At 58.7% G+C, this 56,275-nt stretch carries 56 protein-coding genes (1 of these 56 cut by a window edge); 27 read left to right on the top strand and 29 right to left on the bottom strand.

Translation table 11 applies throughout. The annotated features are described in order from the left end of the window. From urtE to ACRER8_RS06820, 8 genes are all read left to right on the top strand, one after another. Positions 1–27 carry the final stretch of an urea ABC transporter ATP-binding subunit UrtE gene (urtE, locus tag ACRER8_RS06855; protein WP_431745590.1) on the top strand. The gene continues 672 nt to the left of window position 1, outside the view, so only the last 27 of its 699 coding nucleotides appear in the window; its start codon lies off the left edge, out of view; it ends in the stop codon at positions 25–27. A gap of 48 nt (positions 28–75) precedes the next feature. Continuing rightward, the gene (locus tag ACRER8_RS06850; protein WP_431745589.1) at positions 76–921 is read left to right on the top strand and encodes an urease accessory protein UreD; all 846 of its coding nucleotides are present in this window, start codon (positions 76–78) and stop codon (positions 919–921) included. 148 nt (positions 922–1,069) lie between these two features. Beyond that, positions 1,070–1,372, top strand: a complete 303-nt coding sequence (locus ACRER8_RS06845; protein ID WP_081563993.1) for an urease subunit gamma — start codon at positions 1,070–1,072, stop codon at positions 1,370–1,372. A 28-nt stretch (positions 1,373–1,400) separates the two neighbouring features. Further along, complete coding sequence (locus tag ACRER8_RS06840) at positions 1,401–1,940, top strand: N-acetyltransferase family protein (protein WP_431745588.1); 540 nt, start codon at positions 1,401–1,403, stop codon at positions 1,938–1,940. A gap of 52 nt (positions 1,941–1,992) precedes the next feature. Further along, entirely contained in the window at positions 1,993–2,529 is a 537-nt protein-coding gene (locus ACRER8_RS06835; protein ID WP_431745587.1) for an N-acetyltransferase family protein, read from the top strand. Further along, the gene (locus ACRER8_RS06830) at positions 2,526–2,834 is read left to right on the top strand and encodes an urease subunit beta (RefSeq protein WP_431745586.1); all 309 of its coding nucleotides are present in this window, start codon (positions 2,526–2,528) and stop codon (positions 2,832–2,834) included. Before ACRER8_RS06835 ends, ACRER8_RS06830 begins: the two co-directional genes overlap by 4 nt. 131 nt (positions 2,835–2,965) lie before the next feature. After that, positions 2,966–4,666: an urease subunit alpha gene (gene ureC, locus ACRER8_RS06825; protein ID WP_431745585.1), complete on the top strand. Its 1,701-nt coding sequence runs from the start codon at positions 2,966–2,968 to the stop codon at positions 4,664–4,666. 309 nt (positions 4,667–4,975) lie between these two features. Continuing rightward, positions 4,976–6,109: a sensor histidine kinase gene (locus ACRER8_RS06820; RefSeq protein WP_431745584.1), complete on the top strand. Its 1,134-nt coding sequence runs from the start codon at positions 4,976–4,978 to the stop codon at positions 6,107–6,109. A gap of 177 nt (positions 6,110–6,286) precedes the next feature. Here ACRER8_RS06820 and ACRER8_RS06815 read toward each other — a convergent pair whose 3' ends face one another. Both ACRER8_RS06815 and cbpA read right to left on the bottom strand, forming a co-directional pair. Continuing rightward, the gene (locus ACRER8_RS06815) at positions 6,287–6,586 is read right to left on the bottom strand and encodes a chaperone modulator CbpM (protein WP_431745583.1); all 300 of its coding nucleotides are present in this window, start codon (positions 6,584–6,586) and stop codon (positions 6,287–6,289) included. Between the two features lie 2 nt (positions 6,587–6,588). Continuing rightward, positions 6,589–7,551 (bottom strand): curved DNA-binding protein, encoded by a 963-nt coding sequence (gene cbpA / locus ACRER8_RS06810; protein ID WP_431745582.1) that lies wholly within the window; start codon positions 7,549–7,551, stop codon positions 6,589–6,591. A gap of 294 nt (positions 7,552–7,845) precedes the next feature. Here cbpA and ACRER8_RS06805 point away from each other — a divergent pair, with 294 nt between their 5' ends. Further along, positions 7,846–9,111 carry an Hsp70 family protein gene (locus tag ACRER8_RS06805; protein WP_431745581.1) on the top strand — a complete coding sequence of 422 codons (1,266 nt, stop codon included), beginning with the start codon at positions 7,846–7,848 and terminating at the stop codon, positions 9,109–9,111. A gap of 269 nt (positions 9,112–9,380) precedes the next feature. Beyond that, complete coding sequence (locus ACRER8_RS06800) at positions 9,381–9,560, top strand: hypothetical protein (protein ID WP_431745580.1); 180 nt, start codon at positions 9,381–9,383, stop codon at positions 9,558–9,560. A 29-nt stretch (positions 9,561–9,589) separates the two neighbouring features. Here the strand turns inward: ACRER8_RS06800 and ACRER8_RS06795 are convergent, their stop codons facing one another. Both ACRER8_RS06795 and ACRER8_RS06790 read right to left on the bottom strand, forming a co-directional pair. Further along, positions 9,590–10,600, bottom strand: coding sequence for an AI-2E family transporter (locus tag ACRER8_RS06795; protein ID WP_431745579.1), 1,011 nt, complete (start codon positions 10,598–10,600; stop codon positions 9,590–9,592). Positions 10,601–10,803: 203 nt separating this feature from the next. Then, positions 10,804–11,094, bottom strand: coding sequence for a PsiF family protein (locus ACRER8_RS06790; protein WP_431745578.1), 291 nt, complete (start codon positions 11,092–11,094; stop codon positions 10,804–10,806). 151 nt (positions 11,095–11,245) lie between these two features. On the opposite strand from ACRER8_RS06790, the gene ACRER8_RS06785 reads away from it, so the two are divergent. Continuing rightward, the gene (locus ACRER8_RS06785) at positions 11,246–12,130 is read left to right on the top strand and encodes a DMT family transporter (protein WP_431745636.1); all 885 of its coding nucleotides are present in this window, start codon (positions 11,246–11,248) and stop codon (positions 12,128–12,130) included. Between the two features lie 4 nt (positions 12,131–12,134). Here ACRER8_RS06785 and ACRER8_RS06780 read toward each other — a convergent pair whose 3' ends face one another. Beyond that, a complete protein-coding gene (locus tag ACRER8_RS06780) occupies positions 12,135–12,371 on the bottom strand; it encodes a hypothetical protein (RefSeq protein WP_431745577.1) in 237 nt (78 codons plus the stop codon). A 59-nt stretch (positions 12,372–12,430) separates the two neighbouring features. Beyond that, positions 12,431–13,321 carry an esterase/lipase family protein gene (locus tag ACRER8_RS06775; protein ID WP_431745576.1) on the bottom strand — a complete coding sequence of 297 codons (891 nt, stop codon included), beginning with the start codon at positions 13,319–13,321 and terminating at the stop codon, positions 12,431–12,433. Positions 13,322–13,641: 320 nt separating this feature from the next. Here ACRER8_RS06775 and osmE point away from each other — a divergent pair, with 320 nt between their 5' ends. Continuing rightward, on the top strand, positions 13,642–13,980 hold the full coding sequence (gene osmE, locus ACRER8_RS06770; RefSeq protein WP_431745575.1) for an osmotically-inducible lipoprotein OsmE: 339 nt from the start codon (positions 13,642–13,644) through the stop codon (positions 13,978–13,980). 292 nt (positions 13,981–14,272) lie between these two features. Further along, on the top strand, positions 14,273–14,806 hold the full coding sequence (locus ACRER8_RS06765; protein ID WP_431745574.1) for a ferritin-like domain-containing protein: 534 nt from the start codon (positions 14,273–14,275) through the stop codon (positions 14,804–14,806). 508 nt (positions 14,807–15,314) lie between these two features. Here the strand turns inward: ACRER8_RS06765 and ACRER8_RS06760 are convergent. Both ACRER8_RS06760 and ACRER8_RS06755 read right to left on the bottom strand, forming a co-directional pair. Continuing rightward, positions 15,315–17,381: an AsmA family protein gene (locus ACRER8_RS06760; RefSeq protein ID WP_431745573.1), complete on the bottom strand. Its 2,067-nt coding sequence runs from the start codon at positions 17,379–17,381 to the stop codon at positions 15,315–15,317. A gap of 212 nt (positions 17,382–17,593) precedes the next feature. Then, positions 17,594–17,767, bottom strand: a complete 174-nt coding sequence (locus tag ACRER8_RS06755; RefSeq protein WP_431745572.1) for a hypothetical protein — start codon at positions 17,765–17,767, stop codon at positions 17,594–17,596. Between ACRER8_RS06755 and ACRER8_RS06750 the strand changes: the two genes are divergently transcribed. The 7 genes from ACRER8_RS06750 to ACRER8_RS06720 all read left to right on the top strand — a co-directional run bounded on the left by ACRER8_RS06750 (position 17,766) and on the right by ACRER8_RS06720 (position 23,119). Further along, a complete protein-coding gene (locus ACRER8_RS06750) occupies positions 17,766–18,035 on the top strand; it encodes a hypothetical protein (RefSeq protein ID WP_431745571.1) in 270 nt (89 codons plus the stop codon). The two genes, ACRER8_RS06755 and ACRER8_RS06750, sit on opposite strands and share 2 nt — an antisense overlap. Positions 18,036–18,176: 141 nt before the next feature. Next, a complete protein-coding gene (locus ACRER8_RS06745) occupies positions 18,177–18,809 on the top strand; it encodes a TetR family transcriptional regulator (protein WP_431745635.1) in 633 nt (210 codons plus the stop codon). Between the two features lie 314 nt (positions 18,810–19,123). Further along, positions 19,124–19,624 carry an urease accessory protein UreE gene (ureE, locus tag ACRER8_RS06740; RefSeq protein WP_431745570.1) on the top strand — a complete coding sequence of 167 codons (501 nt, stop codon included), beginning with the start codon at positions 19,124–19,126 and terminating at the stop codon, positions 19,622–19,624. Between the two features lie 10 nt (positions 19,625–19,634). Next, a complete protein-coding gene (locus tag ACRER8_RS06735) occupies positions 19,635–20,309 on the top strand; it encodes an urease accessory protein UreF (RefSeq protein WP_431745569.1) in 675 nt (224 codons plus the stop codon). Between the two features lie 75 nt (positions 20,310–20,384). After that, the gene (gene ureG, locus ACRER8_RS06730) at positions 20,385–20,999 is read left to right on the top strand and encodes an urease accessory protein UreG (protein ID WP_431745568.1); all 615 of its coding nucleotides are present in this window, start codon (positions 20,385–20,387) and stop codon (positions 20,997–20,999) included. A gap of 25 nt (positions 21,000–21,024) precedes the next feature. Continuing rightward, a complete protein-coding gene (locus ACRER8_RS06725; RefSeq protein ID WP_431745567.1) occupies positions 21,025–21,597 on the top strand; it encodes a HupE/UreJ family protein in 573 nt (190 codons plus the stop codon). A 385-nt stretch (positions 21,598–21,982) separates the two neighbouring features. Next, entirely contained in the window at positions 21,983–23,119 is a 1,137-nt protein-coding gene (locus ACRER8_RS06720; protein WP_431745566.1) for an AGE family epimerase/isomerase, read from the top strand. A 120-nt stretch (positions 23,120–23,239) separates the two neighbouring features. Here ACRER8_RS06720 and ACRER8_RS06715 read toward each other — a convergent pair whose 3' ends face one another. From ACRER8_RS06715 to amaB, 8 genes are all read right to left on the bottom strand, one after another. Then, entirely contained in the window at positions 23,240–24,013 is a 774-nt protein-coding gene (locus ACRER8_RS06715) for an SDR family oxidoreductase (protein ID WP_431745565.1), read from the bottom strand. Between the two features lie 971 nt (positions 24,014–24,984). Further along, the gene (locus tag ACRER8_RS06710) at positions 24,985–25,701 is read right to left on the bottom strand and encodes an ABC transporter ATP-binding protein (RefSeq protein ID WP_431745564.1); all 717 of its coding nucleotides are present in this window, start codon (positions 25,699–25,701) and stop codon (positions 24,985–24,987) included. Continuing rightward, a complete protein-coding gene (locus tag ACRER8_RS06705; protein ID WP_431745563.1) occupies positions 25,698–26,573 on the bottom strand; it encodes an ABC transporter ATP-binding protein in 876 nt (291 codons plus the stop codon). Before ACRER8_RS06705 ends, ACRER8_RS06710 begins: the two co-directional genes overlap by 4 nt. Then, complete coding sequence (gene livM, locus ACRER8_RS06700; protein WP_431745562.1) at positions 26,573–27,868, bottom strand: high-affinity branched-chain amino acid ABC transporter permease LivM; 1,296 nt, start codon at positions 27,866–27,868, stop codon at positions 26,573–26,575. The genes ACRER8_RS06705 and livM overlap by 1 nt, the downstream gene beginning before the upstream one ends. A gap of 2 nt (positions 27,869–27,870) precedes the next feature. Further along, complete coding sequence (locus tag ACRER8_RS06695; RefSeq protein ID WP_431745561.1) at positions 27,871–28,785, bottom strand: ABC transporter permease subunit; 915 nt, start codon at positions 28,783–28,785, stop codon at positions 27,871–27,873. A 181-nt stretch (positions 28,786–28,966) separates the two neighbouring features. After that, positions 28,967–30,100: a branched-chain amino acid ABC transporter substrate-binding protein gene (locus tag ACRER8_RS06690; protein WP_431745560.1), complete on the bottom strand. Its 1,134-nt coding sequence runs from the start codon at positions 30,098–30,100 to the stop codon at positions 28,967–28,969. Positions 30,101–30,457: 357 nt separating this feature from the next. Beyond that, a complete protein-coding gene (amaA, locus tag ACRER8_RS06685) occupies positions 30,458–31,741 on the bottom strand; it encodes an L-pipecolate oxidase (protein ID WP_431745559.1) in 1,284 nt (427 codons plus the stop codon). A gap of 309 nt (positions 31,742–32,050) precedes the next feature. After that, complete coding sequence (gene amaB / locus ACRER8_RS06680; protein ID WP_431745558.1) at positions 32,051–33,541, bottom strand: L-piperidine-6-carboxylate dehydrogenase; 1,491 nt, start codon at positions 33,539–33,541, stop codon at positions 32,051–32,053. Between the two features lie 162 nt (positions 33,542–33,703). Here amaB and ACRER8_RS06675 point away from each other — a divergent pair, with 162 nt between their 5' ends. The 4 genes from ACRER8_RS06675 (at position 33,704) to ACRER8_RS06660 (ending at position 38,315) form a co-directional block, all read left to right on the top strand. Continuing rightward, on the top strand, positions 33,704–34,609 hold the full coding sequence (locus ACRER8_RS06675; protein ID WP_431745557.1) for a LysR family transcriptional regulator: 906 nt from the start codon (positions 33,704–33,706) through the stop codon (positions 34,607–34,609). 374 nt (positions 34,610–34,983) lie between these two features. Beyond that, a complete protein-coding gene (gene pncB / locus ACRER8_RS06670; RefSeq protein ID WP_431745556.1) occupies positions 34,984–36,183 on the top strand; it encodes a nicotinate phosphoribosyltransferase in 1,200 nt (399 codons plus the stop codon). 62 nt (positions 36,184–36,245) lie between these two features. Then, positions 36,246–37,073 carry an ammonia-dependent NAD(+) synthetase gene (nadE, locus tag ACRER8_RS06665; protein WP_431745555.1) on the top strand — a complete coding sequence of 276 codons (828 nt, stop codon included), beginning with the start codon at positions 36,246–36,248 and terminating at the stop codon, positions 37,071–37,073. Positions 37,074–37,289: 216 nt separating this feature from the next. After that, the gene (locus tag ACRER8_RS06660) at positions 37,290–38,315 is read left to right on the top strand and encodes a DUF1338 domain-containing protein (protein ID WP_431745554.1); all 1,026 of its coding nucleotides are present in this window, start codon (positions 37,290–37,292) and stop codon (positions 38,313–38,315) included. Between the two features lie 66 nt (positions 38,316–38,381). Here ACRER8_RS06660 and azu read toward each other — a convergent pair whose 3' ends face one another. After that, entirely contained in the window at positions 38,382–38,828 is a 447-nt protein-coding gene (gene azu / locus ACRER8_RS06655) for an azurin (protein WP_431745553.1), read from the bottom strand. A gap of 192 nt (positions 38,829–39,020) precedes the next feature. On the opposite strand from azu, the gene ACRER8_RS06650 reads away from it, so the two are divergent. Further along, on the top strand, positions 39,021–39,164 hold the full coding sequence (locus tag ACRER8_RS06650) for a hypothetical protein (protein ID WP_431745552.1): 144 nt from the start codon (positions 39,021–39,023) through the stop codon (positions 39,162–39,164). 94 nt (positions 39,165–39,258) lie between these two features. After that, positions 39,259–39,432: a hypothetical protein gene (locus ACRER8_RS06645; RefSeq protein ID WP_431745551.1), complete on the top strand. Its 174-nt coding sequence runs from the start codon at positions 39,259–39,261 to the stop codon at positions 39,430–39,432. A gap of 152 nt (positions 39,433–39,584) precedes the next feature. Here the strand turns inward: ACRER8_RS06645 and ACRER8_RS06640 are convergent, their stop codons facing one another. From ACRER8_RS06640 to ACRER8_RS06615, 6 genes are all read right to left on the bottom strand, one after another. Continuing rightward, entirely contained in the window at positions 39,585–40,481 is an 897-nt protein-coding gene (locus tag ACRER8_RS06640) for a transglutaminase family protein (protein WP_431745550.1), read from the bottom strand. Continuing rightward, on the bottom strand, positions 40,481–42,982 hold the full coding sequence (locus ACRER8_RS06635; RefSeq protein WP_431745549.1) for a circularly permuted type 2 ATP-grasp protein: 2,502 nt from the start codon (positions 42,980–42,982) through the stop codon (positions 40,481–40,483). Before ACRER8_RS06635 ends, ACRER8_RS06640 begins: the two co-directional genes overlap by 1 nt. Before the next feature lie 145 nt (positions 42,983–43,127). Continuing rightward, positions 43,128–46,421 carry a DUF2126 domain-containing protein gene (locus ACRER8_RS06630; RefSeq protein WP_431745548.1) on the bottom strand — a complete coding sequence of 1,098 codons (3,294 nt, stop codon included), beginning with the start codon at positions 46,419–46,421 and terminating at the stop codon, positions 43,128–43,130. Between the two features lie 190 nt (positions 46,422–46,611). Then, positions 46,612–47,040 (bottom strand): hypothetical protein, encoded by a 429-nt coding sequence (locus tag ACRER8_RS06625; RefSeq protein ID WP_431745547.1) that lies wholly within the window; start codon positions 47,038–47,040, stop codon positions 46,612–46,614. 476 nt (positions 47,041–47,516) lie between these two features. Further along, the gene (locus tag ACRER8_RS06620; RefSeq protein WP_431745546.1) at positions 47,517–48,284 is read right to left on the bottom strand and encodes a hypothetical protein; all 768 of its coding nucleotides are present in this window, start codon (positions 48,282–48,284) and stop codon (positions 47,517–47,519) included. Positions 48,285–48,286: 2 nt separating this feature from the next. Then, positions 48,287–49,159, bottom strand: a complete 873-nt coding sequence (locus tag ACRER8_RS06615; RefSeq protein ID WP_431745545.1) for an NAD synthetase — start codon at positions 49,157–49,159, stop codon at positions 48,287–48,289. Between the two features lie 185 nt (positions 49,160–49,344). Here ACRER8_RS06615 and ACRER8_RS06610 point away from each other — a divergent pair, with 185 nt between their 5' ends. After that, positions 49,345–49,833 (top strand): Hcp family type VI secretion system effector, encoded by a 489-nt coding sequence (locus ACRER8_RS06610; protein ID WP_431745544.1) that lies wholly within the window; start codon positions 49,345–49,347, stop codon positions 49,831–49,833. 51 nt (positions 49,834–49,884) lie between these two features. Here the strand turns inward: ACRER8_RS06610 and ACRER8_RS06605 are convergent, their stop codons facing one another. From ACRER8_RS06605 to rpsF, 6 genes are all read right to left on the bottom strand, one after another. Then, positions 49,885–52,194 (bottom strand): YgiQ family radical SAM protein, encoded by a 2,310-nt coding sequence (locus ACRER8_RS06605; RefSeq protein WP_431745543.1) that lies wholly within the window; start codon positions 52,192–52,194, stop codon positions 49,885–49,887. Between the two features lie 163 nt (positions 52,195–52,357). Then, positions 52,358–53,755 carry a replicative DNA helicase gene (gene dnaB / locus ACRER8_RS06600; RefSeq protein WP_110951041.1) on the bottom strand — a complete coding sequence of 466 codons (1,398 nt, stop codon included), beginning with the start codon at positions 53,753–53,755 and terminating at the stop codon, positions 52,358–52,360. 148 nt (positions 53,756–53,903) lie between these two features. After that, positions 53,904–54,350 (bottom strand): 50S ribosomal protein L9, encoded by a 447-nt coding sequence (gene rplI / locus ACRER8_RS06595; protein WP_296188284.1) that lies wholly within the window; start codon positions 54,348–54,350, stop codon positions 53,904–53,906. A gap of 20 nt (positions 54,351–54,370) precedes the next feature. Further along, a complete protein-coding gene (locus tag ACRER8_RS06590; RefSeq protein WP_431745542.1) occupies positions 54,371–55,267 on the bottom strand; it encodes a hypothetical protein in 897 nt (298 codons plus the stop codon). A gap of 43 nt (positions 55,268–55,310) precedes the next feature. Next, on the bottom strand, positions 55,311–55,541 hold the full coding sequence (gene rpsR, locus ACRER8_RS06585; RefSeq protein WP_037015707.1) for a 30S ribosomal protein S18: 231 nt from the start codon (positions 55,539–55,541) through the stop codon (positions 55,311–55,313). 28 nt (positions 55,542–55,569) lie between these two features. Beyond that, complete coding sequence (gene rpsF, locus ACRER8_RS06580) at positions 55,570–55,995, bottom strand: 30S ribosomal protein S6 (RefSeq protein WP_431745541.1); 426 nt, start codon at positions 55,993–55,995, stop codon at positions 55,570–55,572. Positions 55,996–56,275: the final 280 nt, after the last annotated feature.

The following is a 56,275-nucleotide window of genomic DNA, read 5'->3' as shown; positions in this document are numbered from 1 at the left end:
GGCGTACGCGGTCTGGTCACTATTTGATGCAACGATCGGCTAAGGTAGACGCCTTCGAAAAACGATAAAGAAACCATGAATCTTCCTGCCCACACCATCCTGTTCACGCCCAGCTGGCATGCCGAGCTGGAGCTGGGCTATGGGCGTTTCGCCGACACCACTCGCCCGATTCAGCGCCGCCACAAGGGCCCGCTGCGGGTGCAGAAACACCTGTACCCTGAAGGTCCGCAAGTCTGCCAGCACATCATCGTTCACCCGCCGGGCGGAATTGCCGGGGGTGACCGACTGGACATCAGGGCCAGTGTCGGCCCCGATGCCTGGGCGCAGTTGACCAGCCCCGGCGCCGCCAAGTGGTATCGCGCGGCGGGCTCTGCGTATCAGCAGCTTGAGTTAAAGATTGCCGCGGGCGCTACGTTGGAATGGCTGCCGCAGGAGACCATCGTTTTCAGCGAGGCCAAGGCCGAGCTAACCACGCGCATTGATCTTGAAGGCGATGCCCGTCTGCTGTACTGGGACGTGGTGGCGCTCGGACGTCCGGCCAGTGGCGAGCGTTTCGATCAAGGGCATTTTCAGGCACATCTGGATATTCGCCGTGACGGCAAACTGCTGTGGCATGAGCGCCAGCGCATTCAGGGAGACGACGGCCTGCTTGATTCACCGGTCGGACTGGACGGCAAACCGGTTTTCGCGACGCTGATCGTGACCGGAGAAATAGACGCCGAATTGATGGAGCGTTGTCGCGAACTGGCTGAACATTCGCCGGTGCGCGGGGATTTGAGCCAGTTGCCGGGGCTGGTCGTGGGCCGTTGTCTGGCTGAAGAAGCCCTGCATGCACGGGCCTGGTTGATTGAATTGTGGAAGCTGCTGCGGCCTGCCCTGTTGGGCCGAGAAGCGGTGGCCCCAAGGATTTGGAGTACCTGATTTTGGGTTGGCCGGACTGACGTCATCGCGAATGAATTCGCTCCCACGGGGTATGCGTTCCAACTGTGGAAGCGATTCATTCGCGAAAATTGTCCAGACAACAACGATTTAACGGGCAAACGCCCAACCGATTTGAACGGAAAAACACATGGACCTGACTCCACGCGAAAAAGACAAGATGCTGATCTTCACCGCTGGCCTGGTCGCCGAGCGGCGACTGGCGCGGGGTTTGAAACTCAATTACCCGGAAGCCATGGCCTTCATCTCCGCGGCCCTGCTCGAAGGCGCGCGCGATGGGCAGACGGTCGCGGAGCTGATGCATTACGGCACCACCCTGCTGACCCGCGAACAAGTGATGGAAGGCATCCCGGAAATGATCCCGGAAATCCAGGTCGAGGCCACCTTCCCGGACGGCACCAAACTGGTCACCGTGCACCAACCGATCGCCTGAAACGCCTTTTTAAGAAGTGAAAACGAACATGACTTATACGATTCGTGACGCGCTGCTGACTGACATGCCTGCCGTGCTGGACATCTACAACGACGCGGTGCTCAACACCACGGCGATCTGGAACGAACAACCGGTGGACCTGGCCAACCGCGAAGCCTGGTTCGCCGCGCGCCAGACTCAAGGCTATCCGATCCTGCTGGCCGTCGACGGAGCCAATCAGGTGCTGGGCTACTCGTCGTTCGGCGACTGGCGCCCGTTCGAAGGCTTTCGCCATACCGTCGAGCACTCGGTCTACGTACGCGCCGACCAGCGCGGCAACGGGCTCGGTCCGCTGTTGATGAAGGCGCTGATCGAGCGCGCCAAAGCTTGCGACAAACACATGATGGTCGCGGCCATCGAAAGCGGAAATGCAGCTTCGATTCATCTGCACGAACGTCAGGGCTTCACCACCACCGGACAGATGCCGCAAGTCGGCACCAAGTTCGGTCGCTGGCTGGACCTGACCTTCATGCAGCTGGATCTTTCGCCAGGAGCTTCGGCGCCGCCATCGCAAGCGCCCGCCAAATAACCCGATAGCCAGCCACGTATTCTAATTGCTCTCTTCGAAAGGAAGCCGACCCATGAATGCTGCTCAGTTGCGACGTGTGACCAGCGAAAGCTTTGCGCATTACCGACACGGTCTGGTGGCGTTGTTGCTCGATGCCGTGCATGGAGGCGCGTCGGTGGGGTTCATGGCCGATCTGGCGGCAGACGAGGCCTATGGTTGGTGGGAGGGCGTTCGGACCGAGGTCGAGCAGGGCAACGTATTGCTGTGGGTCGTGGTGCAGGACGAACAGGTGCTGGCCACCGTGCAACTGGCGCTGTGTCAGAAAGCCAATGGCCTGAACCGCGCCGAAGTGCAAAAGCTGCTGGTACTGGATAACGCCCGGCGTCGCGGTCTGGCTTCGCAACTGATGCAGGCGGTCGAACAGGCCGCCGTTCAGCGCGAACGCGGCCTACTGTACCTAGACACCCTGGCCGGCTCACCGGCCGAAGCCTTCTATCGCGCGTTGGGTTACGAGCTGTGCGGCAAGCTTCCGGACTACGCCTGCAATCCGGACGGCGAATATCACGCTACCGCCATTTACTACAAGTTACTGTCGAGGAAGAACGCATGATTCCTGGTGAATACCAGATCCAGTCCGGCGACATCGAGCTCAATGCCGGGCGCCGGACGATTACCCTCAGCGTCGCCAACAGTGGTGACCGGCCGATTCAGGTCGGCTCGCATTTTCATTTTTTCGAAACCAACGACGCCCTCGCCTTCGACCGCGCCGCCAGCCGCGGCATGCGTCTGAACATTCCGGCAGGCACCGCTGTGCGCTTCGAGCCGGGACAGGCGCGGGAGGTCGAGTTGGTGGACCTGGCAGGTTTGCGGCGGGTGTTCGGGTTTGCCGGGCGGGTGATGGGCGACCTGGATTGATCGTTGATCGTTCCCACGCTCTGCGTGGGAATGCAGCCCATGACACTCGGCGTCACAAATCGGACGCAGAGCGTCCAGTGAGGCGTTACCACGCAGCGCGTGGGAACGATCAGAACGCATAAGGAATTTCGATGAAGATCTCGAGACAAGCCTACGCCGACATGTTCGGCCCCACCGTCGGCGACCGTGTGCGTCTGGCGGATACCGAGTTGTGGGTCGAAGTCGAGAAGGACTTCACCACCTACGGCGAGGAAGTGAAATTCGGCGGCGGCAAGGTCATTCGTGACGGCATGGGCCAAGGCCAGTTGCCGGCCGCCGAGGTGGTCGACACGCTGATCACCAACGCGCTGATCATCGATCACTGGGGCATCGTCAAAGCCGACGTCGGCCTCAAGGACGGACGCATCGCCGCCATCGGCAAAGCGGGCAACCCGGATATCCAGCCGGACGTGACCATCGCCATTGGCGCCGCCACCGAAATCATCGCCGGTGAAGGCATGATCCTCACCGCAGGCGGCGTCGACACGCACATCCACTTCATCTGCCCACAGCAGATCGAAGAAGCATTGATGAGCGGCGTCACCACCATGATCGGCGGCGGCACAGGCCCTGCGACCGGCACCAACGCCACCACCGTCACACCCGGCAAATGGCACATGATGCGCATGTTGCAGGCCGCCGAAGCGTTTCCGATGAACATCGGTTTCACCGGCAAAGGCAACGTCAGCGTGCCCGAGCCGCTGATCGAGCAGGTCAAGGCCGGCGCCATCGGGCTCAAGCTGCACGAAGACTGGGGCACCACGCCAGCAGCCATCGACAACTGCCTGAGCGTCGCCGATCAGTACGACGTGCAAGTGGCGATTCACACCGACACCTTGAACGAATCCGGCTTCGTCGAAACCACCCTGGGCGCTTTCAAGAACCGCACCATCCACACCTATCACACCGAAGGTGCCGGCGGGGGTCACGCGCCCGACATCATCAAGGCGTGCGGTTTCCCCAATGTGCTGCCAAGTTCGACCAACCCGACCCGACCATTCACCCGCAACACGATCGACGAGCATCTGGACATGCTGATGGTCTGCCATCACCTGGACCCGAGCATCGCCGAAGACGTAGCCTTCGCCGAGAGCCGCATCCGTCGTGAAACCATCGCCGCCGAAGATATCCTGCACGACCTGGGCGCGTTTTCCATGCTCAGCTCCGACAGCCAGGCCATGGGCCGCGTCGGTGAAGTCATCATGCGCACCTGGCAGACCGCCGACAAAATGAAGCGTCAACGCGGCCCGCTGCCGGGTGACGGCGAAGGTAACGATAACTTCCGCGCCAAACGCTATATCGCCAAATACACCATCAACCCGGCGATCACCCACGGCATCAGCCACGAAGTGGGCTCGATCGAAGTGGGTAAATGGGCGGATCTGGTGCTCTGGCGTCCGGCGTTCTTCGGGGTCAAACCGACGCTGATCCTCAAGGGCGGCTCCATCGCGGCCAGCCTGATGGGCGATGCCAACGCCTCGATCCCGACCCCGCAGCCGGTGCACTACCGCCCGATGTTCGCAAGCTTTGGCAGCTCGTTGCACGCCAGCAGCCTGACCTTCATCAGCCAGGCGGCGCTCGACGCGGGCGTACCGGCACAACTGGGGTTGAAGAAACAGATCGGCGTGGTCAAGGGCTGCCGCAGCGTGACCAAGGCCGACCTCATCCACAACGATTACCTGCCCAACATCGATGTCGATCCGCACACCTATCAGGTCAAGGCTGACGGCGTGCTGTTGTGGTGTGAGCCGGCAGATGTCTTGCCGATGGCGCAGCGGTATTTTCTGTTTTGACGCGATGCGCTGCCTCCTACACATGCAGGGGCGGTGCCGATTTTCGAGCCCGCCCTATTCACTGTAGGAGCAGGCTTGCTGGCGAACCGGGATTATCAGTTGACATCAACGTCGCTGACCCGCCGCATTCGCCAGCAAGCCGGCTCCTACAGCAGATCGTGGTCGCGATCGAGAATCGGCACTGCGTCCAAAATTCCATGGGAGCCGGGTCACCGCTGCGGCTTGGAGAATTCCGTTGTTCTTCCTGCAACGAACTGGCGTTAAGATGGCGGCACTTTCACTCAGCGCTATGCCAGCAAGGTTGTACCCATGCGTCTTTCCGGATTCATCGTTCAGAACGTGGACCGCATCGTCGATGAATGGGAAAGCTTCGCTGCCACGCTGACGCCTGCCGCGGACTCGCTCAATAGAGTGGAGTTGCGCGACCACGCCAAGGCCATCCTCCTGGCCGCCGCGCGGGACATGAATACGGCGCAGACCAAGGCCGAGCAGATTGCCAAGGCGCAGGGAGAGGAGCTGGGCAAGACGCCAACACTGGATCGGGCCGCAGCCAGTCATGGTGAGCTGCGCCACAACGTCGGTTTCGATCTGGTACAGATGACCTCCGAGTTTCGTCATCTGCGAGCGACGGTGATCCGGTTCTGGGTCGATAGCCTGACCTCCCCGGAGATCGGCTACTTCACCGACATGATTCGCTTCAACGAGGCCATCGATGAAGCTCTGGCCGAGTCCACCGCGGCCTATGCTGAACGCGTGAACCGCTCGCGGGATATCTTCCTCGCCATTCTGGGCCACGACCTTCGCGCGCCGCTGCAGGCCATTGGCATGTCCTCCGAAATCCTGATGCGCAAGACCGCCATCAGCGAAGCCGACATGGCCTATGTGAAACGGATCAAAAGCAGCACTCGGCATATGTCGACGATGGTCGGTGACCTGCTGGAGTTCGTGCGCAGCCGTCTTGGCGCCAGTTTGCCTGTCGAGCGCAAGCCCATGGAAATGACCGCCGCCTGCCGCGATGCGATCGACGCGGCCAGCGCCGGGCAACCGGACTGCGACCCGGCGTTCAGCACCAGTGGCGATACCCAAGGCGAATGGGACCGGGGGCGCATCGATCAAATGCTGCAAAACCTCATCGGCAATGCCCTGCAACATGGCGCGGCGACGCACAAGATCAGCGTCACGCTGATCGGCGGCGATACCCATGTCAGTCTTTCGGTGCATAACGATGGCGAGCCAATCGCTCAGGAAGCCATCGGCAGCATTTTCGACCCGCTGGTGCGCTCGCTCAACGAGGAAGCGGGCACCCACAATCCATCGACCAGCCTGGGGTTGGGGTTATTCATCGTCAAGGAAGTGGTCAACGCTCACGGCGGTAGCATTACCGTGACATCAAATTTTGGCGACGGAACCACGTTTACGGTGGTGTTGCCGAAGAAGGCTTGAGGTGCCCCCAAGCGCCTTTTGCAGCAGGACGGCTTGCCGGCGGTAGCGATTTTTCGGACGCCCGCCGGCAAGCCGTGTTGCGACAGCGAACCGGACGTGTCAGGCGACATCAATGTCTGATCCACCGCGTTCGCCAGCAAACCGGCTTCTACAAGGGATCGCGATGGTGCCTGTCGGTCAGTCCTCTAGAAACCGCCCCAGGCGCTGCTTGAGCATGCGATTTTCCGCGCGCACGTGCTCAAGCTCATCCAGTAGATTCAGCGCCAGGGCCACGCCGTCCCATTCCATGGCCAGATCGTGGTGCAACTTGACCGCGCGTTTGGCGACCGACAGCGAATAGGTGTCGAACAACCACTCATCCGGCTTGAGCCCCTGGGGTTCGACGATCCCGTGCTCGACGATCTCGATGACATAGGCGGCCGGCATGTCGACCACCTGACAGAATTCCTGCATGTCTATGACCAGGGTGTTGCTCATGATCAGTTACTCCATTGAGCCCTCGGATCGAAAGCGGCCTTTTCGGCCAGTTTCTCCCAAAGCGCTCTGGTGGCCTCATCGGTGGACTTGGGCATGACAATCTTCAACTGCGCGAACAGATCGCCGCGCTGCCCCTGCTTGTTCAACAGACCATTTCCCTTGACCCGCAGTCGCTGCCCACTTTGACTGTCCGGACGAATGGTCAGGTTGATCTTGCCGGTCAGTGTCGGCACCGCGACCTTGGCACCCAGCGCGGCCTCCCAGGGCGCCAGCGGCACAGTGATGATCAGGTCATGACCTTCGACGTCGAACTTGGGGTGCGGCGCCAGACGAATGGTCAGAAACAGATCACCGCTTTCGCCGCCTGCAATGCCCGGCGCGCCCTGCCCCTTGAGACGAATCCGCTCGCCATCGGTAACACCTGCTGGGATCTTCACGTTCAGGGTCTTGGTGATGTCGGCCATGCGCTGACCGTTGGCGCTGTGCTGGGGCACCTTGAAGCTGATTTTCTTCGATTCGGTAGAGAGGGTTTCCTCGAGGAAGATCGCCAATTCCATTTCCACATCCTGCCCTCGACGACCCGTGCTACGCGCACGCCCGCCCTGCTGACCACCACGATTGCCGAAAATCGAACTGAAGAAGTCGGAAAAATCCCCGTCCTCAAAGCTGCCGCCACCGCCGAAACCAGACCCCGCGCCCGCGCCACCACGCCCCTGCCAACCCGGAGGCGGCTGGAAACGGCCCTGCTGGCCGTATTTACGGATGTCGTCGTACTCGGCACGCTTTTCAGGATCGCTCAGCGCTTCATAGGCCTCGGACGCTTCTTTGAATTTGTCTTCCGCGCCAGGCTCTTTGCTGACGTCGGGGTGATACTTGCGCGCGAGCTTGCGATAGGCGGTCTTGATCGTTTTCTCGTCCGCCGTCGGCTCTACGCCAAGAATCTTGTAATAGTCTTTGAAGTCCATCTAACGGTCACCCATTCCGGATTATCCAGCACAGTTCCGTACCGCGTTATCAGATGAGAACGTCGACCGCGCTGAATGTTGCAAGGTTATCGGCACACAGCTTCACGTGCTTGAAACAGGGTCCAAACGGCCGTATGCATTGAGAGTTGCCTGCAAGATTGGGGGTGTTGCGCCTTGATTCAAGGCACGCAGGCGAAATAGACACATATCCAGAGAAAACCGACGCGACGCGCTACGAATTCCCACCGCACTCGCATACACTGCGCGGCCGTTTTTTTGACCGGAACGTAAAACATGAGCATTCCTTCCCCAGCCCGTGCCGTCGGCATCGATTTCGGCACCTCCAACTCCACGGTCGGCTGGCTGCGCCCCGGAACGGAAACGCTGATCGCGCTGGAGGACGACAAGATCACCCTGCCGTCGGTGGTCTTTTTCAATATGGAAGAGCGCCGCCCGGTCTATGGTCGCCTGGCGCTGCACGAGTACCTGGAAGGCTACGAGGGCCGCCTGATGCGTTCGCTCAAGAGCCTGCTGGGCTCTAAGCTGATCAAGCACGACACCAGCGTGCTGGGCACGGCCATGCCCTTCAAGGACCTGCTCGGGCTGTTCATCGGCGAGCTGAAAAAGCGCGCCGAGGCCGCGGCCGGACAGTCGTTCGAGCAAGTGGTACTGGGTCGTCCGGTGCATTTCGTCGACGATGACGCCGCCGCCGACCAGGAAGCCGAGGACACGCTGGCCGAAGTGGCGCGCAAGATCGGTTTCAAGGACGTTTCTTTTCAGTTCGAACCGATAGCGGCGGCATTCGACTATGAGTCAACGCTGGAACGCGAAGAGCTGGTGCTGATTGTCGACATCGGCGGTGGTACCTCGGACTTCTCGCTGGTACGCCTGTCGCCGCAGCGGCGTCTGGTCGATGACCGCCAGAGCGACATCCTCGCCACCGGCGGCGTGCACATCGGCGGTACCGATTTCGACAAACAGCTCAGTCTGCAAAGCGTCATGCCGCTGTTCGGCTATGGCAGCCGGATGAAAAGCGGTGCCTACATGCCCACCAGCACGCATATGAATCTGGCGACCTGGCACACCATCAATTCGGTGTACTCGCAGAAATCGCAGCTGGCGCTGGGCAGCATGCGATACGACATCGAAGACACTTTGGGTATCGACCGCCTGTTCAAGCTGATCGAACAACGCGCCGGGCACTGGCTGGCGATGGAAGTGGAAGAAACCAAGATTCAGCTGACCCAAGCCGAAAACCGCGTAGTGCCGATGGATCGCGTCGAATCCGGGCTGAGTGTCGATCTGACCCGCGCGCTGTTCGAGTCATCGATCGATTCGCTGCTGGAGCGTGTGCGTGAGAGCGTGTCCCGCCTGTTGAACGATGCGGGTGTAAGCGTGACGGATGTCGATACCGTATTCTTCACCGGCGGTTCCAGCGGCATCCCCGCGCTGCGCCACAGCGTCTCGGCGATGCTGCCCAAGGCGCGGCATGTGGAGGGGAATATCTTCGGCAGTATCGGCAGCGGATTGGCGATCGAAGCCAAGAAGCGGTATGGCTGAGGGCTGATTCACTCTCCCTCTACAGGCCGCACAGAACTTCTGAGAGCCGGCTTTCTGGCGAAGCTGGTGGTGTCAATCGACATTCATATGTCTGCCCCCCGGTTCGCCAGCAAGCCGGCTCCTACAGCGGAACACGGACATGGACCCGGTATTGCAACAAAGCCAAGACCTGTGGGAGCGAATTCATTCGCGATTGGTCGGTACATCCGACCCATCTCTGTCGGACTTACCGGCCTCTCGCGAATAAATTCGCTCCCACAGGGGAGATCATGCGTCAGTCGATCTTCATGCGCCTGACCCACCGGTTCGCCAGCAAGCCAGCGCCTAAGTGGACCATCGGGATGGACCCGGTATTGCGACAAAGCCATGACCTGTGGGAGCGAATTCATTCGCGAGACGTTGGCATGGACGACGCATTTGTGCCGAATGTACCGATGTTTCGCGAATGAATTCGCTCCCACCGGGGTCATGCGGCAACTCAAACCAACTCCACCCTACGCAGCTCGCTCTTCAGGTACGCGTAATAAATCGGCCCGGCCACCACGCCCGGCAGGCCGAACGCCGCTTCGAATATCAGCATCGCCAGCAGTAATTCCCATGATTTGGCACTGATCTGCCCACCCACGATGCGCGCGTTGAGGAAGTACTCGACCTTGTGGATCACGATCAGATAACCCAGCGCCGCCATGGCTACCCAGATCGACAGCGACATGCCGACGATGAAGATCAGCGTGTTGGACATCAGGTTACCCACCACAGGCAGCAAGCCCAGCAGGAAGGTCAGGACGATCAGGGTCTTGGTCAGCGGCAGATGCACACCACACAACGGCAGGATCACGGCGAGGAAGATCGAAGTGAATGCGGTATTGAGCAGCGAGATCTTGATCTGCGCGAAAACGATGTTGCGAAACGCCTGGCTCAACAGATGCAGACGCTCGAACAGCGCGGCCGCCAGCGGTTTGCGTTTGGTGACATCGGGAATGCGTTGCAGCGCGATGATCGCCCCAAGCACCATGCCGATCAGCAGCGTCACGAACATGTGTGCCGCGCCCTTGCCCAGCAATTGCAGCTCGCCAACGTGTTTGGTCAGCCAGGCACTGAGGGACACCTGGAACTCAGTCGCACTGGCCGGCAGATAACCGTCGATGAACGGCGGCAACTGCCCACGGGCGCGGTCCACCAGGATCATGAATTTATCCAGCGACGCGCCTGGGTTTTCAGCCTCATGCAGCAGGAAACTGATCGCGCCGGCAAACAACAACGCGAGCACGCTGACGACCAAGGTGCCCAACAATGCCACCGCCAGCCAGCGCGCACGTTCGCCGGCAATCAGCCGTTGCAGTTGTGGAGTCAGCATGTCCACCAGTTCATAGACTAATAGGCCAGCGAGCAGACTGGGCAGCAGGTTGAGCGGCAACACCAGCAACAGACCACCGAACACAAGAATGCAACTGGCCAGATACACATGACGCGGCGAAAACGTTGGCATACAGCCTCAAAACGAGCGGCTTGAAAAGACGGGCAGTCTGCCAGCGTTCCCTGACGAGAACCAGCGCCGAAAAGTGTCGTTAGTCGCTTATCGCATCGCGCAGCCCACTTCTGTAGTGACACGGCTTGCCGGCGGTGGCGTCGTCCGGTTCGGTACCGCCAGCAAGCCGTGCCGCCACAGGGCTAGGGAGGGGTCATTAAGCTTTACTTTTTCTTCAGGCAATCGCTCATGAACGTCTTGCGCGCATCGCCTTTGAGCGCCTGAGTGCTGGCGGTCGCATTGCAGGTTTTCATCTTTTCCTGCTGGGTAGCGGCAGGCGCCGGCGCGGCTTTGAGGCAGGTGCTCATGAACGCTTTGCGAGCATCGCCCTTCAGGGACTGGGCCGACGCATCGGCATTGCAGGTGGTCATCTTGTTCTGTTGTGGGGTAGCCGCGAAACCTTGAGCGCACATCAACAAGCCCATGACCAATAGAGGAACATGCAGCATCTTCATCGACTTTCTCCAGGGACGCCGCGATTCGCGCAGCATTGAAAAGCAGTGTAGCCAAAGAATGTTGCGACATATTTCGGAGAAAACCCCGGACAAGGTAGACGCCAATCCTGACAAGTCGATAATGGCGCCTCACTCTACTGCCGGTCATTCCATGCAATACCTCTATCCCCTGCTCACCGTCATGATCTGGGCGGGCAACAACGTCATCACCAAAGCCGCCGCCGGACGCATCTTCCCGGCCGAGATCGGTTTCTATCGCTGGGTGCTGGCCGGGTTGCTGTTCACGCCGTTTCTGCTTGGCCCGGTGCTGCGCAATCGAGCGGCGATCAGACCCATCATCGGCAAAGTCGCAATATTGGGCGTGCTGGGAATGGCGATCTATCAGAGCCTGGCGTATTACGCCGCGAGCATCACCACCGCAACCAATATGGGCATCATCCTGTCGCTGGTGCCGGTCATGACACTGGGCATGTCCATCGTCAGCCTCGGCACGGCGTTGACTGCTGGCGCTCTGGTGGGCGCTCTGGTGTCATTCGCAGGAGTCCTGCTGGTGGTGTCGCAAGGCAGTTGGGCGGTGCTCGTGGCGCACGGGGTGAACCTTGGTGACCTGATGATGCTGGTCGCGACACTGGCCTACGCAACGTACAGCACGCTGCTGAAGAAATGGCAGCTGCGCATGCCGCCGCTGCAGTTGCTGTATCTGCAGATTGTGGTGGCGATCATTGCGTTATTTCCGCTGTTTCTGCTGTCGCCCAAGACCGGACTCAATGCCAGCAACATCCCGCTGGTGCTCTATGCCTGCATCCCGACGTCGATGATCGCGCCGCTGCTGTGGATGAAGGCTATTGGCATTCTTGGCCCAAGTCGCACGACGCTGTTTTTCAATCTGGTGCCGATTCTTACCGCGCTGGTCGCAGCCTTGGCACTAGGCGAGCAACTGGCCTCGTACCATTTCATCGGCGGTGCCCTGACGCTGGGCGGCGTGATCCTGGCTGAACGCTGGACCACGCCGCTGGGCAAAGCCGCGATCAGATAAAGCTTCAGGCCTCGTCGCGTTCTTCGGCGCTATGAATCGACACGTCGGTAATGCCCGCAACATGCGGTAGATCGACGTGTGGATTGCCAGCGTCGAGCGGATCGTCATCCACCGCGACGCGATGCTTGTGCGCCAACTCGTGGACCACCTCGATGATCGGTACATCCAGATCTTCGATCACATCGACATGATGCTCACCGGCGAGGGTGTACTCGATTTCATAAAGCTCTTTATCGCTCATCGCACTACTTCCTTAGTGACCCGGATGGGTCGACTGATCACGAACTACGGCTCATAAAGTCAAAGGCCGGCGGCTTTGAGGCGCGCGGCGTGCTCGAGAAACAACCCCACGGGATTGGCCCCCTTGCCCACCAGACCCAGGTGCTGGTTGACGATGTCGAAATGGTCGAGCGGGAAGTCGTCACCGATGACCGTGCCCAGATGCGAACTGTATCGCCCGACCATGCCATCAGATTGACCCCGCTCTTTCGTGAACGTGCGAGCGAATATTCGGCAGGTGAGATTAGTGGTATCGAACAGGTTCTTTCCGCGGTCGGTAAGCCCTGGCTGCAGCGTGCCGGACCAGGAGTAGTAGCGCACGCCATTGACCAACTCCTCGCCCTGTCCGCCCCAGATTTTCGGCAGCCCCTGGGGGAACAGCCTGTTGAATCTGGCGACGCCGCTGGTGGTCAGTGAGTGATGCGCGGCGTCGACATCGGTCGGCAGCCGGGTGCCGCGATAGCCGGTATCGAGCAGGGCCAGCAGCAGCGTGGTCAGGCGAATGGAGGCATTGACCAGCCGGCCGCGTACCGTGTGTGGTGGGTAGTGTTCTTCGAGGTAGTCGGCCAGTTCCGAACCATGGTTGGGACCAGCGACCGATGTGACTGACGCCACCAGATCGGGGCGCACACCTGCGACGTAGCGGATGGTCAGCGCACCCTGGCTATGGCCGATCAGATTGACCTTGGCGGCGCCGGTGTCCCTGAGAATCTCCTCGATCCGCGCCAGCAATTGCTCACCGCGAATCTCGGTGGAGTTCACTGCCGACACCATCACCGGAATCACCGTCGCACCACCTCGACGCAAAGCAGGGACGATGCCGTACCAGTACGGATAGATCACCAGTTTGACGAACCCCAACAACCCCGGCACCAGCACGATCGGGTAACGCGTGACCTGTTCTTGCGTCATGAGCGATTGAGTCCTTTTTTGTCGAACACAGATCAGACTGTGGGAGCGAATTCATTCGCGACGATGTGTCAGGCAATGGAGATGTATCGACTGCACCGGCCAATCGCTAATGAATTCGCTCCCACAGAGGGTGCATAACCTTGGATATGGCACTTGATTCGAACTCACGTCTGACAGGAACGGTAGCCGCAAACCGTTCATCAATCAGGACAAAAACGTGGGTAATGCCCCATCGCCATCTGTTTTGATCGAACTCTTTCAGTCGGCCGAGGCTCATAACTGCAACGGGCCACTAATGGCCTTTCTCTGGAGTGACCGTTATGTACAAGCAATCCTTGGCAGTAGTGTTCGCAATGGCCGCGCTGGCTGGCTGTACATCGACAACCCTGCAAAATCCGGTGGATTACGCGACCTTCCGCAATGAGCCGCTGGTCAAGCAGATAGACGACGGCATGACCGAACAGCAAGTGCTGACCATTGGCGGTGAGCCCTCAACCCGAGTGCACCGCAAGGTTCATCCAGGCACCTGCAACAACTACATCTTGAACAAGGATGGTCATCAGCAAGCTTATTACGTGACCTTCAACGCCAACGACCGCGTGGACAGCAAGGGTTTCATGACCTGTGAACAGCGTGAGGCGAATGAAAAGGCGATGTGATCGCCTGTATTCAATTTGCTGACGAATGCGGTCCTGTGGGGCCGAATTCATTCGCGATGTGGTCGTACACACCATGAATTCTCGGCGCTATTACCGGCCTTTCGCGAATGAATTCGCTCCCACAGGGATTTCCGGGCCAACATGAACCCGTTGCAAAAAAACAAATAAAACTTTTCCACGCGCCGAACACTCACAGCATAAGACCCGATCTCACCGGGCGCCGCTCGGGCAGTCTCGATTGGCGCATTCAAGAGCGAGACGGCAAAAACCGGATTAGCCCTGGAGATGAATGATGAGCGATGTGCAGCAATTAACCGATGTCAGTACCCTGCGCGAGCGTGCGCGTCACAACGTTGAAAACGGTGCCGTGACCGAAGGCTATGACGCCGACCGCGAAGAAATCCTGCGCCTGCTCAATGCTTCGCTGGCGACCGAATGGGTCTGCGTGCTTCGTTACAAGCGCCACTACTACATGGCCAAAGGCGTGAAAGCCCAGGTGGCAGCCGCCGAATTCCTCGAGCACTCCGAGCAAGAGGCCGAACACGCCGACAAACTGGCCGAACGCATCGTGCAGTTGGGCGGCGAGCCCGAGCTGAACCCCGATCTGCTGTCGAAAAACTCCCATGCCCAGTATGTGGCGGGCAACACGTTGAAGGAGATGGTCACAGAAGACCTGATCGCAGAACGTATCGCGATCGACAGCTATCGCGAGATCATTCAGTACATCGGTGAGAAAGACCCGACCACGCGCCGGATCTTCGAAGAAATCCTCGCGCAGGAAGAAGAACACGCCGACGACATGGCGGACATCCTCGACGGGCTGTGATGCCTTGACGGGAATGCAAAAAGCCGGGGCATGTGCTCCGGCTTTTTTTTGGGCGAGGTGCCTGTAAGTCACCTATTTCCCAGTGCCGCATACCTCAGCGAACACGGTGGTCAGCGCATGGGTCGACTGACACCCCGCGTTCGCCAGCAAGCCGGCTCCTACAGTTGAACGTGGGTGTACGCCTGAACGTGGGTGTACGCCAAGTCCCGCCACGCCGCAAAACCTGTAGGAGACGTCGGAGGTTACGACGGCAGCGAATGCGGTGGGTCAGCTGCACATACTTCGACTGACACGCCGCGTTCGCCAGCAAGCCGGCTCCTACAGTTGAACGTGGGTGTACGCCAGATCCCGCGACGCCGCAAAACCTGTAGGAGACGTAGGAGGTTACGACGGCAGCGAATGCGGTGGGTCAGCTACACATCCGTCGACTGACACCCCGCATTCGCCAGCAAGCCGGCTCCTACAGTTGAACGCGGGTTACGCCAGATTCCCACGCGCCACAAAACCTCTATTGAACCGTTTTCGGCGCCTTGCCCGCGCGCAATTGCTCCAGCAGCGGCGCGCACTGGTTCGGCTCGCCACCGCTCGGGGCGACCAGCGCCAGCAGGCCTGCGGCTGGCCCCACCGCCGCGCCCAATAGCACCATGCCGGCCCCACGCAACAGCAGCGGTCCGGCTTGTACGCCAGCACTCGGTTTGATGAACGGCCCGCGCACATACAACGGCGAGCGCAGGGAAATCACGCGGAAGCCTTTGGATTTAGGAGTGATCTTCAGATCCGTCTGCTCGGTCTTCATGTTCGCTGTGCCATCGATGTAGATGATCGCGTTTTCAGTGTCGAACACAAACAGCTTGGTCGTTGCCAGCCCGTCCTTGATGCCGAAGTCGGAAGCCGCGCAGTTGATCTTGACGTTCCTGTCGCCAAACAACGTGCCCACGACATAGTTACCAACGTTCAGCCCCGCAATCTCCATCAGGTCACGGCTAATCGCGCCGTCGTTGACCAGCATTGTCATCTCGCCATTGGCCGTGCCCAGCAGCGCGGCAACCGAGTTGCCCTTGCCGCTGATGTCGGCATCGCCATTGAGTTCGCCAAAACTGGTTTTCATGGGTTCAAAGGTCGGGAACAGCTGCTTGAGTTTGAAATTGCGCGCACTCAATTTGGCGCGTCCTTCGAGCGGCTGGGAATGGCCGTCGAGTTTAATGCTGGCGTCCAGCTTGCCGCCCGCGACGCCAAAGCGCAGAGGCTCGAGGCTCAACTGGCCGTTGTTGAGCACTACGTGGGTATAAAGATCGGTGAACGGCAATTCCGCGCTTTGAACGATCTTTTTGCCGGTGAACTCGACGTCGGCGTCCATCGTGCTCCAGCGATCGGTCTTGAACTCTTCGACCGGCAGTACCTTGTCGGCAGGCTGCTTGCTTTCGCCGCCGCGGTTTTTCTGCTCGGCGTTGGAGTCGGCGCCAATCAGCGGCTTGAGGTCAGCCATCAGCAGCTGATTGGAAACCAGCGCACCGGTCAACTTGGGACGCGGCTGACTGGCTACGAAGCCCAGATCGCCATGGATGTCGCTGTTGCCGATCTTGCCGTTGAAACCCTTGTACTGGAACGCCGCGCCAGCGGGATCATGCAGCTTGGCGATCAAACGTCCGTCAGTGGAATACGGCGGCGAATCCGGCAGGGTCACGCCGGTCAGCGGATACAGATTGCCCAAGCTGTCGCCCGAAAGCTTCAGACGCAAATCCAGCTCACCCAGGTTCTGTGGATCGGTGACAGTGCCCGCGACGGCCACCCGCGTATTCCCTGCGCTGACATCAGCCTGAACCGGGAACGGCAACGCCGCATCTTTGAGCGCGAGCAACCCGCCGACCTTGCCAGTGCCGTTGAGTTTCTGGCCATGGTACTGGCCCTTGGCGGTGAAGCCGAAGGCATAGTCCTGCGCCGAAGCGCCTTTGTCCTGGACCTTCTTGGCTTCGCCGCTGCCGACGATGTCGCTGAACGGAATCGGCTTGCCCAGCGGATCGATCACAACTTCGACGGCTGTGTTGATTTTCTGATCGTTGTAGCTGACGAAGCCTTTGTCGAAACCGATCGAACCGATATCCACCACCCAGCTGGAAGGCTCGGCGTTGGGATCGCTTTTGGGCAAGTCAAATACCCAGTTCGCGCGGCCATCGGCCAGGCGTTCGATTTTGGCGTTGGGTTCGGTCAGGTCGATACGCGGAATGACCACACGCTGCGCCAGCAACGGCAGCGGCGCCAGGCGCATCTCGACGCGTTTGAGGGTCACCATTTGCGGGGTCTTGGACCATTCGGGATTACCGAGCGAAATGTCTTCAGCCGACATATGCGGCCACGGCACCCAGGCACGCCAACCGCCCTCGTCCGGCTCACGATGCCAGTTCACTGCCAGATTGCCGTTGATGGCGAAGGGTCGGTGCAGCTCGGCAGAGACCTTTTCATTGATAGTCGGCTTGAGCCGGTTCCAGTCGAAAGTGGCGATCACGATGATCAGTACGGCCAGCAACAGCAGCAGAATGCCAACTGTCCAGGCGAAAATCTTACGGCCTCGCGTCATTGCGTTTTCTCCCCTTATCCCGACGGCCCGTCCTGGGCGCGTCTCGCACGTCGTAGCCGTTCGACTGACAAAAGCCCTGTGGGTTTGATGAAATCCGCAAAAACCTTGCTGTGTAGCAATCCGGCTAATCGGCGCCGGCGCCTTTGAGACCATCACCAGCGGCAAGCCTGACTGTGACAAAGTTCCGTGGAGAGTCGCGCAAACGCCTGGATTCACCTGTTTTCGCGCTGAGCAATCGCGCTACGAGCCATATTCCGTAAGGGCTGAGGAGCTGAATCAATTGCGTCGATGGTCATCATCAGCTCATTGAGCTTCTTTATCTGCGAGCCGCCGGTAAAATTGGCTTCACGTTCAAAACACGCCCATTCCAAGAGCAACATCCCCATGAAACGCCAACTGATCGCCCTGACTCTTTCGCTTCTCGCCTCGAGCGCGTTTGCACTGCCTGCCAGCAAACAACCCGTGCTCGGCGAAGTGAAAGCATCCCAGCAACATGGCCTGCCAACCCTCGCGCAGGATGGCCCGGACCGTTTGATCAATCAGTATCAACGCGTCGCTGCCGAAGAGAATTGCAACAAGCTGGCGCACCGTTACCAGCGCGTGGCCGACAACGGTCCTGATCGTCTGGTGCAGCAATATCAGCGTGCTTCCTGAGCCTTGTCAGCAGGAAAATGACACCGCATAAGCCCGGCCTCATTGCCGGGCTTTTTTGATCCAGCGACAAAGCTGGTTCGACGCAGCGCAAACGCATTTGTTAGAGTGCTGCCCATTCCTTATTCAGATACCGCTCAACCCATGCTGCCCCGCGCCGAACAGAAACAGCAGACTCGCCACGCCCTGCTCGATGCAGCCAGGGGTCTGATGGATAGTGGCCGCGGCTTTGGCAGCCTGAGCCTGCGGGAAGTGGCCAAGACCGCTGGCATCGTGCCGACCGGTTTCTATCGCCACTTCGACGACATGGATCATCTGGGCCTGGCGCTGGTCAGCGAAGTCGGCCAGACCTTTCGCGAAACCATCCGTCTGGTACGGCATAACGAGAACATCAACAGCGGAATCATCGATGCGTCGGTGCGCATCTTTCTGGATGTGGTGGCCGCCAATCGTTCGCAATTTCTGTTTCTGGCTCGCGAGCAGTACGGCGGCTCGCTGAAGGTGCGCCAGGCCTTGGGCGCATTGCGCGAGGCGATCATCGCTGACCTGGCGACAGATCTCGCGTCGATGTCCAAGTTTCACCATCTGAATCCCGATGACCTGGCAGTGATGGCCGATCTGGTGGTCAAAAGCGTGTTCGCCATGCTCCCCGAACTCATCGACCCGCCGCCCCTGACCCTGGCAGAGCACATGACGCCGCGGGCCAAGATCACCCAGCAATTGCGCTTTATCTTCATCGGCGCCAAGCGCTGGCAGGGGTTGGGCAGTACGGAGTAGTGAACGTCTGCTGCGATGTTTGTCGCCGCGCTGCACACCCAGTCCCCTGTTGGAGTGAGCTTGCTGACGAACGCTGACTTCCAGCCCCTACATCTCATGCGGATGAAACGGCCTCCTTCATGAGCAAGCTCACTCTTACAAAATTGTCCTCGCCCCAATTCTGTGCGTGCTATTCGCAATCGCACCAATAACGCCCGCCTCTACGCCCTACCATCAATCACTCCCCCACGCTTAGCCGCCAATTCCTGACTAAGTTGTCAGTTGGCAAGCCACTTGCTCAGGCTTATGCATCGCACACTGCTGGAAGTTTTCCGATGCTGGTGATTCATCAACGAATCGAACCCCAGGCCAAATGGGCCGCCGAGCTGCATTTGAATTTCGAAGCGCGGAGCAAGAGTCGTCTGCGCTGTTTCAGTGCCGAGGGCGAAGACGTGGGCCTGTTTCTCGAGCGCGGGCAACCACCGTTGCGCGACGGAGATTTTCTCAAGGCTGAAGACGGCCGCATCGTGCGCATCTGCGCTCGTCCCGAGCAACTGATGCACGTGACCTGCAGCAACGCCTTCGAACTCACCCGCGCGGCCTATCACCTGGGCAATCGCCATGTCGCGCTGCAAGTCGGCGATGGCTGGCTACGTCTGCTCGATGACTACGTGCTCAAGGCCATGCTCGACCAATTGGGCGCGACCACCGAATCCATCGAAGCGCCGTTCCAGCCGGAACATGGCGCCTACGGCGGCGGCCACCATCATTCCCGCGCCGGGGAAGAAGACTTCAACTATGCGCCGCGCATCCACCAATTCGGGGTGCGCAAATGAGCAGATGCCCATGAATAGCGCCTGGGCGCTGCTGCGTCTGGCCAGCCCGCAATTGCCGATCGGTGGCTACAGCTATTCGCAGGGCCTGGAGATGGCCGTGGAGCAATCCATCGTCACTGATCCGCCCAGTGCGGCGCGCTGGATCGGCGATCAATTGCTGCTTAACCTCGCCCGCTTCGAAGCGCCGCTGCTGTTGGCTCACTGCACAGCGGCGGCCGAAGGCGATTGGCCCACCTTGCACCGTTTGAGTGAAGAACACCGCGCCAGCCGGGAAACCCGCGAACTGCATCTGGAAAGCCGGCAGATGGGCTATTCGCTGCAGCAGTTGCTCAACGGTCTGCCTGAGACGGATCAACCTGCACGGGATTTCCTGCATCAGATCGGCGAACCGCATCTGGCCCTGGGCTGGGCATTGGCCGCCCGCGCCTGGCAGATCAACCCCCAGGATGCGTTGGCTGCATGGCTCTGGAGCTGGCTGGAAAACCAGCTGGCCGTACTGATGAAGACGCTGCCGCTGGGACAACAGGCTGCGCAACGGCTGACTAGCGAGCTGACACCGCTGCTGCAAAGCGCTCAACAGCACGCCACCGAGCTTGATCCAGAACACATCGGCAGCGCCCCATTCGGCCTGGCGTTGGCGAGCATGGCCCATGAGCGCCAATACAGCCGCCTGTTTCGATCCTGACTGCTTTAAACAGGGCAGCGTTGCTACCCAGAATTGCATAACAAACCGCACAAGAAGATTAACGGAGAGCATTTCATGAACAGCCAACCTTTGCGCGTCGGCATCGGCGGCCCGGTCGGGTCCGGCAAAACCGCACTGACCCTCGCCCTCTGCCTGGCCCTGCGCGATCGCTACAACCTCGCAGTGGTCACCAACGACATCTACACCCGCGAAGACGCCGACTTTCTGGTGCGTAACGAGGCGCTGGCGCCCGAGCGCATCATCGGCGTGGAAACCGGCGGCTGCCCGCACACGGCGATTCGCGAAGACGCCTCGATCAATCTGGAAGCCGTGGATCAGTTGAACCGCCGCTTTGAAGGGCTTGATCTGATCATCGTCGAGTCGGGCGGTGACAATCTTTCCGCGACCTTCAGCCCTGAACTGTCGGACCTGACGATTTACGTGATCGACGTGTCGGCCGGCGATAAGTTGCCGCGCAAGGGCGGTCCGGGAATCTGCAAATCCGATCTTCTGGTGATTAACAAGATCGACCTGGCGCCGCTGGTGGGCGCGTCGCTGGAGATGATGGATCGCGACACCAAGAAGATGCGCGGCGAAAAGCCGTTCGTGTTCAGCAACCAGAAAACTGGCGTGGGCCTTACGGACATCATCGCCTTCATCGAACGCCAGGGTCTGCTGACCGCTGCCTGATTTCATTCACTAAGGAAGATCATTGATGAATTGCAAAAACATCTTCGGCGCACTGGCGCTGCTATTAGCTCCGGCTCTGGCGTTCGCCCACCCCGGTCACGACGAAAGCGGCCTGGTGGCCGGCATCAGCCATCCGTTGAGCGGTATTGACCACCTGCTGGCGATGGTTGCCGTGGGGCTGTGGGCAGCGCAACAGAAAGGCGCTGCGCGCTGGGCTCTGCCGTGCACCTTCGTCAGCACCATGCTGATCGGTGGCTTGCTGGGGTTCGAAGGCCTGCAACTGCCCGCGCTGGAAAGCGGAATCGCCGCCTCGGTGTTCGCATTGGGTCTGGCGGTGGCGCTGGCTGTACGTCCGCCGCTGTTCGTGGCGGTTGCGGCGACGGCGCTGTTCGCGATGTTCCACGGTGTGGCTCATGGGCTTGAATTGCCTGAGATGTCCAGCCCGTGGGGTTATGCACTGGGCTTCGTCGGCACCACTGCTGCCCTGCATGCCGCCGGTTACGCGGTGGTGCGCTTCCTGCCAGCGGCGGCGGCGCCGGTGGTGCGGATGGCCGGTGTGTTGTCGGCTGCGACCGGCGTGTGGTTGTTCGCGGGTTGATAAATTGACTCGATAACGCCTGCATGCCACTTAACCACTGTGGGAGCAAATTCATTCGCGAAAATGTGTCAGGCAATGGAGATGTATCGACTGCACCGACCAATCGCGAATGAATTCGCTCCCACAGGACAATGGAGGGTGCCAGCGATGTCTGTGTTGCTTGGACCATCGGGTTGATCGCTCCCACGCTCTGCGTGGGGATGCCGCTGCGTACGCTGTGCATGCAACATGAGCCGATGCGCAGCGTTGGGGGCTGCGTTTCCACGCGGAGCGTTGGAACGATCAGTTGCACTGGCCTGAGCGACTATTGATCCACCGTTTGCCCAGCCATCCCCGCCTCCTGCTACCATGTCGCGCAATTTGCCCTCTGCCGCGACGCCATCCGATGCCTGACGCTTCTCTCACCGCCACCCAGTCTGAACTGTCCGCCGTGTTCTCCACCGTGCAGCAACACTTCATGGATGTGATCGTGCCGCTCTGGCGGGGGCCGGGCTGGAATGCCGAGATGGCGTTGCCCTACGAGGCGCTGGACGCGCAGCATCAGCCGCTTCCACCGCAGCGCTATCGAGCCATGGCCTGTGCGCGGCAGTTGTTCCTGTTTTCCAGCCTCATTGGCGACCCGCACGTGCCAGATGCCGATGCGCGTGCCGCTGCGCTGTTCCGCTCTCTGCAACGGCATTTCCACGATGCCGAGCACGGCGGCTGGTTCTACAGCATCGACCCGCACGGCGCCCCGCTGGACCGGCGCAAGGATCTCTACACCCACGCCTTCATCATCTTCGCCTGTGCGCATTACTGGGCGAAGGTACGTGAGCCGTTGGTGGAATCGGTGCTCAATGCTGCGCTACACGTGGTGGCTGAGCGCTTTGCCGATGGCGACGGCCTCTATGAAGCAGTGCTGGACCAGAACTGGTCGTCGCTGAACGCAGGTCCATTGCAAAACCCGCTCATGCATCTGGCCGAAGCCTTTCTGGCAACACTCGAAGCCCGCGAAGACGCCGATACCCTGGCAGCGCTGGATGCACTGGCAGAAGCCATGCAGCGGCGTTTTGTCGATGTCGAACATGGCGTGATGCTGGAGAAGCCGCTCGATGCTGTGGATAACTGGTCAGAGCCAGGCCATCAATTCGAATGGTTCTATCTGCTGGAATCTTCAGAACATCTGCGCGGCACGCCATTGCATCGCTCGCTGACTACCGCTTTCGCCCATGCGCAGGCTCAAGGAGTCGATCAGGCCACAGGCGCCGTGGTCGCGATGCTGGAACTGGATGGCTCGGTCAAGGACGGCACCCAGCGCATCTGGGCCCAGGCGGAATACCTGCGTGCACTGACCTTGCGTCCTGAGAGCGAAGGCCTGCTGGCCCGTCAGTTGGACGCGTTGCAGCAACATTTTCTGCACCCGAACGGCTGGAACGAGTGTCTTGATGGCGAGGGCCGGATCAGCCGCAGCGACATGCCGTCGACTACGCCTTATCACTTGGCGACCTGCTATATCGGGTTGGCTGAGTTCTTCAGGGCCTGACGCCAGACATGTAGGAGCCGGCTTGCTGGCGAACCGAGAGTTTCAGATACCTCGATGTACCTGATTTACTCGGTTCGCCTGCAAGCCGGCTCCTGCAGTATGTGTTGCCAAGCAAATCCGTTACTTGCTCTCACCACGACTACGATCAATCGCAAACCCGGCCCAGGTCTGGCTCACTGGCATCAGCTCCAGGCTGTTCACGTTGACGTGAGCTGGCGTGTTCATGATCCAGAAGATGGTCTCGGCGATGTCCTGCGGCTGGATCGGCTCGGCGCCTGCGTAGGTGGCGTCGTACTTGGCCTGATCGCCGCCAAAACGCACCAGCGAGAACTCGCTTTCGCACAGGCCCGGTTCAAGGTTGGTCACGCGTACGCCAGTGCCGACCAGATCGTTGCGCAGATTCAGCGAGAACTGTCCGACGAATGCCTTGGTGCCGCCATACACGTTACCGCCCGGGTATGGATAGTTGCCCGCCACCGAACCCAGGTTGACGATGCTCGCGCCACGACCGTAGGCGATCAGACGCGAAAGCAGCGTACGGGTCGTGTAGACCAGCCCTTTGACGTTGGTGTCGATCATGGTGTCCCAGTCGTCCAGATCGCATTTGGGCGCAGGATCGATGCCCAGGGCAAGACCGGCGTTGTTGATCAGGCCACGAATTTTGGCGAACTCGGCCGGCAGACCTTCGACAGCTTTCTCCACGGCCGCACGATCGCGTACGTCCAGCGTCAGGGTGTGAACCTTGGTTTGCTTCGACAATTCTGCGCTCAGCGCCTGCAAACGATCCTCACGGCGGCCGGTCAGCACCAGCGACCAGCCTGCTTCTGCAAAGCGTCGCGCGCAGGCTTCGCCAAACCCGGAAGTGGCACCGGTAATGAACACGGTAGAAGTCATGTCGTTCTCCTGACTGGGGGTACGGGCTTATGGATAAGCGTTGGTTCACGCAAAGGTGTTGCGCGGTGTTGGGTGCAGCAAAGTTCTGGAGAATGCCCGCGCAGGCGGCTCAGGATCAAGCCCGGAGGCAACAATCATCGTACAACTTCATAATCTAGTCAGGACTGATCAAAAAACATACAACTCTGCGGAGGCCTTGTGTTATCTGGGCTGGCGGCAGTTTTACCCACCTTATCCACAGTCAGGCTCACAAAAACCGGGGGCAACTCAAAAACTGCAAGCCGCGCCATACGGGGCCTGTGGGCAAGTCGTCGGCTGATTTCGCTTGACCCGCCGCCGGGTATCTGCAAACCAATGCGCAACCATTTTGGGCAAACGGACAGGATCTAGCCGATAAGGCTAGAGATTGCGCTACCTGCGGCAGTCTTTCCAAGGGTTGCGCACAGAGTTATCCACAGGCTTCCGTATGCGTAAAGCTGTATAAAAAACCAGCCCTAAAAGCGTTGACAAACAGCTCTAAAATATCGGTCAAACCCATTGATCAATTATTGAACACATCGCTGCAGACCACGCAAATCAAGGGCTGTAGCCAACTGCCACCAACTTATTCACAGCCAGTTCCACAGTAAAACTGAACAAGTCAAAACCGTGACAAAACAACCATTTGCAGCGGCTATATGTCGCGCTTTGGCAGCTGTTCAAAATTGTTTTCCACAATTCGCCAGCTTGCTAAACAAAACGCTTTAAAACCGTGCAATCGAGGGGAGTGACATCTGTAGCAGCACGGGCTTGCCGGCGTTAGCGGCCTTGTGATCGCTGCCGCCGACAAGCCGGACCGCCACGGGGATTTGTGTGTACGCCAGATCCGGCGACATGCAGAACCTGTAAAGACGGCGCGCTCGCCTGAAACGAAAAACGCCCCAGGTGTTATCCCCCGGGGCGTCCTTTGTTCACGCGGCACTGTAGAACAATCAATGCCCGCCGAGATAAGCGTTCCTGACCTCCTCGTTCGTCAGCAACTCCTGCCCCGTGCCTGTGAGACGAATCTCGCCGTTGACCATCACGTAGGCGCGGTCGGACAGCTTCAGAGCATGGTTGGCGTTCTGCTCGACCAAAAAGATTGTCATCCCCGTTTTCGCCAGTTCACGCAACGTGGAGAAAATCTGCTTAACGATGATCGGCGCCAGCCCCAGACTCGGTTCATCCAACAGCAACAGCTTCGGCCGACTCATCAACGCACGCGCGATCGCCAGCATCTGCTGTTCACCGCCGGACATCGTCATCGCCCGCTGATTACGGCGCTCCTTGAGGCGCGGAAACAGCTCGAACATCCGCTGCATATCCTCACCGGCGTACTTATCCCCAATCGGGATGGTACCCATCATCAAATTCTCTTCCACCGACATATCGGGGAACACTCGGCGACCTTCCGGCGACTGCGCGATGCCGTTGGACGCAATGTAGTGCGAGGACTTCTGAGTAATATCAGTGCCCTGGTAAATGATCTGCCCGCGGGCGGCACGCGGCTGGCCGAAGATCGACATCAGCAGCGTGGATTTACCCGCGCCGTTGGAGCCGATCAGGCTGACGGTTTCGCCTTCGTCGATATGCATCGAGACTTTCTTCAGGGCCTGAATCGGCCCGTAATACACATCGATCTCTTTCAGTTCGAGGATCGGCTTACTCATACCAACTCCTCTTCATCAGCACCCAGATACGCAGCGATCACTTTCGGATCGTTGCGGATCTGTTCCGGCTTGCCCTTGGCGATCACGTTGCCGTGGTCGAGCACGACGATATCGTCGGAAATTCCCATGACCATACCCATGTCGTGCTCGATCAGCACGATGGTCATGTCGTGGTCGTCACGCAGGTGGCGAATCATGCCGCTCAGGGCTTCGGTTTCCTGCGGGTTGAGGCCTGCCGCCGGTTCGTCCAGGCAGATCACCTGTGGGCGGGTGCACATGGCGCGGGCAATTTCCAGACGGCGCTGCTGGCCGTAGGAAAGCTCACCGGCAAGACGGTTGGCGCAGTCCACCAGATCGACCACTTCCAGCCAGTAAAAGGCCGTATTCATGGCGTCTTCTTCGGCCTTGCGGTAGCCCTTGGTGTTGAGGATCCCGGCAATCATGTTGCGGTTGACCCACATGTGCTGGGCGACCAGCAGGTTCTCGACGACCGACATTTCCTTGAACAGGCGAATGTTCTGGAACGTGCGCGCAAGCCCCGCGCGGTTCACCAGGTGCGTACCACCGAACATCTTGTAGAACAGGCGGCTGCCGAAGCGCTTGGGCGAAGCGAAATCGCTGACGCGGAATTGCTCGCCGAGCAGCTGGATCACATTGGTTTTCTTGCCGCGCGCGTTCAATTCGATGCGCCCGCCCGTGGCTTTATAGAAGCCGGTCAGGCAGTTGAACACGGTGGTCTTGCCCGCGCCGTTAGGGCCGATCAGGGCAAAGATCGAATTGCGACGCACCTCGAGGCTGACGTCGCTGAGGGCCTTGATGCCACCGAAGTGCATCATCAGGTTCTCAACGGAAAGAACGATTTCGTCGCTCATCACGCGCCCTCCACTTTTGCCAGCACGCCTTTGCGTGGTTGTACGCCGGTACGGCTGATACGGATCAGGCCACGTGGGCGCCAGATCATCATCAGCACCATCAGGATGCCGAACAGCAGCACGCGGTATTCGGCGAAGCTGCGCAGCATTTCCGGGGCAACGGTCAGTACGAATGCAGCGATCACCACGCCGACAGTCGAGCCCATGCCGCCGAGCACGACGATGGCGAGGATCAGCGCTGACTCGAAAAAGGTGAACGACGTCGGGTTGACGAAGCCTTGGTAGCTGGCGAAGAACACCCCGGCCAGACCCGCGGTCGAAGCACCGATGGTGAACGCCGAAAGCTTGACCAGTACGTGATTCAGGCCCATCGAGCGGCAGGCAATTTCGTCCTCACGCAGGGCTTCCCATGCGCGGCCGACCGGCATGCGGGTCAGGCGATGCTTGATGTACAGCACAGCCAGCACCACCAGGAACAGCACGGTATAGATGAAAATGAATTTCAGGTCCGGGTTGTATTCGAAACCGAAGTATTCGTGAATCGGAATCCCGCCATCTCTGGCGCGACGCCCGAACTCCAGGCCGAAGAACGTCGGCGAAGGCACTGCCACACCGTTCGGACCGCCAGTGAACGACAGCCAGTTGTTGAGCACCAGACGAATGATTTCACCAAAGCCCAGGGTCACAATGGCCAGATAGTCGCCGTGCATGCGCAGCACCGGAAAGCCCAGAATGCACCCGGCGAATGCTGCAGCGATGGCCGCCAATGGCAATGCCGACCAGAAACCAAGGCCCAGGTACTGGTAACCCAGCGCCAAACCGTAGGCGCCGATGGCGTAGAACGCCACGTAACCCAAGTCGAGCAGACCGGCCAGGCCGACCACGATGTTCAGGCCAAGGCCCAGCAGCACGTAGATCAGCCCGAGGATGACGACGGTCAGCAGGTATTTGTCGGCGAACACCGGGAAGATCACAGCGATTACGATCATCAACGGAATGATGAAGCGCAGCCGGGTTTTGTAACCCGGAGGCAGCACGTGCACGCCGGAACCCGTGCTTTCGAAGCTCTGGGCAATGGCCACGCCCTTTGGCGTTTGCAGGAACAGGCTCATCAGGAAACGACCGACCATCACCACGCCGACCAGCGCGGCAACGCGCCCCGGTTGCGTGTTGAAGCCGTAACCGTCCAGCACGATGCCGACGATCGGTCCGAACACGATCAGTGCCAGCAAGCCGGCAACGACCGCGTCGATCAGGCTTTGTTTGATATCGATGGGTTTGACAGGAGCGGACATGGTTACACCTTCGCCACGAGTGGGCGACCCAGCAGGCCTTGAGGACGGAAGATCAGGATCACTACCAGCAGGCCGAAACTGAACACGTCTTTATAGTCGGAGTTGATCAGACCGGAGAATTGCGACTCGGCAACCCCCAGGATCAACCCGCCGAGCATCGCGCCCGGCAACGAACCAATACCGCCGAGTACCGCTGCGGTAAAGGCCTTGATGCCGATGACAAAGCCGGCGAAAAAGTCGAAGGTGCCGTAGTTCATGGTGATCAGTACGCCGGCCAATGCCGCCATGGCTGCACCGATGACGAATACATAGGAGATGATCCGGTCAGTGTTGATACCCAGGATCGAGGCCATCTTGCGATCCTGCTGCGTGGCGCGGCACATGCGGCCCAGCTTGGTGTACTTGATGATGTAGGTCAGCACGCCCATGCCAATGAACGCGGCAATCAGGATGAAGATCTTGGTGTAGGTGATCTGCACGAAACCACTGCCGACGTCGAAACGCATGGCGCCTTCGAGCAGGGTTGGAACGCCTTGTTGGCGTGGGCCCTGGGCGATCTGCGCGTAGTTCTGCAGGATCAGCGAAATACCGATGGCACTGATCAGCGGTGCCAGACGGGTCGAATTACGCAGCGGTCTGTAAGCCACGCGCTCGATGACGAAGCCGTACACACCAGTCACCACGATGGTGAAGATCAGCGTGCCGAGAATCAGGAAAGGGAACGATTCGATACCGAAGAAAGACAGCACGGCCAGGCCGATTGCTGCGAGATAGGCGGAGATCATATACACGTCGCCGTGGGCGAAGTTGATCATGCCGATGATGCCGTAGACCATCGTGTAACCGATGGCGATCAGGCCGTAGACCGAACCAAGGGTCAGGCCGTTGACCATTTGCTGCAGGAAAATACCATCCATCACGCACGCTCACGAACTTGAAAGGCCAACCTGGCACGGACCGGATATCTCCTCGTGAGAAATAGCGGCCGTGCGCGAAGGCAACAGAAGAATACGACGCTGCGCGGGGCAGCATCGATTACCGGAGGGGTCGAATCGAGGTCCAAACCCGCGAGACGACCCGTCCGACTAGAAGCTCAACTCACTTCTGTTTTTCGAGCTGGTGGTATTTGCCGTCCTTGTCCCACTGGTAAACCACATAGTCGGAGACCTTCAGGTCGCCTTTGGCATCCCAGGTTTTGCTGCCCATGACAGTGGTCACGTCATGGGACTTGAGGAACTTGGCGGCGTCTTCGCCTTTGTTCGACTTGGCGCCGTTGAAGCCAGCGGCCAAGGCCTGAACCGAAGCGTAGGCGTACAGGGTGTAGCCTTCAGGCTCGTAACCGGATTTGCGGAACTGCTCGACCACGGCCTTGCTGTCTGGCAGCAGACGCGGGTCGGCGCCGAAGGTCATGTACACGCCGTCGACGTATTGTGCGCCGCCAGCGGTGGTGACCAATTCGTCGGTTACAACGCCGTCATCGGACATGAATTTCACGTCCTTGAGACCTTGTTCACGCAGTTGGCGAACCAGTGGACCGGCTTCCGGGTGCAGGCCGCCGAAGTACACGACGTCGGCACCCACGCTGCGAATCTTGGTGACCAGTGCGCTGAAGTCTTTCTCGCCGCGGGTCAGACCTTCTTCCAGCACAGGCTTCACGCCGCGAGCGGTCAGCTGCTTCGCGGTGGCGTCTGCCAGGCCCTTGCCGTACGTGTCTTTGTCGTTGATGACAGCGATTTTCTTGCCTTTGAGGACGTCGACGATGTAATCGCCAGCGACCACGCCTTGCTGGTCATCACGGCCGCACATACGGAACATGGCGCTCAGGCCGCGTTCGGTAACGGTCGGGTTGGTGGAACCTGGGGTAATCGCGATGATGCCGGCTTCGTCGTAGACTTCCGACGCTGGGATGGTCGAAGACGAGCAGAAGTGACCGACCACACCGGCCACTTTGTCCGACGCCGCTTTGTTGGCCACGGTCACTGCCTGTTTTGGCTCGCAAGCATCGTCATAGGCGGTCAGAGCGATTTTCTCACCGTTGACTCCCCCCGCTTCGTTGATCGCATCGGCTGCCGCTTGAGCGCCTTTCATGTACTGCTCACCGAATGAGGCGTTGGCGCCTGTCATTGGACCTGCGACGCCGATTTTTATTTCCGCCTGCGCAAATGTAGCCGCACCCATTGCAGTAGCCACTGCGAGTGCCAGAAAGCCTTTCCTGTAAAACGTCTGCGACATGAGTTGGTGCTCCTAGGTTTTTTAATTAGCACTGCGACCACGCATAACCCGCGAGCAAGTGGCGTGCCATCGGTTTTTTATTCTGCAAAAAGTCATGATTTTGTTGTTATTCGACTGTTTCGAGCCCTTTTTAACTGGGCGTGCAACCGTCTAAACCGCGCAAGGTGCAACCATGCGACTGAAAAAGAGCAACCCTCCCTTATAAACTTCGCAACCCGGCCAACCTGACCTGTATAACCCTGTTGTTACAGCATGCGTCACCGAACTGCACACCATCAGTGCGCAATCGCTACGGGACGCACCATTTGAGGTTAGTGGACATACGCAAAAGCGTTGTTTTATGTCAGGAAACTGATCTCAGATCACAACCCTGAGACACTGTCCGGCATGGTATAGCGAAAAGCCAGTTTCATACAAAGAGCTACGTAAACCGATGGCGGACAGCGGCTGCATGGCGGTGAAAGGGATGGGCAGCACATCCGGGCTGCCGCTGCACAGGTAATCGGCGAACGCTTTGCCCACGACGGTGCCCGTGGTATTGCCGCGTCCGTTATAGCCGGTCATTGCGACCAGTCCTGGTGCAGGCTCGTACATTCGCAACAGGTGATCGGGCGTGAAGTCGATGCAGCCGGTCCAGGTGCACTCCCACTCGACCTTCTTCAGATACGGGAAGTAATGCTGCTGAACCCGATCGGCCCAGGCCTTGAGGAACCAGATGGGTTTCTTATTGCCGTTACCCAGGCTGCCGAGCAACAGGCGCCCATCGGCGTCACGACGAATACTGCTCAGCACCTGACGCGTATCCCACGAGCCTTGCCCACCGGGCAGAATCTGCCTGGCTGCATCCTCAGTGAGCGGAGCTGAAGCGACCTGGTAGTAATAACCGGGGAAGAAACTGCGGCGCAGTTCGGTCCACTGGCCTTCGGTGTAGGCATTCGAGGCGATGACTACTTGATCGGCGATGACCGAACCGTGCTCGGTAATCACACACCAGCGCTGGCCTTGACGCTCAAGACGCCTGACCGGCGAGTGGTCATACCGCTCGCCACCGAGCCGGGTGACTGCAGCAGCCAGGCCACTCGTGTAGGCCATCGGATTGATGGTGCCCGCGCGATGGTCGAGCAAGGCGGAGGTGATTTCCTTGGTGCCGGTGGCTTCCTGGCAGGTTTTGCCAGTCAGCAACTCGATCGGCGCCCCGCGGCGGCGCCATTGTTCTTCGCGGCTGCGTAGATCGACTTCGCCCTTGGCGTTATGCGCCATGTGCAGCGTGCCCTTGCGGGTGGCCTGGCAATCGATGGCGTATTTTTCGATCAGGTTGAACACCAACGACGGCGCGTTGCCGAGCATGGCATTGAGCTGGCTGCCGACTTTCTCGCCGAAACCAGCTTCGATCTCGTCGGGCGGGATCCACAGCCCGGCGTTGACCAATCCCACGTTGCGCCCCGAGCCGCCCTGACCGGTGCGATGAGCCTCGACGATGGCGACCTTCTTGCCCTGTTCGAGCAGGTGAAGCGCTGCCGACAACCCCGTGACGCCTGCGCCAATAACGCATACATCAACGGTCACCTCCCCCTTCAACGCCGCCGCCTCAGGCCTCTGCGGCGTCAGCGTTTCCCATAGACATTCTTCGCGTAGCGGCATCGCACAACCTCGGAAAGAGACACGTTACCGACCGTCCCCATGCTCCGCGTGGGAACGCAGTTCGTGACGCTGTGCGTCACACGAAAACGGACGCATAGCGTCCATCAAGGCATGCCCACGCACAGCGCGGGCACGATCATCACAATCGATCAATACGTCGTCCGATCGGACGCAATCGCGAATGAATTCGCTCCCACAGGATCGCGCATGACCTGTGGGAGCGAATTCATTCGCGATAAAAGTCAACGCAGATCCGGGGGTGTTCTCTGACGTGCCTGAAAACACCCCACAATGTTCAAGCAAGAATGCTTAGTCGAACGTAATGCCCTGCGCCAACGGCAGTTCGCGGGAGTAGTTTACGGTCGCGGTCTGGCGGCGCATGTAGCCTTTCCACGAATCGGAACCGGACTCACGGCCGCCGCCGGTTTCCTTCTCGCCACCGAACGCGCCGCCGATCTCTGCACCACTCGGGCCAATGTTGACGTTGGCGATACCGCAGTCGCTGCCCAGCGCCGAAATGAATTGCTCGGCCTCGCGCACGTCGGTGGTGAAGATACACGAGGACAGGCCTTGTGGAACGTCGTTGTTCAGGCGCACCGCTTCGCTGAATTCGTCATAACCGACCACGTACAGAATCGGCGCGAAGGTTTCGCTGCGCACCACATCGCTCTGCTCCGGCATCTCGACGATGGCAGGCGAGACGTAGTACGCATTGGGGAATTTGTCGGCCAACTGCCGCTTGCCACCGAACACCTTGCCGCCTTCGCTCAAGGACTGTTCCAGGGCTTCCTGCATGTTTTCGAAACTTTGCTTGTCGATCAGCGGGCCGACCAGATTGCCTTCCAGAGGATGACCGATGCGCACTTTGGCGTAGGCCGCTTTCAGTCGCTCGACGAACTCGGCCTTGACCGACGAATGCGCGATCAGGCGACGCAACGTGGTGCAGCGCTGCCCCGCAGTACCCACGGCGCTGAACAGCACGGCGCGCACGGCCAGGTCCAGATCGGCACTCGGGGTCAGGATCATGGCGTTGTTGCCGCCCAGCTCCAGGATGCTGCGGGCGAAACGTGCGGCAATCTTCGGCGCCACTTCGCGGCCCATGCGGGTGCTGCCCGTGGCACTGATCAGCGCAACGCGGGAATCGTCCACCAGCGTCTCACCGGCTTCACGACCACCGATCACGCATTGAGCGAGGTACTGCGGCGCATCGGCGAATTCAGCGGCGACACGGTCGAACAGCGCCTGACAGGCCAGGGCGGTCAGCGGGGTCTTTTCCGATGGCTTCCAGATCACCGAGTTGCCGCACACCAGCGCCAGCGCGGTATTCCACGACCAGACCGCGACCGGAAAGTTGAACGCGCTGATCACGCCGACCACGCCCAGCGGATGCCAGGTTTCACGCATGTGGTGGCCTGGACGTTCGGATGCGATGGTCAGGCCGTAGATCTGGCGGGACAGACCGACCGCGAAGTCGCAGATGTCGATCATTTCCTGTACTTCGCCCAGGCCTTCCTGAGTGATCTTGCCGGCTTCCCAGGACACTAACTCGCCCAAATCGGTCTTGTGTTTGCGCAGGGCCTCGCCGAACAGGCGAACCAGCTCGCCGCGGCGCGGGGCAGGCACTTTGCGCCAGGCTTCGAAAGCGTGCTCGGCGCGGGTGATACGTTGCTCGACCTCGGCGGCACCTTCCCAGCTCACCGAAGCGACCTGACTGCCATCGACCGGCGTATGAACAGGTTTGTCGCCCTTCTGATAAAGAGCAGGGTCGACACCGAGGCGGGTTAGCAGATCGTTGAGCATGATTTCTCCTGGATTCTGGTAAAGCGTTCACGCGAATGCGGAATGCCGGGATACGGTGGTTTCGTCAGCCTCTAGTAATAGCTGGCCTTGAGCCGGTCAACAAACGACCATTAAGCGAGATATCATTCCGTTTTTTCATGCTGATGCCGAGCAGGCCTGAATATGCTGAACAAACGTCATCTACCGTCCGTCACGGCACTGCAATGTTTCGAAGCGGTGACCCGGCACCTGAGTTTCACACGTGCCGCTGAAGAACTGAACCTGACGCAAAGTGCGGTCAGCAAGCAGGTCGCGCAACTTGAGGAACTGGTCCAGCATCTGCTGTTCAGGCGCGTGCGTCGACGCCTGCAACTGACGCCCGCAGGCGCGTTGTACCTGGCGGAAGTGCGAAAAGTTCTCACGCAGATGGAGATGTCCACGCACTTTCTGCGTTCCTACGGCGGCGAAACCGAAGTGCTGCGAGTCTCCACGCCTTCGACCTTCGGCGCACGCTGGCTGGTCCCACGGCTGAAGGGCTGGCGGCTGCGTCACCCGCATATTCATCTGGATCTGGTGAACGAACAGGAAAGCGACGATCTGGCCCAGAGCCGCTGCGACATGTCGTTTTATTTCGGTCAAGGCGCCCGCCCCGGCGCGGAAAGCGTGAAGCTGTTCGGGGAAGAACTGGTGCCGGTCTGTTCCCCCGGCAGCCTTCCGGATAAACCCTTCACCGATCCGACACAGCTGGCCGACCTGGTCCTGCTGCAAAACGCTCACCGGCCGCAGGGCTGGCCTGAGTGGTTTGAAAGTCAGGGCTACCAGACCGAGCACAGCTATCACGGGCCGCGCTTCGAGACGTTCTATATGTGCATCCGCGCCGCACAAGTGGGCTGTGGCGTGGCTTTGCTGCCGCGCTTCTTAGTGGAAGAAGAACTGGCGGATGGCAAGCTGATCATCCCCTGGCAACACGCACTGCCGAGCCGCGATGCGTACTACCTGGCCTACGCGGAACACGCGGCGGAAGTGCCGAAGATTCGGGTGTTCGTGGAATGGATGCTGGAGCAGCTGAATCAGCCGACGCCGCAGTGAATGAGCTGGCGCATATCCCTGTAGCAGTCCCGCTTGCCGACGTGACGCTTCTGGATCGCGATCAGGCGCCTCTCCCCCTGAGGGAGCGAATTCATTCGCGATACGGCGCGATGGACGATAAAGAATGCAGCGGATGTACCGCCCCTCGCGAATGACTTCGCTCCCGCAGTGACCATACGCAGCCAGGACCGCGGCGTTGGTGAAACATTTCTGCCCCAACACGGCGACGACTGGCATTATGTCCGTCATCGTCAATAACAAGCCGGACGTAGTGGCATCAAGCCAATATCCGCCGCCGCCACAAGGCTGTATGCGACATCGACTCGATTTTCATGAGCCGCACATTTGCGGCTACTGCTGGCTGGAGCGACACAATGAGTGAGAGCGCTTTCGCAGATCGCATCGTTCAGAACCTGCTCGATACCGACCTCTACAAGCTGAGCATGATGCAGGCTGTGCTGCACAACTACCCCAACGTCGACGTTGAGTGGGAGTTTCGCTGCCGCAATGGGGAAGACCTGCGGCCTTATTTGATGGAGATTCGTCACCAGATCGAACAGCTTTGCGATCTGTCCCTGAGCGTCGAAGAAACCGGGTTTCTGGAGCGCATCAATTTCATGAAGCCAGACTTTCTGCGCTTCCTCGGCCTGTTTCGCTTTAACCTGCGCTACGTACAAACCACTATCGAAAACGACGAACTGTGTATCCGTCTCTCAGGCCCCTGGCTGCACGTGATCCTGTTCGAAGTACCAATCCTGGCGATCGTCAGCGAAGTTCGAAATCGCTATCGCAACCCCAACACGCTGCTGAGCCAGGCGCGCGATCAGTTGTATCGCAAATTCGACTGGCTGACCGCCACCGCCACCCCCGATGAGCTGGCAGAACTGAAAGTCGCTGACTTCGGCACTCGTCGGCGCTTCTCTTTCGCGGTGCAGGAAGACGTCGTTTCGGTGCTCAAGAAGGATTTCCCTGGCCAGTTCGTCGGCACCAGCAACGTCTATCTGGCGCGCAAATTCGACCTCAAGCCGCTCGGCACCATGGCCCACGAATGGATCATGGCGCATCAGCAACTGGGGCCGCGCCTGATCGACAGCCAGATCGCCGCGCTCGATTGCTGGGTCCGCGAATACCGCGGCCTGCTGGGGATAGCCCTTACCGACTGCATCACCACCGACGCATTTCTGACTGATTTCGATCTGTTCTTCGCCAAGCTTTTCGATGGTCTGCGCCATGATTCGGGCGACCCGGTTCAGTGGGCCGAGAAATGCATCAGCCACTACCAGAAGCTCGGCATCGACCCGATGAGCAAGACACTGGTGTTCTCCGATGGACTGAACTTGCCCAAGGCGCTGGAAATATTTCGTGCCCTGCGTGGTCGGATCAATGTCAGTTTCGGCATCGGCACCAACCTCACCGCCGATGTGCCAGGCATCGAGCCCATGAGTATCGTGCTTAAAATGACCGCCTGCGCCGGTCAGCCCGTTGCGAAGATTTCCGACGAGCCCGGCAAGACGCAATGCAAGGATCCGGAATTCGTGTCCTACCTGCGTCACGTATTCAAGGTGCCAGCCTGACTCGAGCACCGCTTTAACCGTTTTGAATGCCTATTTTTCTTCTTCTGAAAAAGGAGTCAATCATGCAAGCCGTACAGCTCGAGATCGCCAAGGAGCTCAAGGTTCAGGCACCCTTCGCCAATGAGGGCGAGCTTGAAACCGAGGTCGCACGTCGAATCCAGTTCATTAAGGACTGCCTGCAGAACGCCCGCCTGAAAGTGTTGGTTTTGGGTATCAGCGGCGGCGTCGATTCGCTAACTGCGGGCCTGCTCGCTCAGCGCGCAGTCAAGGAACTGCGCGAAAGCACGGGTGACGGCGCCTACCAGTTCATCGCCGTGCGCCTGCCGTATGACATCCAGCACGACGAACACGAAGCCACCGCTTCGGTGGATTTCATCAAGCCGGACGAGCGTCACACCGTGGACATTGCGCCTTCGGTCAACGCGCTGGTCAAACAGGTCAAGGCCTTCGAAGGTCAGCCCGACGCGGCCGTGGATTTCGTCAAAGGCAATATCAAGGCGCGCACGCGCATGGTCGCGCAATACACCATTGCCGGCGTACGCGGCGGTCTGGTGATCGGCACCGACCACGCGGCGGAAGCGGTGATGGGATTCTTTACCAAATTCGGCGACGGCGCATGCGACCTGGCCCCATTGAGTGGTCTGGTGAAAAATCAGGTACGCGCCATTGCCCGTAATTTCGGTGCGCCGGAATACCTGGTCGAGAAAATTCCGACTGCTGACCTCGAAGACCTGATACCCGGCAAACCGGACGAAGCGTCCCACGGCGTGACCTATGCCGAGATCGACGCCTTCCTTCATGGCCAACCGCTGCGTCAGGAAGCGTTCGACATCATCGTGAACACGTATCGCAAGACTCAGCACAAGCGCGACCTTCCTTACGCCCCGTAGTATTGCCGCGATCGATTTGTAGCAGCACGGCTTGGCGACGGTAGCGATGCTTATGGCGCCGCCGCCGGCAAGCCGTGCTGTTACAGGAGACCGGCGTGGACAGTCCATTCTCCATTCATTCTGAAAAGGAATGAACCCGTCGTTTTTTTTCGCTTGATGGCGTCTGCCATCGGGGCTTACAAAGCGTTCTGACTTTCTCGCTCAGAGCCGCTATCCATGACCGCTTTCCAAGGCCTCTTCTCTCTCGTCGCTTCAACCGTTGGCCAGCCTGCTGCAGACTGGCTCGAACGCCGTGTCGAAGTCCCGCAGGCGCTGCAGAATTTTTCCTGGTCCGATGATGCCATTCATCGTGTCTGGCTGGCCGAAGCGCTGAACTTGTGCCTGTTCCATAAGCTGGTGGAAGCGGTGCCCGACGGCCTGCGGTACGTCGACGAGCAGTTTGAAAGCGGTCGCAAAGTGGTCTTCGATCATGGCGCCATCCGTACCGTGGACTGGCCGCAAAACGGCGAGCTGCCACGAGGTCGTCAAGCCTTCTCGCGCTTGCTGGAGCCGCTGGGCTTCACCGACGTGCGCACCTATCCGCTGACCAAACTGAACATGACTGGCTGGGGCTATCGGCAGATGGACTTACCGGAAGACATCGCGCAGTTCTTCGTTTCCGAACTGCATCCGGGTCGTTTGAGCCAGACGTTCCAGGATGCCGTGAGCCGCGTGGTTGGCTCCAGCCGCGATCCGCTGAGCAGTGAGGATTTGAGCATTCTCAAACGCCTCCACGCGACCCGGCATTGCAGTCTCGAAGAAGCCTCACGCCTGCTGCCGGGCCTGTATCGCGCGTTCGGGCGCCAGCATGGCGTTGTGCAGGAAGCCGATTATCATCAGTTGCTCAGTGAAAGCGCGGAAATGGCCTGGATATCTACCGAGGGCAACAGCTTCAACCACCTGACGGATCGGGTGGAAAACCTGGAAGCTACGGTTGAAGAGCAGATCCGTCGCGAGCGGCCGATGAAGGACAGCATCGAGGTGTCGGGCTCAGGACGTGTGATGCAGACGGCTTACAAGGCCTGCAGCGTGGGCCGCGATCTGCTGGATGCCAATGGCGTGCTCAAGGCGCATCAAGTGCCGGGGTCGTTCGTCGAATTCATTCAGCGCAAGATCGATCCCGAGAACGGGAAAATCGACCTGAATTTCGACAGCAGCAATGCGCAGGGGATTTTCAAGATGACGGATTCGAAGCGGGCGTAACTGGACGGGAACGTTACCTCCCAACTGTAGGAGCCGCTTGCTGCAAGCGGCTCCCCCATAAAAAGCTTACTTCAGCGTCACAGTGCCTTTCATCATGCTGATGTGGCCTGGGAACGAGCAGAAGAATCCGTATTTTTCGTTCGGATCGAGCTTGGAAACGTCGATCTTCAACGAATCGGTCTCGCCCGCGCCGATGATCTTGGTGTGAGCGATAACGCGTGCATCGCCCTCTTTCAGATAATCCTTGTCGATTCCGGCGCTCAGACCGTCGGTGGCGATCGGTTGCATGTCAGCTTCTTTACTGATCACCAGGTTATGGCCCATGACGTTCTTCGGCAGACTGCCGGAGTGCTTCAGGTTAACGGTGAACTCCTTGCAGCTCTTGTCGATTTCGATGGCCTTGGTGGTGAAGGACATCTGATCGGTAGAGTCGACGTCCACTGAACATTCAGCAGCCAGTAGATGGCCGCTGGCCAGGGTCAGCAGGGATGCAGCGACGAGCTTGCGAATCATGGTGAGTCTCCTGAATGGGGTTGCTCTTGTGTTTTTGTATACAAAGAGTGCCCTAACTTTAAACAATTTAACAACTACATATTGTGAAACATGTCTAGACGGCATCTATCAGAGCCATCGAGACAATCACTCAGCGCCCGCCACTGTGTCCTCCTAAGATGAGCTTGTCACTCATCCATCAGGACGATTCTCATGCAACTCAATAGCCTCTTCCGCAGTTTGCTCGCCGCCTATGCCTGTGGCGCCAGCGGCGATTACGACAGTGCCCGTCAGGAGTACAGTGAGTACCGCCGCACCGTTCACGAGCTTGATCGGACAGGATTTACAAGGGTCTAACCGAAAACCAGGCGGTCTGCGCAAAATACAGGTCCGGCTGAGCGTCGTTCTCAGGCAGAATGACCAGACCTATTGCCCGCCTCGAGGATTGCCCATGGCCAAACCCAACTATTCCTTCGCTAAACGTCAACGCGATCTGGCTAAAGAGCAGAAGAAAGAGGAAAAGGCACAGCGCAAGCAGGCCGAAAAGGCAGAGGCCGAGGCTGGAGAAGGCGAGGCGGCTGAACAGGCGGTTGAACAGCAGGAAGAAGACAAGCCGGCTGAATGAGCAAAATTGCGGATCTCTGCACGACCCGATCCAGTGTGGGCAGACGCAATACCGTAGGAACGCGCTTGCCCGCGATGCGACAGTAGATCCGACTCAGCTTGCGCCAGATCTCGATAGCGGGCACGCATACTTCCAGAGGTGTATCAATCGCCTCACCCCGCGACAGGCATTACGGTCACCCGCACTTCCGGGTCGTGATTGCCGCCGCCCAGGATCACTCCGCGCAACGGCGAAACATCGGAAAAATCCCGTCCCCACGCCAGGCTGATATGCTCCAGCGCGGGCTGGATATTGTTGGTCGGATCGAAATCCACCCAGCCCAGCACCGGGCAAAATACCGAAACCCAAGCGTGGGAAGCATCGGCGCCAATCAGGCGTGGCTGGCCGGGCGGCGGTTGGGTCAGCAGATAACCGCTGACATAACGTGCCGCCAACCCACGTGATCGCAGACAAGCCAACATCAGGTGGGCGAAGTCCTGACAGACGCCGCGACGGGTCTCCAGCACTTCCACCAACGGAGTCGCCACTTGGGTCGCCTCGCCATCGAAGGTGAATTCGTCGAAGATCTTTTCCATCAATGCCTGCGCACATAGCAGCAGCGGCCGCCCTGGCGGAAAGCAACTGGCGGAAAACCCCACGAACGATTGTTTCAAGTGAACATAGGGCGATTCAAAACGATAACGACAGGCCTCGAGCAGGTCCGGCGACATCTTCGAGGCGCTGTATGTCAATGTGCTGCGAGCCAAATTCCACGGCGCCGACTGCTGAAAGTCCAGCGCCGGGCGCTCCAGCACCTCAATCCGCAGACGCGCATTGACCTGCAATTCGTCGTGCGGCCGCTCGAAGGCCAGTCGCGTCAGCGGATTACCGAACACATCCAGCTCGTCCCGACGCGTGGTCGGCGCCGGGCTGATCACCAACTGCTGTTCCAGGCAACGCTGCCAGGGACTGCGCCGCGGCCACAGGTGTGCCAGTTGCTGAGCCAGCGACACCGGGGTGTCGTACTTGTAATGGGTATCGTGAAGAATCTGGTAATGGGCGCTGTTCATCAGACGGACACCGTGCGCTGGCTGACATCATCGACGTGGGCAAAATGGCGCAGCGCCAAGCGGTCTGAAGCCTGGCCGCTGGTGTCACCGATAATCTGCAGCAGATCCGCCAGCCCGTGCAACGCGGCCCTGACGCTGCCTTGGCCGAACAGCCCGCTCTCCAGACATCCCAGATCGAAAGCCGCCAGCCGCTGCGTCAGTGTCGCGAGAGCGCTGTCCTGCAGTACGCCGAAGTCATCGTTCAATCGTCTCACCGAGCGCGTCACCAGCTTGAGCTGGAACAGCACGGCGTGAGGATTCTGTTCATCGAGCAGCAGCAAATCGAGCACCGGGATCAACTGTGGCAATGCCAGATAGCGTGAGCGGTAGGTGATGCTGCTGTTGCCCAACTCCAGCAGCCAGTCCAGTGCGTCCTGATCGAACACCGCATCGCTGCGCAGGAACGCCGCCAGACTGGTGCTTAGGAACTGCAGACGCTCGATCCGCCGGCCGATCATCAAGAAACGCCAGCCTTCGTCGCGGGTCATGTCATCCAGCGCAAAACCGGACAGCGCTGCGAGGGACATCACCAGACGATTGAGGAAATCCAGCAGCTCTCCAAAGTCCGGGGCATCGGTGTCCAGGTGGGTGGCTTCGTGCTGCAACTCCACCAGCGCCTGCCAGTTTTCCCGGGACAGCTTGCCACGCACCTGGGATGCAGCCCACTGCAAGCGTTGCAGATTGGAACGCAGGCTGAACGGCCAATCCGCACCCAGCAAGGCGGCGAGCAACCGGTCATGCAGCTCGCGGGGGTCCTCTTCGTCCTCTCCAGGGACCAGATTCAGACGCTCGCCCAGCTCAACTGCGGCTTGCAGCGCCAGCGGGTCATCGCCATCGACGTAACGCGCAAGCATGATGCGCAGCAGCCGCGCGCTGTCGTCGCAACGCTCGCAATAACGGCCGAACCAGAACAGGTTTTCCACCACCCGCGACGGCAGATACGGATCGCGACGGATCAGGTCGTGTACACCCAATGAATGACGACCTTTCCACTGTTCGCTGCCCAAAGTGCGCTCGCCGAGAACCCAGGTGTCCTTGCTGGCGCCACCACGCTGCATCGATACCACATCGGCGTCAGCATCGGCGGCCACGCGTGTCAGGCCACCCGGCAACACGCGATAGCCATCGGCAGTGGCGACGGCGTAGACCCGCATACCGATGGCGCGGGGTTGCAATTGCGTATCCGCCGCCTGCCATACCGGCGCATGGGACAACTGCGCCAGCTCCTGTGCGACATAGGCGTAAGGCCGGGCCTGCATGCGAGCGGCCAGGGCCTGACGCTGCTCGTCGTTCAAATCACGGCCGAACACTGGGGCGAAGCTCTGCGAAGGGAACGCCGGTTTGATCAGCAATTCAGACATCTTTTCCAGCGCCTGCGCCAGCACCGGAGGCTCGCCGCACCACCAGGTCGCGATCGACGGCAGGATCAGCTCTTCGCCGAACAGGTGCTCGTTGATCTTCGGCAAAAAACCCAACAGCCCCGGCGACTCCAACACACCGCTGCCCAAGGCGTTGGCCACCAGCACGCGGCCCTGACGCACGGCTTCAAGCAAGCCCGGAACACCGAGTGCAGAGTCGGTGCGCAGCTCCAGCGGATCGCAGAAGTCATCGTCCAGGCGCCGCATGATCGCGTGCACGCGGCGCAGGCCGCTGAGAGTTTTCAGATACACCGTGGCATCGCGCACCGTCAGATCGCTACCTTCCACCAGCGGATAGCCCAACTGGCCTGCGAGGTACAAATGCTCGAAATAGCTCTCGTTAAAGCGCCCTGGCGTGAGCAGGACCACCAACGGTGCTTCGTTGCTGCTTGGCGCCTGACGCGCGAGGGTCTCCTGCAACGCGCGAAAGAAGCCGGACAGATGCTGCACTTCCAGATCGCGATACAGCTCGGGAAACGCCCGCGACACGATCAGACGACTCTCCAGCGCGTAACCGGCTCCCGATGGCGCTTGTGTCCGGTCCGCCGTGACCCACCAGCGGCCATCGGGGGTGCGTGCCAGATCGACAGCGTAAACATGCAGGAACGTCCCTTCCGGCGGCATTACGCCTTGGCACGGCCAGAGAAAGTTGTTGTGCCCGAACACCAGCTCGGCGGGCAGCAGTCCTTCGGCGATCAGCTTCTGCGGGCCATAAAGATCAGCCAGCACGGCGTTGAGCAAGCGCGCCCGTTGAGCGATGCCAGCTGCAAGCTGTTGCCATTCATCGACCGGAATCAAATGCGGCAGCAGATCCAGTTCCCAAGGCCGGTCCGCGCCCTTGGGATCGGCATAGACGTTGTAGGTGACACCATTTTCCTGAATCTGTCTGGCGAGCAGTGCCTGACGCTGAATCAACTGGGCAGGGGTACTGCGTTGCAGATGCTCATAGAAACGCAGCCAATGCGGTCGGACAGCGCCGCTGGCGTCGAGCATCTCGTGATATGTACCCGCAGAAAGCGGATATCGGTCAAGCAGGTCAGGCATGGAAGGCTCGGCAGACAACTAAAAGGCTCGAATTAGCAGAGATCAGGTTAACGCAGATGAAGTGACACGTAGTGGGTCGCTTCCCTGCGGCCACTCTCTGAGCCGGCCTGATGGGTGCGATCAGGCTGAATGGTACGGGCCATGTTTATCGATGCAGACGCATATCCAGCGTCAGGGGCAATTCGTCATTGAGGGTCAGCGCAGGCACTGCCAGTTTGCCGGGGCTGTGGCCGACGCGGAAAAACCGCGACAGGCGCCGACTTTCGGCTTCGTTGGCATTCACCGGCAGGGTCTCGTAATTACGACCACCAGGATGGGCGACATGATACTCGCAGCCTCCCAGCGAGCGTTGCATCCAGGTATCGAGAATGTCGAAAACCAGCGGCGCATGAACGGGAATGGTCGGCTGCAAGGCGTTGAACGGTTGCCAGGCGCGATAACGCACACCCGCCACGAACTCGCCGACCCGACCGGTCGGCTGCAGCGGCACAGGGACGCCATTGCACGTGAGCATGTAGCGCTGCGGCGGCAATCCGGTGACTTTCAACTGCAGGCGCTCCAGCGACGAGTCCACGTAACGCACTGCGCCACCGGCTGCGCCCTCCTCACCTAGCACATGCCAAGGCTCAAGAGCCTGACGCAGCTCCAGCTCGATACCACTGACCGCATAATCGCCAACTTTCGGAAAACGAAACTCCAGATGTGCCGCGAACCACTCGGCACGCAGCGGATAACCGGCGGCGTTGAGCTCAACGATAACATCGGCGAAATCCTGCTCGATGAAGTGCGGCAGCATGAAGCGGTCGTGCAGTTCGGTTCCCCAGCGGGCCAGCTTGGCTGGCGCATACGGCTCGCGCCAGAACCTGGCTACCAGCGCCCGCAACAACAGTTGCTGCGCCAGACTCATGCGCGGGTGGGGCGGCATCTCGAACGCGCGTAATTCCAGCAACCCCAGACGACCCGTGGCGCCATCGGGCGAGTACAGCTTGTCGATGCAGAATTCGGCGCGGTGCGTGTTGCCCGTGACGTCGATCAGAAGGTTACGCAGCAGCCGATCCACCAACCAGGGCGGGCATTCTTCTCCCGGCGAAGGCATTTGCGAGAAGGCGATTTCCAGCTCGTACAGCGAGTCGTTGCGCGCCTCGTCGACACGCGGGGCCTGCGAAGTCGGGCCAATGAACAGCCCGGAAAACAGGTAGGACAGCGACGGGTGGTTATGCCAGTAGCTGAGCAGACTGCGCAGCAGATCAGGCCGACGCAGGAACGGAGAGTCCCCCGGCGTCGCGCCACCCAATACAAAGTGGTTACCGCCGCCGGTGCCGGTATGGCGCCCGTCGATCATGAATTTTTCGGTGGTCAGGCGGGTCAGACGCGCCTGCTCGTAGAGGAACTCGGTGCGCTCGACCAATTCGTCCCAACTGGAAGATGGCTGGACGTTGACTTCAATCACGCCCGGATCCGGGGTGATACGGAAGTTGGCCAGACGTGGATCACTCGGTGGCTCGTAGCCCTCCAGCAATACCGGGCAATGCAGCTCTTCGGCGGTCGCTTCGATCGCCGCCACCAGCTCAAGATAAGCCTCAAGGGATTGCAGCGGAGGCATGAACAGATACAGACGTCCGTCCCGCGCTTCTGCGCTCAACGCCGTGCGCGTCAGCCAGTCGGCTGACTCGTCGATGAACGGTGCGCGTTCGGCGTTGGGGTCTTTTTGCTCGGTCAGACTGTTGAGGCTGTTGTCGACGTCATCGCGATCCGGCAGATCAGGGAAGTCCTGGTTGTAGTCGGTTGGATGAATGTACGGATATTCCGCAGCCTTGACCCACGGCTGGGAGGCCAGCGGCAAGCGATAACCCAGCGGCGAATCCCCCGGCACCAGACGACAGTGATCGTCACGCAGGAACCAGCGCCCACTCTGCCAACGATCATCGGCAGCGGTGCGCGCCAACGGCAGGACATGCCCAATGACCTTGTCCAACCCCTGCGCGAAGACCTTGGTAAGCCGCGCCCGCTCCAGCTCATCGCTCAAACGCGAGTCTTCGGCGCTGACGTTTTTCGGCAACGCGCCTTCACGCCACAGGTAATAGAAATGGTCTTCATAGGCGGGGAAGACGTAACGCGCCGGCAATTTTAGCCGCTCGGCGACGCTGCGCAGGAAACGTCCGGCCATCTCGCCATCGGTGCCGTAATTCTCGTTCTCATCAGCGATTAGCGCATCGTTTCGCCACACCGGCTGGCCATCGCGACGCCAGAAGCAGTTCAGCGACCAGCGCGGCAATTGCTCACCCGGATACCACTTGCCCTGGCCGAAATGCACGATGCCCTGGGCCGCGTAATGCTTGCGCATGCGTTGATACAGCTCAGCGGAAAGCGCGCGCTTTTTCGGCCCCAACGCGGCGGTATTCCACTCGTCGCCGTCACGGTCATCGATGGACACGAACGTCGGCTCGCCGCCCATGGTCAGGCGCACGTCGCTGGCGATCAGATCGCTGTCGATCTGTCGGCCCAGGGCCTGAATATCCAGCCATTGCTCTTCGGTGTAAGGTTTGGTAACGCGCGGCGCCTCCCATATGCGTTCCACCGACATTTCGTGGCTGAACTCGGTTTCGCACGGCTCGACCAGACCGCTGATCGGCGCTGCGGAGGACGGCTCGGGGCTGCACGCCAGTGGAATGTGCCCCTCCCCGGCAAACAGCCCGGAAGTCGCATCCAGACCTACCCAGCCTGCGCCCGGCAGATACACTTCGCACCAGGCATGCAGATCGGTGAAATCGACATCGGTGCCGGAAGGACCATCCAGCGCCTCGACGTCGGCCTTGAGCTGAACCAGGTACCCGGAGACGAACCGCGCGGCCATTCCCAGGTGACGCAGCAACTGCACCAGCAACCAGGCGGAATCCCGGCAGGAGCCGGACGCATTCTCAAGGGTGAATTCCGGGGTCTGGATACCCGGTTCCATGCGAATCAGGTAACCGATGTCGTTGGCCAGCCGCTGGTTGAGATTCACCAGAAAGTCGATGGCTGGGACAGGTGTGCGATCGATACTGTTCAGATACGCCTCAAATTTCGGCGTCAGCGGCAGCTTTTCCAGATAGGGCAGCAGCTCGTGGTGCTCTTCCCTGGCGTAAGTGAAGGGGATTTTTTCAGCGTAGGGCTCGAGGAAAAAGTCGAACGGGTTGAACACCGCCATTTCGGCGACCAGATCCACCTCGATACGTAATTCGTCCGTTTTCTCTGGGAACACGAGCCGCGCCAGATAGTTACCCTGCGGGTCCTGTTGCCAGTTGATGAAGTGGTTTTCAGGCAGGACTTTCAGCGAATACGACAACACACGCGTGCGGCTATGTGCCGCCGGGCGCAAGCGCACGATCTGCGGACCCAGTTCTACCGCTCGTTCGTAGCGGTAATGCGTGACGTGGTGCAAGGCAAAGTGAATCGACACGGCGTGCCTCCTGCGAGCCTGGACGGTAGAGTAACCGCGCAAGACTTATGCCACCCCGACAAGTCAGGCGCCTTCGGCGTTCATGATGCTCGCTCAGCCAAGCAAAGCACCACAATCGCGCCAGCTTCGGCGGATGGTGCAAGGGTCGCACGGAAATGAGGCGGATGGGGTTATTTGCGCCGTTCGGCCTTTAAACGGCGTAAACGGGCTTGCGGATAACGAGAAACCGCTTTCGCTTGTTACGCACGATGACCATAATCTTTCTCATTTCACGATGACGATTTGAATTGAGGACCAGCAAACCCATCAGTGGAGAAAGCAAGGCGAGGAAATATAAAACTTTGATTGGACGATATTCGATCATGGGAAGTGCGACGCACAGACAAGTGACGAACAGCGACACTATGCCCCACACCCACACCACTCGTCCCCATACCAAAAAAAAGTGGCAGATACACATATAAACCACAGCAATACCGGCACTCCCAAACAGCCACTTTAAGCTGTCATCCGGTTTAAAATCCCGAAAAAACACCTCGGTGTAAAGTACCAAAACAAACATGATCGAAAAAATTCCCGCAAAAATCCCAGCTATAAATGTAGGGAAGTAGCGGCGCATGAATAATAAGAACTCTAAGGGCCTCATAGGCTACCTACAGCACCAACATTGTGCCTGCATGGGCGAGTGGTGCCCGGAAGAGTACGGGATGGGGCAGATTCGATAGCACTCATGGTCCAAGTGTCCAATTTATTGGTCATCGTGGGATTCTAACCTGGCAAGCAGCCGCATAACATTTAAACAACCGCCGAGTATTACAAACAGAATTGCATACATAAATATACCAAACCAGAACATTCTTGGCTGCTCAGCAAATTAGTACCGATTAACAGGCCCGGCTTTCCCACCCATCAAAACAACGCCGCTCATAACGCTGTCATATATCAAATACGCTGTCACCCCCATAAAAAGAGTTATTAGCAAGATACCTATCAGATAGCCTATATTCTTTATAACTCCCTCCTGATAAGAATTACACATGGAGCAAATATCTGAGAATTTATGGAAGCCACCCAGGAATGTTGATACAAATTTTTTCACTCTCGAAGCAATAGCATTAGTTTCAAAAACAGACCACAGGCGCAAACAGCCAACAAGTGCAAAAGCATAGACAATCCAAACATCCATGGCTCATCCCCTAAAGAATAAGTTTTTGGAGGACCATATCTACCTGCTCCGGCAACCACTCCACTCACTATTCCTTTGTAGATTAAAAACAGCTTCAGAACCAGCACGACAGCCGAGAAAAGAGAGATTATCCAACATACCAATTTAACCAGCATGATACCGTGCTTTGATTTGATGACAGATCTTCGCGTTTTTGATCTGCGCAGATGATTTGTAGCGGTCTCATGTCTTAACGTTTCTACCCTAGGTTTGATCCCGGCCGTTTTCGCCATTCGATTTCTCTCTGCCGCCTTCAGCATCTGCCGATAGAGGTCGCTGTTTAGACAATAAAGACCCATCAAAGGCAAACATAGAGTGAAGGCATAAAAACCAAGGTTCGGCTGATACACAATCACAGGGATATCAAGCACGAGGCAAAAGGCGAATAGAGAAATCATCAGTGCCACCCAGCGAGGATAGCCGTGGAGAATTTTCACACCTGACAAAATCTGCAAAACACCGTACAACAATATGAAACCGAAAAACAACTTAACCTTCAAGTCGATACAATCATTCTTAAGATAAGTATCCCACATTAACAGGATAGAAAACGAACACGTGAAAATCCCTAAAAAAATCGAGATTAAGAACACCAAGAAATGACTCATTCGATATTCGGATGCATCGTGATCATGCATGCTCAAAACTCTCCATAAACCGCAACAGCGACTGGACTGAGATTCCCTAAGAGCAAGCTGCCTGCAACAGACGAACCCGCCGCTAGCAAATCCCCAATCTGAACATATGTTTGTCTTTTAATTTGAGAGTTTGTATAGCGGCTAGGAAGACCCACCAATTCTTTCTGATATTTATGCACCTCCGTGGTGAGCGCGAGCCTCTCTTGCCGAGATAAGCCCCGGAGTATCTCGGCATAGCTCTTCCGGGTGGCCGCTTTAGTTGCCAGGACATATCGAACTGTAACAAAAACTGATGCCGAAGCCCCCGCCAAAGTTATCCCATCCAAGATAGCCGTTATCCACTGATACCAAATATTGGAATCTACATCGTCGACGATTGACGGATCAAGAAGCTCACCCGCGACACGCGCCACAGCAATTCCACACTGTATTGTTCCCGCAACTACTGCCGCTTTTCCAAGTATGGTAAAAACAGCGCTGGTGCCTAGCGTCAATGGCGCTGCCATTACCCCTCCGTACACAACGCACCAACTGAGTATCGCTCCGCCGCACGCAAAAAAGGCTCCCACGGCTTCTAGTACAAGCCCAGACTCACGTTCATTAGTCGCTAACAACTTTGCAAATTCTTGCCCTCCCAAATACCTCGGCGCTTCTCGAAGTACAATCCGCTTCACAGAAACGCTGCAGACCGGCTGAAACTCCCTGAGCATTACGACATTAAAATCGCTGTCTATAAAGACCACACCTGCACCGACGATTGCAGGATCTGCATCTATAATATGAAATAGCTTTTCAAGATCGATAGAGTGCTCAATCCGATCCCTTGCCAAGCTCCGCGCAATTGAAAAACCATCTCGGATTACTATGCCGCTCATTCCTTTGTCCTTTACCGTGGCTGGAAGTGAACGAGGATAGGCAGTAATTTTTGGCAACGATGTAGGAAATCTTTCTTTTTCCTGCGTGAAAGATCCCGTTCTACTCTCCACCTATTGCCATTGAATTCGTAGTGAGAAAAGGTGCGCATCGACATTACGTCGATCATCGTTTTCAAGGAGTGCATATGCCAATTGATATGTTTTTAAAGCTAGGCGATATCAAAGGTGAATCCAAGGATAGTTCACATAAGGAAGAAATCGACATTTACAGCTTCCAATGGCTTATGTCGCAATCTGGCTCCATGCATCAAGGCGGCGGTGGTGGTGCAGGTAAAGTCAGTATCGGTAATTTGTGTCTGAGGAAGCCGTTGGATAAATCCTCGCCCAATTTGATGATGGCGTGTTCAACTGGCAAACATTATCCTGAAGCGACATTGACTATCCGCAAAGCCGGTGGAGCCGCACCCATTGAATACACGATCATCAAACTCAAAGAGGTCATGGTTGCTTCTTACGAAACAGGCGCGGGAACCAGTGAAGAAATCATCAAGGAAAGCATTGCCTTAAACTTCGGTCAGGTCGAAGTCAGCTACCAACCGCAAAAAGCCGACGGCAGCAAGGACGGCGGCGCTATAAAGTACGGTTGGAACATTCGCGAAAACGTGAAGATGTAAAACGCAAAACGCCAGCTCGAAAGCTGGCGTTTTTGTTTACAGCGACGTCACTCAGCGCGGGAACACGGGTTGGCGTGACGGTTTCTTGCTCTTGCCGCCCTTCCCGCCTTTGGCCGCATCGGCGCGGTCCTTGGCAGCCTGCTTGTTGCGTGCAGCTGCGGCGGCCTTGGCTTCTTCACGCTTGTCCCACGGTTTGCTGCCGTCGCTGCCACGTTGCGGCAGGCCGATGTGCTGTGTGAGGATCTTGGTGGTCTTGGCGACCTTGTGGCTGCCAGCGGGCGTCGAGTTCTTGCGACGGGCACTCTGGTAGCTGTCGGTTTCTGGCTGATGCAGCGGGATCAGTTGATTCTTGCCCGGCCCGATCAAGTCCGAACGGCCCATACGTTCAAGCGCTTCGCGCAGCATCGGCCAGCCTTTCGGGTCGTGGTAGCGCAGGAACGCCTTGTGCAGGCGACGTTGCTCTTCGCTTTTGACGATGGTGACCGCGTCGCTCTTGTACGTGACCTTGCGCAGCGGGTTTTTGCCCGAGTGGTACATGGCGGTCGCGCTGGCCATCGGCGACGGGTAGAACGCCTGCACCTGATCCGCCCGGAAGCCGTTGCCCTTGAGCCACAGCGCCAGGTTCATCATGTCTTCGTCGGTGGTGCCGGGGTGAGCAGCGATGAAGTACGGGATCAAGTATTGCTCCTTGCCCGCCTCTTTCGAGTACTTCTCGAACATGCGCTTGAATTTGTCATAGCTGCCGATGCCCGGCTTCATCATCTGGTTGAGCGGACCTTCCTCGGTATGTTCCGGGGCGATCTTCAGGTAACCACCGACGTGGTGGGTCACCAGCTCTTTGACATATTCCGGCGACTCGACCGCGAGGTCGTAGCGCAGGCCAGACGCGATCAGAATCTTCTTCACGCCCGGCAGATCACGCGCACTGCGGTACAGCTGAATCAGCGCCGAGTGGTCGGTGTTCAGGTTCGGGCAGATGCCTGGGAACACGCACGACGGCTTACGGCAGGCGGATTCGATTTCCGGGCTCTTGCACGCAATGCGGTACATGTTCGCGGTCGGGCCACCGAGGTCGGAAATGACGCCGGTAAAGCCAGGCACTTTGTCGCGAATCTCTTCGATCTCACGAATGATCGAATCGTGAGAGCGGTTCTGGATGATGCGGCCTTCGTGTTCGGTGATCGAGCAGAACGTACAGCCACCGAAGCAGCCACGCATGATGTTCACCGAGAAACGGATCATGTCGTAGGCCGGGATCTTTTCCTTACCGTACGCAGGATGAGGGACACGTGCGTAAGGCATGCCGAACACGTAGTCCATTTCTTCAGTGGTCATCGGAATCGGTGGTGGGTTGAACCAGACATCGACTTCGCCGTGCTTCTGAACCAGCGCCCGGGCGTTGCCGGGGTTGGTCTCCAGGTGCAGAACCCGGTTGGCATGGGCGTACAGCACGGGGTCGTTGCGCACTTTTTCCATGGATGGCAGCCGAATGACCGTCTTGTCGCGGGTCATGCGCGGGCTCGCCAGAATCTGCACGACCTTGGCTTCGTTCGGATCCTCAGTCGGCCCCTTGTCCTGCTCGATGGCGCAGGCTTCGGTGTCTTGAGTATTGACGTACGGGTTGATGATCTTGTCGACCTTGCCCGGCCGGTCGATGCGCGTGGAATCGACTTCGTACCAGCCTTCAGGTGTGTCGCGGCGAATGAACGCAGTACCGCGCACATCGGTGATGCTTTCAATGGTTTCGCCATAGGACAAGCGATTGGCGACCTCTACGATCGCCCGCTCGGCGTTGCCATACAGCAGGATATCGGCGCAGGCGTCGATCAGGATCGAGTTGCGCACCTTGTCCTGCCAATAGTCGTAATGCGCGATGCGGCGCAGCGATGCCTCGATACCGCCAAGCACGATCGGCACGTTCTTGTAGGCTTCCTTGCAGCGCTGGCTGTAGACCAGGCTCGCGCGATCCGGACGCTTGCCGGCCATGCCGCCGGGCGTGTAGGCGTCGTCGGAGCGGATTTTCTTGTCCGCAGTGTAGCGGTTGATCATCGAGTCCATGTTGCCGGCAGCGACACCGAAGAACAGATTCGGCTCCCCCAGCTTCATGAAGTCGTCTTTGGACTTCCAGTCCGGCTGGGCAATGATCCCGACGCGGAAGCCTTGCGACTCCAGCAGCCGGCCAATGATCGCCATGCCGAACGATGGGTGATCGACGTACGCATCACCGGTGACGATGATGATGTCGCAGGAATCCCAGCCAAGCTGATCCATTTCTTCCCGGCTCATCGGCAGGAAAGGCGCTGGCCCGAAACATTCGGCCCAGTACTTCGGATAGTCAAATAACGGCTTGGCTGCTTGCATGTCGATGACCAGGGTTCGTAATCGGGGAGGCGAGTTTCGGATGGAAATTCGCGGGCGCGGAGAATAGCACAAATTTTGATCAAATCCGACGACAGAGGTCGGATTTGCGGTTGGCTTTAGATCGCGCGCTTTGATGCCCCGTGGACATCAAAGTCGCGGTTTGTCACTCATCATCATCAAAGTTATAACTACCCGGCGCAAGGTTCTCGAAGCGGGTGTATTTACCGATGAACGCCAGCCGCACGAAGCCAATCGGGCCGTTACGCTGCTTGCCGATGATGATTTCAGCGATGCCCTTGTGCTCGGTTTCCGGGTGATACACCTCGTCCCGGTACACGAACATGATGACGTCGGCGTCCTGCTCGATCGCACCGGATTCCCGCAAGTCGGAGTTCACAGGACGCTTGTTGGGGCGCTGCTCCAGCGAGCGGTTGAGCTGGGACAGGGCCACCACCGGGCAGTTGAATTCCTTGGCCAGCGCTTTCAGGGACCGGGAAATCTCGGAGATCTCGTTGGTGCGGTTATCGCCGCTGGAGCCTGGGATCTGCATCAGCTGCAGGTAGTCGATCATGATCAGGCCGATCTCGCCGTGTTCACGAACGAGGCGTCGAGTCCGCGCGCGCATTTCCGATGGGCTGATGCCAGCCGTGTCATCGATGAACAGCTTGCGATCATTGAGCAGGTTCACCGCCGAGGTCAGACGAGGCCAGTCATCATCGTCCAACTGGCCGGAGCGGACCTTGGTCTGATCGATACGACCGAGCGAGGACAACATACGCATGATCAGCGATTCGCCAGGCATCTCCAGCGAAAAAACCAATACCGCCTTCTCGCTGCGCAGTACCGCGTTTTCCACGAGGTTCATGGCGAAGGTTGTCTTACCCATCGACGGACGACCCGCGACGATGATCAGGTCAGAGGGCTGCAGACCGCTGGTTTTTTCGTCCAGGTCGGTGTAGCCGGTGGACAGGCCGGTGATCCCTTCGCCGAGGTTGAACAAGGTGTCGATGCGATCGATTGCCTTTGTCAGCAGGTCGTTGACCCCTACCGGACCACCGGTCTTGGGCCGTGCTTCAGCGATCTGGAAGATCTGTCGCTCGGCCTCGTCGAGGATTTCCTCAGCAGTGCGACCTTCCGGATTGAAAGCGCTGTCGGCGATCTCGTTACTGATGCCGATCAGCTGTCGCAGGGTCGCGCGTTGACGCACGATCTGGGCGTAGGCCTTGATGTTGGCGACCGACGGAATGTTCTTCGCCAGCTCCGACAGATAACCGAGACCGCCGACTTGCGAAGTCTGGCCTTCCTTGTCCAGTTGCTCGGACAGGGTCACGACGTCGATGGGCAGGTTCTGATCGGCCAGTTTGGCGATGGCGCGGAATATCAGGCGGTGGTCATGGCGGTAGAAGTCACCGTCCGAGACTTGATCCAGCACGCGCTCCCAGGCGTTGTTGTCCAGCATCAGACCACCGAGCACAGCCTGTTCGGCCTCGATGGAATGCGGCGGCACCTTCAAGGCAGCGGTTTGCAGGTCGTATTGCTCGGGAGCGGAAATATCGTTCATGGCCACACGGAATCAGGGATTTGAATCAGGATACTCAGAAATGACAAAGGGCACGACCTGAGAACAGGAACGTGCCCAATGCTAACCGGCTGCCGAACAAGTCGCCAACCGGTCAGACTCCCGCGCCGAGGCGCAGGAATCGAACTGCTTAAGCAGCCACCACAACAACGCGAACGGTAGCTTCAACATCGCTGTGCAGGTGCACGGCTACGTCGTATTCGCCAACGTTACGGATGGTGCCGTTCGGCAGACGAACTTCAGCTTTGGCCACTTCAACGCCAGAGGCGGTCAGTGCGTCAGCGATGTCGTGAGTACCGATCGAACCGAATAGCTTGCCTTCGTCGCCAGCGGTGGCAGTGATGGTCACTTCCAGCTCGGCCAGTTGGGCAGCGCGGCTTTCAGCCGATGCTTTACGGTCTGCAGCGGCTTTTTCCAGCTCAGCGCGACGCTCTTCAAACGCAGCCAGGTTGGCGGCGGTTGCAGCGGTGGCTTTGCCGAAAGGCAGCAGGTAGTTACGGCCGTAACCAGCCTTAACGTTTACTTTATCGCCCAGGTTGCCCAGGTTGGCGATTTTTTCCAGCAGGATGAGTTCCATTTGGTAATAACCTCTTAACTTTAACCTTCACCGTTCGCAGAACCGTTATCGGCGTCCTTAGACGCCAGACGGCCGCGAAAATCAATCAGGCTGTCGACAATGGCAAACACCACCAGCAACGGATAAATCAGCTGCATGAACAGCAACAACGTGACGTACAACCCCACCAGCCAGAACCGGGTCAGGCGCTTTGCAGCCACCAGACCGTGAATCAGGGCCAGCCCCGCGAACATGAGCGGCACGCTGCACAACGGTGTCAACATCGCCAGCTGAGGACCGAAATTCGGCCCTACCAACATGCACACCAGCAGCACCAGCATCGGTGCCCGCGGGAGCTTTAGGCTGCGAAATTCGCGCCCGAAACCGCCCGGGTTATACAACAACGCCTGCCAGTAACGCCCAAGAATCAGGCATACCACGCTGACGATCTGCAACAACGCTGCTATCAGGCCGTTGAGGACCGGTGTAATCAGTGCTCCCAGACGCGCTCGCTCTTCTACCGACATATGCTGGTAGACATCACCGAAGACGTGGGGCAGGAGTTTCTGCAACTCCCCGGCCATGGCTTCGATGGGCTCGCGGAAAACCGCTCCCAGAATTACTGCGTACAACAATCCAAGCCCTACGCTGACCAGCAGCACGCGGACCCAGGACTCGCTGGCGCGCAATACGGCCGCCAACCCCCATGAACCCAGCAACACCATCAGGGTGCGAGGTTCACCGAAATACCACCAGACCAAGGCCGGCAGCAGAGCCCAGGCAAGTACGCCCAAGGCGTCGCTCAACCCGCGTCGCAGGAGCACAAGGCAACCTGCGGCAGCGCTCAACCAGAACAACAGCGGCAACGCCGCACATCCAACCACTGCGAGAGTGGCCTGCACGCGGCCGCGCATGATGAAGTCAGCCATGGCGCGCATGCGATTTATCCCTTACTGCTTTTTCTGTCGACTGAACCTGGTCTCAGCGGCCGTGGCTGTCGGTGTAGGCCAGCAGGGCCAGGAAGCGGGCGCGCTTGATAGCGGTAGCCAGCTGACGCTGATAACGAGCTTTGGTACCGGTAATGCGGCTAGGAACGATCTTGCCGGTTTCGGATACGTAGGCTTTCAGGGTGTTGAGATCCTTGTAATCGATCTCCTTCACATTTTCAGCTGTGAAGCGGCAGAATTTACGACGACGGAAGAAACGTGCCATGTAATAGGCTCCTCAAAAGGTCCGTGGATTACTCGTCAGCGTTATCGCTGTTGTCGCTGTCATTGCTGTCGTCGCCATCGGCGCTGTCAGCATGCTCAGGACGGTCGCGACGCTCACGGCGCTCACTGCGGTTTTCTTCAGCCTTGAGCATCTCGGATTGGCCGGTAACGGCTTCTTCGCGACGGATGACCAGGTTACGGATCACTGCATCGTTGTAGCGGAAGTTGTCTTCCAGCTCGGCCAGGGCCTTGCCAGTGCACTCAACGTTCAGCATCACGTAGTGAGCCTTGTGAACATTGTTGATTGCGTAGGCCAGTTGACGACGGCCCCAATCTTCCAGACGGTGGATTTTGCCGCCGTCTTCTTCGATCAGCTTGGTGTAACGCTCAACCATGCCGCCGACTTGCTCGCTTTGATCCGGGTGGACCAAAAAGATGATTTCGTAATGACGCATGAATGCTCCTTACGGGTTGTAGCCTGCCGCTCAAAAACGGTCAGACAAGGAGTGAATGACACTTATGGATCTTGCCGCAGGGAGGCACATCGGTGCCCGCCAGGAAGGCAAGGGGCGCAATTGTAGAGAAGGGGGAGGAAGCGTGCAAGGTGATTGGTGATTATTTGAACAATCTCCCTCTCGGGCCAAACACAAACCAATGTGGGAGCGGGCTTGCTCGCGAAAGCGGTGTATCAGCCCCAACTGCAGGGGCTGGCCTACCGTATTCGCGAGCAAGCCC

It is taken from the genome of Pseudomonas sp. (genome assembly GCF_050739935.1).
Classification (GTDB): domain Bacteria; phylum Pseudomonadota; class Gammaproteobacteria; order Pseudomonadales; family Pseudomonadaceae; genus Aquipseudomonas.
This window is presented reverse-complemented; position numbering and strand designations above follow the sequence as displayed.

What these genes read in the sequence shown, in the direction of transcription:
- ACRER8_RS06840 (WP_431745588.1), top strand. Translation starts at nt 1,401, where the DNA reads ATGACTTATACGATTCGTGACGCGCTGCTGACTGACATGCCTGCCGTG.
- ACRER8_RS06790 (WP_431745578.1), bottom strand. Translation starts at nt 11,094, where the DNA reads ATGAAGATGCTGCATGTTCCTCTATTGGTCATGGGCTTGTTGATGTGC.
- ureC (WP_431745585.1), top strand. Translation starts at nt 2,966, where the DNA reads ATGAAGATCTCGAGACAAGCCTACGCCGACATGTTCGGCCCCACCGTC.
- ureG (WP_431745568.1), top strand. Translation starts at nt 20,385, where the DNA reads ATGAACAGCCAACCTTTGCGCGTCGGCATCGGCGGCCCGGTCGGGTCC.
- ACRER8_RS06625 (WP_431745547.1), bottom strand. Translation starts at nt 47,040, where the DNA reads ATGCGCCGCTACTTCCCTACATTTATAGCTGGGATTTTTGCGGGAATT.
- ACRER8_RS06755 (WP_431745572.1), bottom strand. Translation starts at nt 17,767, where the DNA reads ATGGGGATGTTGCTCTTGGAATGGGCGTGTTTTGAACGTGAAGCCAAT.
- ACRER8_RS06695 (WP_431745561.1), bottom strand. Translation starts at nt 28,785, where the DNA reads ATGGATGGTATTTTCCTGCAGCAAATGGTCAACGGCCTGACCCTTGGT.
- ACRER8_RS06605 (WP_431745543.1), bottom strand. Translation starts at nt 52,194, where the DNA reads ATGCAAGCAGCCAAGCCGTTATTTGACTATCCGAAGTACTGGGCCGAA.
- rpsR (WP_037015707.1), bottom strand. Translation starts at nt 55,541, where the DNA reads ATGGCACGTTTCTTCCGTCGTCGTAAATTCTGCCGCTTCACAGCTGAA.
- ACRER8_RS06650 (WP_431745552.1), top strand. Translation starts at nt 39,021, where the DNA reads ATGCAACTCAATAGCCTCTTCCGCAGTTTGCTCGCCGCCTATGCCTGT.
- ACRER8_RS06690 (WP_431745560.1), bottom strand. Translation starts at nt 30,100, where the DNA reads ATGTCGCAGACGTTTTACAGGAAAGGCTTTCTGGCACTCGCAGTGGCT.
- osmE (WP_431745575.1), top strand. Translation starts at nt 13,642, where the DNA reads ATGTACAAGCAATCCTTGGCAGTAGTGTTCGCAATGGCCGCGCTGGCT.
- ACRER8_RS06785 (WP_431745636.1), top strand. Translation starts at nt 11,246, where the DNA reads ATGCAATACCTCTATCCCCTGCTCACCGTCATGATCTGGGCGGGCAAC.
- ACRER8_RS06725 (WP_431745567.1), top strand. Translation starts at nt 21,025, where the DNA reads ATGAATTGCAAAAACATCTTCGGCGCACTGGCGCTGCTATTAGCTCCG.
- ACRER8_RS06705 (WP_431745563.1), bottom strand. Translation starts at nt 26,573, where the DNA reads ATGAGCGACGAAATCGTTCTTTCCGTTGAGAACCTGATGATGCACTTC.
- ACRER8_RS06635 (WP_431745549.1), bottom strand. Translation starts at nt 42,982, where the DNA reads ATGCCTGACCTGCTTGACCGATATCCGCTTTCTGCGGGTACATATCAC.
- ACRER8_RS06780 (WP_431745577.1), bottom strand. Translation starts at nt 12,371, where the DNA reads ATGAGCGATAAAGAGCTTTATGAAATCGAGTACACCCTCGCCGGTGAG.
- cbpA (WP_431745582.1), bottom strand. Translation starts at nt 7,551, where the DNA reads ATGGACTTCAAAGACTATTACAAGATTCTTGGCGTAGAGCCGACGGCG.
- ureE (WP_431745570.1), top strand. Translation starts at nt 19,124, where the DNA reads ATGCTGGTGATTCATCAACGAATCGAACCCCAGGCCAAATGGGCCGCC.
- ACRER8_RS06610 (WP_431745544.1), top strand. Translation starts at nt 49,345, where the DNA reads ATGCCAATTGATATGTTTTTAAAGCTAGGCGATATCAAAGGTGAATCC.
- livM (WP_431745562.1), bottom strand. Translation starts at nt 27,868, where the DNA reads ATGTCCGCTCCTGTCAAACCCATCGATATCAAACAAAGCCTGATCGAC.
- ACRER8_RS06750 (WP_431745571.1), top strand. Translation starts at nt 17,766, where the DNA reads ATGAAACGCCAACTGATCGCCCTGACTCTTTCGCTTCTCGCCTCGAGC.
- rplI (WP_296188284.1), bottom strand. Translation starts at nt 54,350, where the DNA reads ATGGAACTCATCCTGCTGGAAAAAATCGCCAACCTGGGCAACCTGGGC.
- ACRER8_RS06735 (WP_431745569.1), top strand. Translation starts at nt 19,635, where the DNA reads ATGAATAGCGCCTGGGCGCTGCTGCGTCTGGCCAGCCCGCAATTGCCG.
- ACRER8_RS06850 (WP_431745589.1), top strand. Translation starts at nt 76, where the DNA reads ATGAATCTTCCTGCCCACACCATCCTGTTCACGCCCAGCTGGCATGCC.
- amaB (WP_431745558.1), bottom strand. Translation starts at nt 33,541, where the DNA reads ATGCTCAACGATCTGCTAACCCGCCTCGGTGTCGACCCTGCTCTTTAT.
- ACRER8_RS06640 (WP_431745550.1), bottom strand. Translation starts at nt 40,481, where the DNA reads ATGAACAGCGCCCATTACCAGATTCTTCACGATACCCATTACAAGTAC.
- ACRER8_RS06715 (WP_431745565.1), bottom strand. Translation starts at nt 24,013, where the DNA reads ATGACTTCTACCGTGTTCATTACCGGTGCCACTTCCGGGTTTGGCGAA.
- dnaB (WP_110951041.1), bottom strand. Translation starts at nt 53,755, where the DNA reads ATGAACGATATTTCCGCTCCCGAGCAATACGACCTGCAAACCGCTGCC.
- ACRER8_RS06805 (WP_431745581.1), top strand. Translation starts at nt 7,846, where the DNA reads ATGAGCATTCCTTCCCCAGCCCGTGCCGTCGGCATCGATTTCGGCACC.
- ACRER8_RS06710 (WP_431745564.1), bottom strand. Translation starts at nt 25,701, where the DNA reads ATGAGTAAGCCGATCCTCGAACTGAAAGAGATCGATGTGTATTACGGG.
- ACRER8_RS06720 (WP_431745566.1), top strand. Translation starts at nt 21,983, where the DNA reads ATGCCTGACGCTTCTCTCACCGCCACCCAGTCTGAACTGTCCGCCGTG.
- ACRER8_RS06835 (WP_431745587.1), top strand. Translation starts at nt 1,993, where the DNA reads ATGAATGCTGCTCAGTTGCGACGTGTGACCAGCGAAAGCTTTGCGCAT.
- ACRER8_RS06815 (WP_431745583.1), bottom strand. Translation starts at nt 6,586, where the DNA reads ATGAGCAACACCCTGGTCATAGACATGCAGGAATTCTGTCAGGTGGTC.
- ACRER8_RS06820 (WP_431745584.1), top strand. Translation starts at nt 4,976, where the DNA reads ATGCGTCTTTCCGGATTCATCGTTCAGAACGTGGACCGCATCGTCGAT.
- ACRER8_RS06660 (WP_431745554.1), top strand. Translation starts at nt 37,290, where the DNA reads ATGACCGCTTTCCAAGGCCTCTTCTCTCTCGTCGCTTCAACCGTTGGC.
- ACRER8_RS06590 (WP_431745542.1), bottom strand. Translation starts at nt 55,267, where the DNA reads ATGCGCGCCATGGCTGACTTCATCATGCGCGGCCGCGTGCAGGCCACT.
- ACRER8_RS06760 (WP_431745573.1), bottom strand. Translation starts at nt 17,381, where the DNA reads ATGACGCGAGGCCGTAAGATTTTCGCCTGGACAGTTGGCATTCTGCTG.
- pncB (WP_431745556.1), top strand. Translation starts at nt 34,984, where the DNA reads ATGAGTGAGAGCGCTTTCGCAGATCGCATCGTTCAGAACCTGCTCGAT.
- ACRER8_RS06795 (WP_431745579.1), bottom strand. Translation starts at nt 10,600, where the DNA reads ATGCCAACGTTTTCGCCGCGTCATGTGTATCTGGCCAGTTGCATTCTT.
- ACRER8_RS06775 (WP_431745576.1), bottom strand. Translation starts at nt 13,321, where the DNA reads ATGACGCAAGAACAGGTCACGCGTTACCCGATCGTGCTGGTGCCGGGG.
- ACRER8_RS06615 (WP_431745545.1), bottom strand. Translation starts at nt 49,159, where the DNA reads ATGAGCGGCATAGTAATCCGAGATGGTTTTTCAATTGCGCGGAGCTTG.
- ACRER8_RS06830 (WP_431745586.1), top strand. Translation starts at nt 2,526, where the DNA reads ATGATTCCTGGTGAATACCAGATCCAGTCCGGCGACATCGAGCTCAAT.
- ACRER8_RS06675 (WP_431745557.1), top strand. Translation starts at nt 33,704, where the DNA reads ATGCTGAACAAACGTCATCTACCGTCCGTCACGGCACTGCAATGTTTC.
- ACRER8_RS06765 (WP_431745574.1), top strand. Translation starts at nt 14,273, where the DNA reads ATGAGCGATGTGCAGCAATTAACCGATGTCAGTACCCTGCGCGAGCGT.
- nadE (WP_431745555.1), top strand. Translation starts at nt 36,246, where the DNA reads ATGCAAGCCGTACAGCTCGAGATCGCCAAGGAGCTCAAGGTTCAGGCA.
- ACRER8_RS06645 (WP_431745551.1), top strand. Translation starts at nt 39,259, where the DNA reads ATGGCCAAACCCAACTATTCCTTCGCTAAACGTCAACGCGATCTGGCT.
- rpsF (WP_431745541.1), bottom strand. Translation starts at nt 55,995, where the DNA reads ATGCGTCATTACGAAATCATCTTTTTGGTCCACCCGGATCAAAGCGAG.
- ACRER8_RS06845 (WP_081563993.1), top strand. Translation starts at nt 1,070, where the DNA reads ATGGACCTGACTCCACGCGAAAAAGACAAGATGCTGATCTTCACCGCT.
- ACRER8_RS06620 (WP_431745546.1), bottom strand. Translation starts at nt 48,284, where the DNA reads ATGCATGATCACGATGCATCCGAATATCGAATGAGTCATTTCTTGGTG.
- azu (WP_431745553.1), bottom strand. Translation starts at nt 38,828, where the DNA reads ATGATTCGCAAGCTCGTCGCTGCATCCCTGCTGACCCTGGCCAGCGGC.
- ACRER8_RS06800 (WP_431745580.1), top strand. Translation starts at nt 9,381, where the DNA reads ATGCGTCAGTCGATCTTCATGCGCCTGACCCACCGGTTCGCCAGCAAG.
- amaA (WP_431745559.1), bottom strand. Translation starts at nt 31,741, where the DNA reads ATGCCGCTACGCGAAGAATGTCTATGGGAAACGCTGACGCCGCAGAGG.
- ACRER8_RS06745 (WP_431745635.1), top strand. Translation starts at nt 18,177, where the DNA reads ATGCTGCCCCGCGCCGAACAGAAACAGCAGACTCGCCACGCCCTGCTC.